This is a genomic window from Brevundimonas sp. BAL450 (genome assembly GCF_015767455.1).
GTDB lineage: Bacteria > Pseudomonadota > Alphaproteobacteria > Caulobacterales > Caulobacteraceae > Brevundimonas > Brevundimonas abyssalis.
Genome location: NZ_JADWOW010000048.1, coordinates 1 through 54,851 on the forward strand (window position 1 = coordinate 1; position 54,851 = coordinate 54,851).

Consider the following 54,851-nt stretch of genomic DNA (forward strand, 5'->3'; position numbering starts at 1 on the left):
ATAGGCCATCGCCTTGGCGCCGCCGGCCTTGGCCAGCGTCATCGTGATCGCCGCCGTCAGCGTCGTCTTGCCGTGGTCAACGTGGCCGATCGTGCCGATGTTGCAGTGCGGCTTGTTACGTTCGAACTTTTCCTTGGCCATGGCCAAAACTCCTGTGGCCCAGGTCCCGCGTCGTAAGGGAGGGGCGTGTTTGCATTCAATCAGCAGAAACTGGAGCGGGTAGACGGGATCGAACCGACATCCTCAGCTTGGAAGGCTGCTGCACTACCATTGTGCTATACCCGCGCATGGAGCGCGGGCAGGCCCGCACCCGTTTCCGACCCGAAAGCCGTCCGTCGGTCGATCCTGCAAGGGCGCGTGGTGGGGGAAGTAGGACTCGAACCTACGAAGCTTACGCAGCGGATTTACAGTCCGCCCCCTTTGCCACTCGGGACATTCCCCCGACGCGCCGCTTTCAGGACCGCCCTGCCTTCGTCCGGACAGGTCGAAATGACCCGTACGAACAAAAGCCCTCGGTGTTCCAGACAGCCTCGTATATGGGAGGCGCCGGACCCGAGGGCCGGGTGGCCCCCAAATCGGAGCGCGTCTTATAGTGTCGTCGAACCGCGAACGCAACGACCGGAAACCCAAGAAAACGCAAGGCTTCAAACCCCGGCCTGAACGGGGCTGGGCGCCGAAAAGCGACTCGACCGGGCCGAGAGATTCGGCGCCGAGGGCGCCGCGTCAGAAGGTGGAGCCGGACAATCTGATCTGGGGCCGGCACCCGGTGCTGGCCGCCCTGGCCAACCCGGCGCGCAAGGGCATGGGCCGGCTGCTGGCCACCCAGGAGCGGGCCGAGGAGCTGGCGTCCGGCGGCCTGAACCACGGCCACCAGATCGAGGTCATGGACGGCCCGACGCTGGCCCGCATGGTCCCGCCCGGCGCGGTGCATCAGGGGCTGGTGTTCAAGGTGGCGCCGCTGGAAGGGGTGACGCTGGAAGAGATCGCCGAGCCCGCGGAAGGCGTGATCGTCATGCTGGACCAGATCACCGATCCCCAGAACGTGGGCGCGGTGTTCCGCTCGGCCCTGGCGTTCGGGGCCAAGGGCATCGTGGTGCAGGACCGCCATTCGCCGGCGCTGGCCGGGGCGCTGGCGAAGGCGGCGGCGGGGGCCACCGAGCGCCTGCCCTGCGTGCGGGCCACGAATCTGAGCCGGGCGCTGGAGCGGCTGGGCGATCTGGGCTGGCGCGCAGTCGGCATGGACGGCTCGGCGGAGATGACGCTGGACGCGGCGCTGGACGCGCGGCCCACGGTCATCGTCATGGGGTCCGAAGGCGACGGCATCCGCCGCCTGGTTGCCGAGCACTGCGAGGTGCTGGCCAAGATCCCCATGCCGGGCGGCTTCGAGAGCCTGAACGTGTCCAACGCCGCGGCCATCGCACTTTATGAGGCGACGCGGGCGCAGAAGCGTCACGGCTGAAACGAGCCGTTGCGGACCGCCGGGCGGCGGGACTAGAGAGGCCGGATGTTCGAATTCTTCTCCTCCCCCGAATTCGCCAGCCAGATGGTCGCGCTCGGCCAGGTGCTGATGATCGATCTGGTGCTGGCCGGCGACAACGCCGTAGCTGTTGGGCTGGCCGCCGCCGCCCTGCCCGCGGAGCAGCGCAAGAAAGCCATCCTGATCGGCCTGGCCGCCGCGGTGGTTTTGCGCATCGGCTTCGCCCTGATCACCATCCAGCTGCTGGCCATCGTGGGCCTGCTGATGGCGGGCGGGTTCCTGCTGCTGTGGGTGTGCTGGAAGATGTGGCGCGAGCTTCAGGAGCAGCGCACCCACGACCAGGCCGAATCCACCGACGAGATGGAGAAGGCCCTGGCCGCCCATCACGGCGGCGGCGCGGCCACGCCCGAGGAAATGGGCATCAAGCGCAAGACCTTCGGCGCCGCCCTGCTGCAGATCATGATCGCCGACGTGGCCATGAGCCTGGACAATGTGCTGGCCGTGGCCGGCGCCAGCCATGACCACCCGTGGATCATGGTGTTCGGCCTGATCCTGTCGATCGCCCTGATGGGCATCGCCGCCACCTTCATCGCCCGCCTGCTGAACAAGCACCGCTGGATCGCCTACATCGGTCTGCTGATCGTGCTGTACGTGGCCCTGCACATGATCTGGGACGGCTATCGCTCGACCCTCGTGCGGCTGGGCCACACCGAGGCGCACAACGAATTCATGATCGGCTCGTGGCTGGACATCGGACCGGAGGAACAGGCCAAGCACCTGCGTCACGCGGGCGAGGCGAACGGCCACACCGCCGAGGGCCTGCCCGGCGGGGCGGAGCGGCGCGCGGCGCCTCAGCCTGAGCCAGAGCCTGCGGACCCGGTCTAGCCCTCCCCGCCCCCGAAGCGCTCGGCCCATTCGGCCACCTGGGCGTCCTCGATCTTTTTGAACAGCACCTCGGGCGCCGAGACCGGGCGGCCGCGCGGCAGGACGTCCAGCAGGGCGGCGTCGGGCTCGGGCCAGGTCAGGTCGGTCTGGCCCACGGTGGCGCCGATGCGCTCGGCGGTGAACGGCAGGACCGGCGCCGAGATGCGCGCGAACAGGGCCACCAGATTGAGGCCGGTGCGCACGCCCACGGCGGCGCGGTCGCGGTCGGTCTTGAAGGCGGTCCAGGGCGCGGCTTCCTGAAGGTATTCGTTGCCCAGCACCCACAGGGCGCGCAGGGCCTGACCGGCCTTGCGGAACTCCATGGCCTCGAACTCGGCGGTCAGGGTCGCCAGCGCGGCGGTCACGTCGGCTTCGAGTTTGGCCTCCACCGGGCCGGGCTCGCCGCCGTCGGGGACCACGCCGTCGAAGCGGCTCTCGGCGAATTTGACGATGCGGTTGACGAAATTGCCCAGCACGTCGGCCAGATCCTTGTTCACCGCGCCCTGGAACTGCTCCCAGGTGAAGGCGGTGTCGGAATGCTCGGGGCCGTAGGCGGTCAGATGCCAGCGCCAGTAGTCGGCGGGCAGCAGCTCCAGCGCCTGATCCATGAACACGCCCCGGCCCTGGGAGGTTGAGAATTTGCCGCCGTACCAGTTGAGCCAGTTGAAGGCCTTGAGCTGGTCCACGGTCTTCCAGGGCTCGCCCGAGCCGAGGATGGTGGCCGGGAAGCTGACCGTGTGGAAGGCCACATTGTCCTTGCCCATGAACTGGACGTAGCGGACGTCTTCGGCCCCCTCGTCCAGACGCCACCATGAGCGCCAGTCGCCGCCGTTCGCCTGCGCCCACTCCTCGGTGGCGGCGATGTATTCGATGGGGGCGTCGAACCAGACGTAGAAGACCTTGCCCTCCAGCCCGGGGCGCGGCCCGCCGTCGGCGCCCACCACCGGCACGCCCCACTTCAGGTCGCGGGTGATGCCCCGGTCGATCAGGCCCTCGTCCAGATGCTTGTAGGCGATGGACCGGGCCAGCGGCTGCCAGCTGGGCGAGCGTTCATCGACCCAGCCGCGCACCGTGTCGGCCACCTTCGTCTGGAGCAGGTAGAGGTGGCGGGTGTCGCGCACCTCAAGGTTCCGGCTGCCGGAGACGGCCGAATAGGGATCCTTCAGGTCGGTGGGGTCCAGCAGGCGGCCGCAGTTGTCGCACTGGTCGCCGCGGGCCTTTTCATAGGCGCAGTGGGGGCAGGTGCCCTCCACATAGCGGTCGGGCAGGAAGCGGCCGTCGTCGATGGAGTAGATCATGCGATCCACCCGCTCCTCGATCAGGCCGTTGTCCTCCAGCACCTTTGCGAAATGCTGGGTCAGGCGGTGGTTGGGGGCGTTGGAGGAGCGGCCGAACACGTCGTAGCTGAGTCCGAAGGCCTCGCCCGCCGCCTTCTGGACCTGATGCTGCTCGTCGCAATAGGTCTTCACGTCCTGACCGGCGGCGGCGGCGGCCAGCTCGGCGGGCGTGCCGTGCTCGTCGGTGGCGCAGACGTAGAGCACCTCGTGGCCCTGGGCCCGCTTGAACCGCGACCACACGTCGGCGGGCAGCATGGAGCCCGCCAGGTTGCCCAGATGCTTGACGCCGTTGATGTAGGGCAGAGCCGAGGTGACGAGAATGCGGGCCATGGTGTCCGTACGCGGTTCGGGGAAGCGGTGGGATATAGCCGCCGGGCGCCTTCCCGCAAAGGGCGTCAGGCCGACAGCGTTTCCTGGAAGCGCACCGGGCGGCCGTGGGCCGAGCCGATCAGCTCATCGTCCTTCATGACCACGCGGCCCCGCACAATGGTGGCCATGGGCCAGCCGGTCGCCTCGAAGCCGTCGAAGGGGGTCCAGGCGGAGCGGGTGGCCATGTCGGCGTGGACGATGGTGCGCTTCGCCTTCAGGTCCACCAGGGTCAGGTCGGCGTCATAGCCCACGGCCAGACGGCCCTTGCCGGCGATGTTGAAGATGCGCTGGGCGCCCGCCGAGGTCAGGTCGATGAAGCGTTCGAGGCTCATCTTGCCGTTGGCCACATGGGTCAGCATGACCGGGACCAGGGTCTGGACCCCCGGCATGCCCGAGGGCGAGGCGGGATAGGGCCGGGCCTTCTCCTCCAGCGTATGGGGCGCGTGGTCCGAGCCCAGCACGTCCACGATCCCCTGATCGATGCCGCGCCACAGGCCCGCCACGTGCTCGGCGGAGCGGATGGGCGGGTTCATCTGGGCCAGACCCTTGAGGCGTTCGTAGGCCTCGGGGGCTTCCAGCGTCAGGTGCTGGGGCGTGACCTCGACGGTGGCCACGTCCTTGTGCTGGGCGAGATACTCGATCTCCTGCGCCGTCGTCACGTGCAGCACGTGAATGCGGCGGCCGACCTCGCGGGCCAGACCCACCAGACGGCGGGTGGACAGGATGGCGCTCTCGGCGTCGCGCACCTCCGGATGGCTGGTCCAGTCGCCGGCGCGAGCCAGACCGCGGCGCTCCTCCAGCCGGTACTCGTCCTCGGAATGGAAGGTGGCGCGGCGGGCCACGTTCCTGAGCACCTTGCGCACCCCGTCGTCGTCGGCGATCAGCAGGTCGCCGGTGGAGGCGCCCATGAACACCTTGACCCCGCAGCAGCCGGGCAGGCGCTCCAGCTCGCCCAGATGGTCGGCGTTCTCGTGGGTGCCGCCGATATAGAAGGCGTGGTCGGTCCACATGCGGTCGCGGGCGCGGTGCAGCTTGTCTTCCAGGGTGGCCGGATCGGTGGTGTTGGGATTGGTGTTCGGCATCTCGAACACGGCGACCACCCCGCCCAGGGCGGCGGCGCGCGAGCCGGTCTCCAGATCCTCTTTCCATTCCAGGCCGGGTTCGCGGAAGTGGACCTGGGTGTCGATGACGCCGGGCAGGACCGTGAGGCCCGCCGCGTCGACGATCTCTCCGGCGTCGGCCTGCGTCAGATCGCCGATGGCGGCGATCTTGCCATCCTTCACGCCCATGTCGGCGCGGCCGCGTCCGGCGTGGTTGGCCACCTCGCCACCGCGAACGATCAGGTCATAGGTGCTCATCGGCTGTCTCCGTTTCCGGCGTCCCGGCCCGCGGCTGCGCCAGCAGGTCCCGCGCCTTTTGAAGCACGGGTTCCACGGGCAGGTCCATCATGTGCTGGATGTGCTGGTTCAGGCCGGGGTCGATGACGCGGAAATCCTCCAGCGTACGGGGGCCGCGCACCGAGCGGCCCTGCCAGGGCCCCACGCGGGTCTCATCCGAGGGGCCGAACACGGCGACCGAGGGCACGCCCGCCGCCACGGCCAGCTGGGTCCACAGGGAGTCCGCGCCCAGATAGAGATCGGCCCGCGACAGGGCGGCGGCGGTCTGCAGCGGGGTCAACTTGCCCTGGGCCTCGATCACCCGGTGGCGATGCACGGCGAAGCGGATGGTGTGGGCCGCGTCACGGTCGGCCTGATCGCCGACGATCAGCAGCCGTCCGCCCGCCAGGGGGCCGCCGTCGCCCAGGAGGGCGGCCGCGACCTTGGCGAAGCGTTCGGCCGGCCAGCGCTTGCCGATCCAGTCCACGCCCGGCCCGACGGCCAGAACGGGACCGTTCACGGGACCGATCAGAGCGTCGGCGGCGGCGCGGGTCTCCTCGCCGAAAAACAGGCGCGGCGCCGGCGTCTCGTCCAACTGCAGAACGCGCGCGGCCTCGACCACCGCGTGGACCGGGTCTTCGGTCGGTTCAGGCGCGATGCGCACGGCGCGCTTCTGGCGACGCAAGCGGCCGGAGATCTGGCTGCCGCGCTGATCCACGATCAGGCCCCATTCGGTCCCGCGAAGCTGGTTCCACAGGCCGATCCAGTCCAGCCGGCCTTCGCGCTCCAGCACGATCAGGCGCTCCAGCCCCGGCAGGTCGGCGAACAGGGGCGCGGACGCTCGCGAGCCCACCACGGTGATCACCGCATTCGGCACGCTGTCGGTCAGGTACGCGAGCACGCCCGAGGACAGGATCGCGGCCTCCGCGTCCGCCTCGGCGATATACAGAATCGGGAAGGGTTTGTTCATTGCGGTGATCATAACGCGCGGGAGGACCGGTTTCGCCCTCCCCCGCCGCGACAATCGGCCTATATCCACCGTCATGAGCCTTCAGATCGCGAAACTGACCGACCGCGCCGTGGTCCGCGTCACCGGGCCGGACGCCCGGCCGTTCCTGCACAACCTGCTGACCCAGGACGTGGAGACGCTGACGCCCGGCGTCCTGCGTTACGGCGCCCTGCTGTCGCCGCCGGGGCGGATGCTGATGGACCTGTTCCTGCTGGGGCTGGAGGACGGGGTGCTGCTGGACGTCCCGGCCGACCGACGCGAGGCGCTGATGCAGCGGCTGACCCTCTACAAGCTGCGGGCGAAGGTGGAGGTCGTGGCGTCAGACGATCCGGTGTTCGCGGCGTGGGGCGGCGAGGCGGACGGCTTCACGCCCGACCCGCGCCTGCCGACCCTGGGCGGGCGGAGCTATGGCGGTGAGCAGACGGCGACCGCCAGCGAGGACGACTATGCGGTCCACCGCCTCACGCTGGGCGTGGCCGACCCGGCCCGTGATGCGCCGGACGACAAGACCTATCCCATCGAGGCCAATCTGGACCTGCTGAACGGCGTCGACTTCCGGAAGGGCTGCTTCGTGGGTCAGGAGACCACCTCGCGCATGAAGCGGCGCGGGACCATCAAGAGCCGCATGCTGCCCATCGCCTTCGACGGCCCGCCGCCGCCCTTCGGCGCCGAGGTGCTGAACGGGGAGTTGCGCGCGGGCGCGGTGCTGTCGGGCCGCGACGGCATGGCCATGGCCCTGATGCGGCTGGACCGGATGGACGGCGTCCTGACCGTGGACGGCCGTCCGGTTACGGCGCGCCCGCCGGACTGGCTGCCTGGGTGAACAGGGCGCGCAGCAGGTCGCGCTTGCGGCCCAGCTCCTGACGGGCCGCGACGCCGACGCTGATCATGTCCGTCTCCAGCTTTGACAGGGCGGCCTCCACCGAACCGTTGGCGCGGACCATCTGGGTCACATCGCCGAAGTCCTGCTCCGGGCACTGGCCGCCGAAGGCCCAGTAGCGGCGGCCGTCGTCCTCGGCCGTCTCCAGCACGCAGCGCTGATCGGGCGCCAGGGACAGCCACATGACCGCGCGGAAGTCCGCCAAGGCGCTGCCGGCGAAATCGTCATGGCCCAGAAGCCCGGCCGAGGCGGCGGTGGTGTCCACGGTCTGGAGGCCGGTGTTGACCACCACCTCGCGGGCGTCGCCGATGCGGTGCATGCCGTTGATGCGAGCCGAGATCTGCAGGGCGCGGTCACGGCGGGACGCATAGAGGGTGAAGCGTTCGCCCGTATTCATGATGCGCGGCCAGGTGTCCTGGAATTCGTCGACGGCCACATCGGGCGCGGCCATGACCACCTCGTCGAACCGGACCCGGTCGGCGCGACTGGCGATGCGGTCCAGCGCGCGCACCAGGAACCGGTTGCCCATGGAATGGGCCACCAGATGCACGCGCTCGGCGCCCGTGCGGCCGGCCACGTCGGTCAGGAAGTCGGCCACGTCCTGGATCAGGACCTCGTCCGCCGCCGTATCGGTGTCGGCGGCATAGCCGAGCAGCGAGGCCCGCGACGGCCAGGAATAGAGGATCGGGGCGCCGTCCAGATTCATGTCCACCGCCAGCTGGGCCGTGCGGATGGCCGCGCCCTCGAAGCTGGTGTTGTAGCCGTGGATGAAGACGAAGACCTCGCGCCGCTCAGTGGCGTCGACCACGGTGGATACCGTCTGGAAAAAGGCGTCCCGGCCCGCGTAGGGGGTGACGCTGTTCAAGACCATGTGGCGGTTCGGATCGGGGCGGAACTCCAGCGTCCAGATGGAGGGGCGCGGGATGGCGCCCGGCGCACGGTCGCGGGGCACGCTGACCTCGGCCACGCCGAAGCTGAGGCGATCAGCCCGGCCGCCGAACATCTCGGCGGCGGCGGCCGAGCCGGTGGAGGCGCGGTGGGTGGCCCAGTAGACATTGACCAGATCGAAGTTCGGCTCGCTGCGCAGGCGCTCCCCCTCTTCGCTGAGGGCCTCCAGCCCCGCCTCGGCGCGGGCTGCGTTCAGCTCGTCCAGATAGGGCGACAGCGTCGGGTGGGCGCGGCCCAGATGGTTGCGGCGGATGCGGTAGGCGTTCTCGAACCAGGTCGCGCGCACGGCGGGATCGTCGGTCAACCGGGCCACGGCAATCATGGGGTCGGCCATGCTGAGGTGGCCCCGGCCCCGGATGCGGCTGATGGCGACGAGGGCGGCCTGGTACGCCTCCAGCGCCTCGTCCTCCAGACCGGCGTCCTCATAGGCCTGGGCCATGGCGAGGTGGAATTCGATCAGGGATTCGGGGTCGGTGGCCTGAAGCTGGTCCAGCAGGGCCTGATCGGCGGCGACGTATTGCAGGGCGGCCAGATCGCTGGTCGCCACCGCCTCGGCCGCGTCAGCCAGGGTATAGGTCTGGGCCCGGGCGTCAGGCGCGCCGAGCATCAGCGCCAGAGACGCCGCAATCACCAACCCCAGCCGCATGATCCGCTCCCCTTGTTTCGGAAGGGACAGATTGAACGCGGTTCTGCGACGGCGTCCACTTTCCAGATGTGACAGCCGGGGCCTACCCTGTCGCCATGGGCGAATCGGACAGGTCAGGTCGGTGCGGATGGTGCGGCAGCGATCCGCTCTATGTCGCCTATCACGACGAGGAATGGGGCGTGCCGGAGTACGACCCGCGCGCCCTGTGGGAGAAGCTGGTGCTGGACGGGTTCCAGGCCGGGCTGGCGTGGATCACCATCCTGAGAAAGCGCGAGACAATGCGCGCGGCCTTCGACGGGTTCGATCCGGAAAAGGTGGCCCGGTACGGCGAGGATGACCGGGCGCGGCTGCTGGCCGATCCGGGGATCATCCGCTCACGAGCCAAGATCGACGCGGCCATCGGCGGGGCGCGCATCTGGCTGGAGATGCGGGACGGCGGCGAGGATTTTTCGGCCTGGCTGTGGAGCTTCGTGGACGGGGCGCCGGTGCAGGGCGACTGGACCGATTTCCGTCAGGCGCCGACCCAGACGCCACAGTCGCAGGCCATGGCCAAGGCGCTGAAGGCGCGCGGCTTCAAATTCTGCGGGCCGGTCATCACCTATGCATTCATGCAGGCGGTGGGCATGGTCAACGATCACCAGACCCCGTGCTTTCGCCATGAGGCCGTAAAGGCTATGGCCCGCTGATGTCCCTCGGTCCCAATCTCACGCTGGAAGCCCTGTGCGCCGCGCCCGTCTGCGGCGTGGACGAGGCCGGGCGCGGGCCGTGGGCGGGGCCGGTGTCGGCGGCGGCGGTGATCCTGAACCCGGGCGATCTGCCGGACGGATTGAACGATTCCAAGGTTCTGACCGCCAAGGCTCGCGCAAGACTTGAGATCGAGATCAAGGCGCGGGCCGTGGCTTGGGGCGTCGGCTTCGCCTCGGCGCGGGAGATCGAGGACGTCAACATACTCAAGGCCACGGGTCTGGCCATGTGCCGGGCCATCGAGCAGCTGTCGGTGACGCCGGTGGTGGCTCTGGTGGACGGCAACCACCCCTTCGCCCTGCCCTGCCCGGTCAGGACGGTGGTGGGCGGCGACGGCCTGTCCCTGTCCATCGCGGCGGCCTCGATCCTGGCCAAGACGGCGCGGGATCGGGTGATGGTCGAATTGGACGGGCTGTATCCGCAGTACGGGTTCGCCGGCCACAAGGGCTACAACGCCCCGGTGCACCAGCAGGCCCTGCGCGAGCACGGCCCCTGCCCCGAACATCGCCGCACCTGGGCGCCGATCCGGGCGTTGCTGGAAGAGGTTTAATCCTTCTCCCGTTGGGAGAAGAGGGAACCCGCGCACCGGAGCGGAGCGGAGGTTCTGGCGCGGGGGATGAGGGTTCGGTGGGCCGGCGGATGAACCCGACCCTCACCCTGCGCGCGAAGGACGGATGCTGACGCATCCGTGCGCGCAGCCCTCTCCCAATGGGAGAGGGAGATTCACAGCTGCAGGGCGTTGCCGAACAGGGCGCCGAGAAGGGCGAAGAACAAGGCTCCGCCGATGGCGATCGCATTGGCCGAGATGGGATCGCCCCACTTCCAGTCAATGGTTGACTCATCGGGTGCGGCGTTCTCGACCGGCGCGTCGGTCCAGTCTCCGTCATTGGCGGCGCCGAAGCGGGGGTGGCGCGGCTCCGGCGGGCGCCAGGCGGCGAGGGTGTCGAAGGCGTCCACATGACTGACGCGGGCGGACGGACGGCTGGAAAGCGGCTGATCCATGGGATGCCTAACGAAGACAGCGCCATGACGTTCCCGGCTCATGCGGCGGCCGCCAGGATCACGGGCTGTTCGGTGGCGACGAACAGATATTCGACGTTCCGCAGCCGCCCGACAGAGCCCACCTTTTCGCCCTTGGGATTATGGATGCCGATGCGCGCGCCCACATAGCGCGGGCGGGCGATCTCGATGACCTGGACGTGGCCGCGGCCCGACAGCATGGCCACGAGATCGTCGCGGGACAGATAGCCCTCGTCGTTGAACGAGACGATCAGATTGGGCGCGTCCAGCCGCTCGATCACGGTGCGCATGGCCTCGCGGATGCCGGGGCGGCTGTTGAAGGGGCTCTTGCGGGTCTTCACGTCCACGCGCTTGTTGGCGATGCCGTAGGTCTCGGGCTTGTCCCAGAGGACCAGGCTTTCCCAGACGTGGTAGTTGGCCAGGTAGGAGTGCTGATTGTACGGCGGGTCCAGATAGACCAGATCGGCCTGGACCTGCCCGGCCATCTCCAGCGCGTCGGCGCGGGTGGCGCGGCAGGGGCCGGAGACGGCGGGCTGAAGCGCGGGCAGCCGCAGTTCGATGTCCTTGAGGGCGCGCGGCGCCCACTGTTTCATATAGGCCATCTGCAGGCCGGCGGTGGAATCCACGCGGTCGGCGGCCTCCATCAGCGAGACCAGGGCGATGGCCTTCAGCTCGGGCTCAAGCCCCATGGTCTCGATGCGCTCGCGCATGGCGTCGATGCGGGCGCCGTTGCGAGGATGGAAGAAGCGGGCGTCCTCGCAGCAGGCCTTGGTGAACCAGCCGGGTTCGCCCTTCAGCGCCGACAGTTCGGCGATGACGGTTTCCGCCTTGTCGGCCCAGCGGTCGCGGTCGGCCTGGACGTAGCACGTGGCCAGCATGTGGGCGTAGGCGTTCAGGTCGTTGGCGTGGACGGTGAAGCCCTCGCCCTTGAGGGCATGGCCTACGCGCGCCGTGCCGCTGAACAGGTCGCAGACGGTTCCCCCGTTCGGCAGCAAACCGCGCACCGTCCGGACGATGTCCGCCAGCAGCGCGCGCTTTGAGCCGATGTATTTGATCATGCCGCCTCACCCGAAAGAGGGCGGCAGTGTGGGGGGTGCGGAGGGAAAAGAGAACCCTCTCCCGACGGGAGAGGGCCGGCTCCACGCAGCGGAATGCGAAGCAGACCGCTGCGTGGAGGGTGAGGGTCGGCGTGCAAGGCGCAACAGCCCGCCCCTCATCCCCCGCGCCAGCACGAAGACGCTTCGCGCCTTCGTGCGCGGGTTCCCCCTTCTCCCATCGGGAGAAGGCTATTTCGTCCGCTTCCGCTTCGCCTTCGCCGGGGCGTGGGCCAGGCGCAGGAGGTTGGCGGCGCCGGGGGCGCCGAAGGGGGTGCCGGCCAGGATCAGGACGCGCTGGCCGGGCTCGGCGAGGCCGTACTCCATGGCGGCCTGCACCGCGTCCTCGGTGACCTGCTCCAGCGATTCCGGCTGGCGGCCCAGACGGGGCTCCAGTCCCCAGACCAGGGCCAGGCGACGGGCGGTGTCGGGATTGGGGGTCAGGGCCAGGATGGGCTGCAACGGCCGCTCGCGCGCCATGCGCCGGGCCGTGCCGCCCAGGGTAGTGAAGACCACCATGCAGGCGGTGGACGAGGCCTCGGCGGCCTTGCGCGCGGCGGCGACCAGAGCGTCCACATCGTGCTCGTCCATGCCCGCGTGCTCGGCGTCCATCAGGCCGGGCCAAAGGGGATCGCTCTCCACCCGTTCCATGATGCGGTTCATCATGGCGACGGATTCCAGCGGATAGTCGCCCGAGGCGGTCTCCGCCGACAGCATCAGGGCGTCGGCGCCCTCATAGACCGCATTGGCCACGTCCGACGCCTCGGCGCGGGTGGGCGCGGGGGCGCTGGTCATGGATTCCAGCATCTGGGTGGCGACGATGGCCGGCACGCCGCGCTGGCGGGCCATGCGCAGGATCTGCTTCTGGGCCACCGGCACGTCCTCGGGGTCCAGCTCGACCCCCAGATCGCCGCGCGCCACCATGACCCCGTCGGAATAGTCGAGGATGGCGGCCAATTCGGTCAGGGCTGCGGGCTTCTCGATCTTGGCCAGGCAGGCGGCCCTGCCGTTCACCAGCCGCTTCAGCTCGGCCATGTCCTCGGCCTTTTGCACGAACGAGAGGGCCACCCAGTCCACGCCCATGCGCAGGGCGAAGGCCAGATCCTCGCGGTCCTTGGGGGTCAGGGCGGAGACGGGAATGACGGCCTGGGGCACGGCCACGCCCTTGCGGTCCGACAGTTTCGATCCGCTGAGGACCTCCACGTCGGCCCATTTGTCGTCGCGCTTGATCACCTTCAGACGCACGCGGCCGTCGTCCAGCAGCAGCAGATGATCCTCGCGCAGGGCCTTGAAGATTTCCGGGTGCGGCATGCACACGCGGGTCTCGTCGCCGGGGGTCTCGTCCAGATCCAGGCGCAGGCGCTGGCCCGGCGTGACGGAGATCTCCACGTCCCGGAACCGGCCCAGGCGCAGCTTGGGGCCCTGCAGGTCGGCCAGCACGCCCAGCGGGCGTTGCAGGGCCATCTCGGCGCCGCGCACGGCCTTCAGCGCGGCGGCGTGGTCCTCGTGGGAGCCGTGGCTGAAGTTCAGGCGGAACACATCCACCCCCGCCTGGGCCAGGGCCTTGACGGTTCCGGGCGCCCGACTGGCGGGACCGAGGGTGGCGACGATGCGCGCGCGCCGGGCTCTGTTCATGCGGGTTCCACGGGTGAAAGGGTTTGCCTGCCCCTTGTGCCGTCGAATCCCGCCGTATGAAAGGCGAGGCCTCTCACACGAAACATGAAGTTATGCGCGCCTCAGTCGCCCGACGGACAGGCGGGCGTGGGGCTCCAGCCCAGTTCGACGCAGCGGCCGTCCATCTCGCCTTCGGGGTCGATGCCGACCACGGCGGCCAGGGTCGGCGCGATGTCCACGGTGCGGAGGGGCCAGAAGCGCTCCTGCCCCTGCCCTTCGCCGCCGGAACGCCAGAAGATGATCGGCACGCGCCGGTCATAGTCCCACGGCGACCCGTGGCTGGAGAGGGTGCCGCCCAACCGCGCGCCGCCGTTCAGATAGGGCCTGTAGGCGCGCAGAATGTCCGGGGACCGCCCCTCGACGGCTGACAGACGCAGCTTCTCGCGCAGTGTCAGCAGTTCAGGGTCCGGCTCGGACGGAATCGGATCGGCCAGCAGGTCGTCGCGGGCCACCGCCAGGGCCACCAGCGGATCGGCGTTCAGCATCCGAACCGCCGCCTCGACGACCTGGCCTCGCAGGGGTTCGGGCAGGCCGACCCCGTCCGCATCCGTGACGATAATCCCCCCGGCCGACGACCGCAGCGGATCAAAGTCCAGGTCGAACTGCTCGCGCAGGGCGGCGTTGACCCGCACGCCGAGGCCATCGTCGCCGCGGCGGGCGTCCGGATTGCCGTGAGCGGTCATCCGCTCGACCATGTCCGAGCCGCCATGGTCCGACGTCAGGACCAGCGCCACACCGCCGGGAATGTCGTCCAGCCGGTCCAGGAATTCGCCCAGCGCCGCGTCCAGCCGCAACATCTGCTCGCACATTTCCGGGCCCTGCGTGCCATAGACATGGCCGATGATATCGGAGCCCGACAGGCTGACGCCCAGCACGTCCGTGACGCCCCGACGGCCCAACTGGAGCCCATTCAGCAAATGCCCGGCCGCCGCCAGGGTCGCTTCGTCATACAGCGGCGAGACCTCGACCTCGAACGCGGTCGGCGGCAGATCGGAATGAAACGTCCCGTCGCCGATGGTCCAGTCCGCCGCCAGGGCGCGGCACTGTTCGTGCTGATAGGTCCAGCCCAGCTCGCCCGATTGGGTCAGCGCGGTCATGGCCTCCACCAGCTCGGCGTTGAAGTCGGCGACCGGGGCCAGACGCGCCTCCGCGTCCTGGCCCGGCGCCACATAGGTGGTCAGGCCGCTTTCCACGAACCAGTAGGCGCCGTCGTCATTCTGGCCGGCCAGGGCGATGGCGCCCCGGTCCTTGCCCGACACCGCCACGCTCAGACTCTCCGGATCGCGCGCCTTCAACCAGTCACCCAGGGTCGTGGCGTGCATCTGACCCGGCCCGACCGGGCCGTTGTCGCTCTCGCCGCCATGGGCCAGCGCATTCTCGGGCGCGGCCAGGCAGTACACATCCTGACCTGTGGTGGTGTCGATCCAGCCGTTGGCGATGACCCCGTTTCTCGCCGGGTGGGTTCCGGTCAGGATCGTGGCGTGCCCGGCGCAGGTGACGGTGTTTCCGTGGCTCTGATAGCCGTTGATGTGCACCAGACCCTCATCGGCCAGTCGGCGCAGGCCATGGCGGAAGTGCGGACGATACTGGTTGAACAGATTGGCGCTGAGCTGGTCCACGACGACGGCGACCACCAGCGCGGGCCGTTCCTCGGCCGGTTGAGCCGCGACCGGCGTGGCGAGAAGGGCGAACATGGCGGCAGTGGTGAGAAGTCTGTTCACGAGTCAGTATCCCGATGGCTTGGCCGCCGCTTCTAGCGTGGCTCACCCACAGCGCAACGGTGGGACGGCGTTCTGGGACAAACGGCGCGGCTGCTGGTGCGAGCGGCGGGGGTCGAACCCGCATGACCAAAGGCCGAGGGATTTTAAGTCCCTTGCGTCTACCAGTTTCGCCACGCTCGCGTCTGCTGAGCCGTAGCCTTTCAGGGGTCTGGCGTCGAGATTCGCCTTACGCCTTGCTTTCGCCCTCGTTTTCCGCCATCTTGGGCTGGTCGATCTCTTTGCGTAACGCCCCGTTCTTCTATGCGACGCATTGAGGCCAGCCGTTTCCATTCAGACCCGACAGGCCGAACAGGGATGTCCCCTGCGGCCAATGCCTACTAGGAGGTCATGATATGGCTACCGGCACCGTTAAATGGTTCAACCCCACCAAGGGCTTCGGCTTCATCGAGCCCACCGACGGCGGCAAGGATGTGTTCGTGCACATCTCGGCCGTTGAGCGCGCGGGCATGAACTCGCTGAACGAAGGCCAGAAGGTTTCCTACGAGCTGGAGCGCGATGCGCGTTCGGGCAAGGAATCCGCCGGCCAACTGCAGTCCGCGTAATCGCGGATAAACTGCATGACGATCCCGATCCGGCGTTCACCGCCGTCGATCGGGATCACGCGGCGATCGCCTTTGATGGAAAGGTCGTTCGCGTCCTGCCTTCAGGGCGTCGCCGCGTAAAGCTGGTCAACGGACATCAGGTCACCGTGCTTCCCGTGCGTGAGGATCCGTCCTCTCCGCCGGAAGTGGGGGATACCGTGGTGGTCGAGATCGGCTTCAATCAGCTGAAGGGCTGGCGCCTCGCGCGCCAGCCCTGAGGCCCCCTCTTTCAGAAAGGGCCTCAAACCATGGCGCTCACCGACATGATCCCGCGTATGTCCGATGCGGAACTCAAGGTTCTGCGGACCAACGCCTCGCGTCTCCTGGAGCACGGCCTGCCCGCCCAGAAGATCGCCGCCAGCGACATCCTGCCCCAGATCGACGGCGAGATCGAAAGCCGACAAGACGCCGCGCCGCCCAAGAAGACGCCCGCGCCGCGCAAGAAAAAGGCCGCTGTCGCTCCCGACGCGGCCTGATCACACGAGACGAACTCAGATCGCGGACTCGCTCGCTTCAGAGGCCGTATCAGAGACGATTGCGCTGCTGCTGGCGGCCATGCCCAGACCGATCACCCACAGCAGACAGATCAAAAGCCCAATTCCCGAACAGATCGATCCGGCAATAGCCATCCCTTTTCCGACGGGCTTGCCGAGCGCGACCAGACCGAACACCAGACCAAGCGGCGCCAGTATCCAGGCGATCAGTCCGATAATCGGGATCCACGCAAACAGGATCGACAGGATGCCGAGAACCAGAGATGCGACGGCGAGGCCATTGCTCTGAGGCGGAGCCTGGGTGTGAACATGAATGTTCTGGCCCGGATGGTAAGGCTCTTGTGACACTGCAGTCCCCCGTAACGCCGTTGACGAACAACCTTTGATGGCATGGTTCGCCGGAAGCTCAAACAGTCAGAGCGAAAACGGCGGATTGGCCAAGGTTACAGGTCGCCCTATTCAGCCGCCGCTCTGAAATCCACATCTGAATCCGCGATCAGCCACAGCAGCGCGGCCCAGGCGGCGACGTTCTGGTCCAGGTTCTCGGGCTCGATGCGATCGATCACGTCATCCACCGTGTGGTGCACGTCAAAATAGTCGGTGCCGTCCTGCGCCAACCGGAAGGCGGGAACGCCCAGCGCCACGGTCGGACCGGTGTCCGGCCCGCCGCCCCGCGCGGGCGCGCCGTCCCAGACGATGCCCAGCGGCGTCAGCACCCGCATGGCCGCGCGCTGGAACTCGGTTCCGCCCATGCCCTCGGGCAGGCCCAGAGCGTAGATCGGCCCGGCGCCGAAATCGCTTTCCGAAATCGCCACATGGTTCGCGGCTTCATCGCTGATGGAGTCCGCGTAGGCGCGCGCGCCGGCCAGGCCTTGCGCCGGGGCGGGCTGGCTGACTTCCTCTGCGCCCCACCACACCACGCGGATGGTTCGGCGCGGACGTTCGGGCAGGTCGGCGATCAGCTTGAGCGCCGCGGTGGTGATGCCGATGCCGGAGGCGTCGTCGATGGCGCCGGTGCCCAGATCCCAGCTGTCCAGATGGCCGCCGATGGTGATGATTTCCTCGGGCCGTTCGCTGCCGACCACCTCGGCGATGACGTTCTGCGAATAGGCGTGGCCGGTGAAGCCCGCCGTGGAGAACAGGCGGATGCGGATCGGCTCGTCGGTCATGGCGGCCATGCGCGCCAGCTGGTCGGCGTCGGGCGGACTGATGGCGAAGGCGGGAACCGCGTCGTCGCTGACCGAGGTGGCGCCGGTGTGGGCGAAGCGGTGATCGTGGGTCCCCAGCGAGCGCAACAGGAAGCCCACCGCCCCGCGCCGCGCCGCCTCGGTCGGTCCCTGAAACCGGATCACGGAGGTGGAGCCGTAGCCGCGCCCGTCCTGGGCCCGGGGGGTGTCCTGCAGAACCACGGCGATCTTGCCCTCCAGCGCGCCTTCGGGCTGGTCCAGCAGATCCTGATAAGTACGGAAGATCACAGCCTCGCCGGTGACGCCCTCCGCCGGGGTGGCCATGGCGCCGCCGAGGGCGGTGACGGTCAGGGGTTGCGGGAACGGCGAGAGCACCTCGACCTGCTCCACGCCCCGGTTCCAGACGGCCAGGGGGAACTCGTGAACCCGCACGTTCTGCAAGCCCAGGCCGGTCATGAATTCCTCGCCCCACGCGGCCGCCGCGCGCTCGGAGTCCGTGCCCGCCATGCGCGGGCCGAAGCGGGTGGTGATCTGCTCGACCACATCATAGGCGATGGTGCCTTCCAGCGCGCGGTCGCGCAGGGTCTTGGCGGTGCGGATCGCCTCGGCGTCCTGGGCCATGGCCGGCGCGGCGATCAGGCAGGCGACGGCGACGGACGTCGCCAGGCGGGAAAAAACGGACAACTGACGCACCCCATGAATTCAGAACAGAGGCGCGGACCCTAAAGCGTCAACGCGAGGGCGCAAGCGCGACGGAATCAACCGGTCCTTAACCGCGATGATTCACCAGTGTCAGCGTTACAGTTCACGCGGGGGCCTTCGACCATGAGTATCAAGACCGATGTCGTTCTGAGGGGCGACTGCATCGAAGTGCTGAAGGGCCTGCCCGACGCCAGCGTCGACATGGTCTTCGCCGACCCGCCCTATAACCTGCAGCTGGGCGGCGACCTGCTGCGGCCGGACAATTCGAAGGTGGATGCGGTCGACGACGACTGGGACCAGTTCGAGAGCTTCGCCGCCTATGACGCCTTCACCCGCGCCTGGCTGAGCGAGTGCCGCCGGGTGCTGAAGCCCGAGGGCTCCATCTGGGTGATCGGCAGCTATCACAATGTGTTCCGGCTGGGCGCCGCGATCCAGGACCTGGGCTTCTGGGTGCTGAACGACATCATCTGGCGCAAGTCCAACCCCATGCCCAACTTCAAGGGCACCCGCTTCACCAACGCCCACGAGACCCTGATCTGGGCCGCACGCAGCCGCGAGCAGAAGCGCTACACCTTCAACTACGACGCCCTGAAGGCCTTCAACGAAGACACCCAGATGCGCTCGGACTGGACCTTCGCCCTGTGCACGGGCGAAGAGCGGATCAAGGACGAAGACGGCAAGAAGGCCCACCCGACGCAAAAGCCCGAGGCTTTGCTGCACCGGGTCATGCTGGCGGCCACCCGGCCCGGCGACGTAGTGCTGGATCCCTTCTTCGGCACCGGCACCACCGGCGCGGCGGCGAAGCGCCTGGGCCGCCACTACATCGGCATCGAGCGCGAGGAGACCTACGCGAAGGTCGCCGAGAAACGCATCAAGGCCGTGGTCCCCGCCGCCCCCGAGGACCTGGCGGTCATGGGCTCCAAGAAGGCCGAACCGCGGGTGCCGTTCGGCGCCCTGGTGGAAGCCGGACTGCTGCGTCCCGGCGACCGTCTGTATTGCCCCAGGGGCGAGCGCGAGGCGCGCGTGCGCGCCGACGGCAGCCTGGCCCATGGCGATCTGACCGGCTCGATCCACAAGCTTGGCGCCCTGCTGGACAACGCCCCGGCCTGCAACGGCTGGACCTTCTGGCGCTACAAGACCGACCGGGGCTTCCAGCTCATCGACGACCTGCGCACCCAGATGCGGGCCGGGATGCAGTGACGCGTTGACGCCCTGCCCCGCGCGCGTCACCGTCGGGTGACGACAGGGGATGCGTAATGAGTTCACCGGATGTCGCCGCGCTGGAGCTGCGCGGCCTGAAGAAGGTCTTCACCCGCCCGGCGGTGGATGACCTGGATCTGACCGTGCGGGCGGGCGAGCTGTACGCCCTGCTCGGCCCCAACGGCGCGGGCAAGACCACGACCCTGCGCATGGTGGCGGGCCTGACCCAGCCCACGGCCGGTTCGATCCGCGTGTTCGGCGTGGACGCCGTCGCCGATCCGGTCGCGGCCAAGCGCATGATCGCCTGGCTGCCGGACGAGCCCATGCTCTACGACAAGCTGACGCCCATGGAGTATCTGGAGTTCGTGGCCGGTCTTTGGGGCGTCAACGCGAAGACCGCACGCAAGCGGGCGCAGGAGCTGCTGGAATGGCTGGCCCTGTGGGAGCATCGGGGCGAGCGGTGCGAGGGCTTTTCGCGCGGCATGAAGCAGAAGGCGGCGCTGGCCGGCGCCCTGATCCATGAGCCGCGCCTGCTGATGCTGGACGAGCCGCTGACCGGTCTGGACGCGGCCATGGCCAGACAGGTCAAGAACGTGCTGCAGGAGAAGGTGCGCACGGGCGCCACGGTGATCCTGACCACCCATATTCTCGACGTGGCCGAGCGCATGGCCGACCGCATCGGCATCATCCAGCACGGGCGCCTGCTGGCCGAAGGCAGTCTGGCCGAACTGAGCACGCGCGCGGGTCGTCAGGACGGCACACTGGAGGACGTGTTCCTGGACCTGACCTCCGGCCCCGTCCCCGCATGATCCGGTTTCTCAAGGCGGGCTCGATCCCCTGGCTGCTGGCGCACGAGGTGCGGCTCGGCTGGCGCGGCATGGACGGCAAGCAGGGTGAGAAGAAAGAGGGCCTGAGCGCGGGCAAGGCCATGCTGATCCTGCTGATCGGCCTGGCGCTTCTCGGCCTGGTGGGCGGCGGCGTGGGGCTGGCGTTCCTTGTGTCCGAGTTTCCCCTCACGGCCAGTCCCATGGCCGCCCTGATCGCCACGGGGGCCATGGGGGCGATCCTGACCCTGATGCTGACCCACGCCATCAATGCGTCAGTGCAGGCGCTGTATCAGCGGGGCGATCTGGACCTGCTGATGTCCTCGCCGCTGAAGCCCCGCGTGGTGCTGACCGTGCGGCTGATCGCCATCGCGGTGGTGGCGGGCCTGCTCTACTACATTCTGATCACGCCGTTCGTGCTGGCGGCCTGGGCGCTGGGCCAGCCGCACTGGCTCGCGCTCTACGGCCTGATCGCGGGCCTGACCCTGATCGCCACGACCCTGAGCCTGGGCGTGACCATGGGTCTGTTCGCCCTTATCGGTCCGCGGCGCACCCGGGTGGCGGCCCAGGTGACGGCGGGGTTCGTGGGCGCCGCGGCGTTTCTGGCCAGCCAGATCTACAATTTCACCCGTCCCCGCGACGACGAGGAAGGCGCGAGCGCCCTTGCCGAGCTGTTCCAGTCCTGGGCGGCGTCGGACGCCTTTCAGGACGGCGGGTGGGGAACCTGGGTCCTGCGCGCCGTGCTGGGTGAGCCCCTGCCCCTGATCCTGTTTCTGGCCGCCGGACTGATCGTGTTCGCGGTCACCACCACGGCCCTGGCCCGGCGCTTCGCCGAGAACGCCGCCGCCGCCGTGGGCGACCGGGCCGGTTCGAAGCCGCGCCGCGTCGCTGACCGCGCCTTCGCCGCCGGCCTGACGCGGGTGATGGTGCAGAAGGAGCTGCGTCTTCTGGCCCGCGATCCGCAGTTGCTCAGCCAGGTGCTGTTGCGGCTGCTGTATCTGCTGCCGCTGGGCTTCATCCTGTTCAGGAACGCGCAGTCGGGCGTGGGCGTGGCCTTCGGCGCGGGGGCCGTGGTGATCATGGCGGGCCAGCTGGCGGGCAGCTTCTCGTGGATCACCATCTCGGCCGAGGACAGCCCCGAGCTGTTGCGCTCGGCGCCGGTGCAGCAGGGCCGCGTGGATCGGGCCAAGCTGTACGCCGCCCTGATCCCGGCCATGAGCCTGACGGCCGTGGCGCTGGCCGGGCTGGCGGTGATCGCGCCGCTGGCCAGCGTGGTGGTGCTGATCGGCTGTCTGGCCGCCTCGGCCTCGGCGGGCCTGATCAATATCTGGCGTCAGAAGCCGGCCCAGCGACGCGACTTCCAGAAGAGCCGCAAGGGTTCGCTCCTGGTCGGCCTGGCGGAATTCCTTGTGGGCGCCCTGTGGGCCGCGGCCACCGGGCTGGCGGTGGCGGGTCAGATCTGGGCCCTGCTGCCCGCCGCCCTGGCGGTGGGGTTCACCCTGATGCTGCGCCGATCGCCCGAGAAGATCGCGGCGGCCGCAGCGCTTTCCTGAACACGCTGGGCAGGGCCTGGGCGGCCTCGGCCTCTTCGGTCCAGATGAAATCCCCCTGCCCGCGCGCCTCGAACACCGTCAAGGTCAGGGCGAAGTGGGTGAAGACGTGCTCCACCTCGCCGGTCGGCCGCCAGTCCGCGTGAACCGGCGCGGCCTCTGATCCGGCGCCGGACTCGTCCCAGCTACTGGTGGGCAAGCCCAGCATGGCGCCCAGCAGGCCCTTGTCCGGTCGCCGTTCCAGCGCCACGCGCCCCTGCCCGTCCCGGAGCACGAACACCGCGCCCTTGCGTCGGGGCCGGGCGGCTTTCCTCGTCTTCAGGGGGTAGCGCCCCGGATCGCCTGTCCTGAACGCGGCGCAGGCGAACGCCAGAGGGCAGCGGTCGCACAGGGGCGCCTTGGGGCGGCACACGGTGGCGCCCAGATCCATCAGGGCCTGGGCCCAATCGCCGGGCCGGTCCTCGCGCACCAGAGTGGCGGCCAGACGCTTCAGCTCCGGCTTCGCGGCGGGCAGCGGCGTCTCGACGGCGAACAGGCGGGCCGTGACCCGCTCCACATTGCCGTCGACGACATTGGCGGGCCGGTCAAAGGCGATGGCGGCCACGGCGGCGGCGGTGTAGGCGCCCACCCCCCGCAGGGCCAGCAAACCCGCCTCCTCATCCGGAAACACGCCGCCATGCTCCCCCGCCACGGCGCGGGCGCAAGCCAGCAGGTTGCGGGCACGGGCGTAGTAGCCCAGCCCCGCCCAGGCGGCCATCAGATCGCCGTCCTCCACCGCCGCCAGATCGGCCACGGTCGGCCAGCGCCGGGTGAAGTCGAGAAAGTAGGCCGTGGCGTGGGGGACAGTGGTCTGCTGCAGCATCACCTCGGACAGCCAGACGCGGTACGGGTCGGGCCGCGCCCCCGCCGCGCGCTCGTGCGGGCCCACGCGCCACGGCAGGGCGCGGGCATGGGCGTCATACCAGTCCAGCAGGGCGGCACGGACCGCAGGGACGAATTGGGGTGAGTCCGGCGTCATGATCGGGGCTATATAGAGCCATGGCCCGCCAACTGCCCACAGACGCCGAGGTCCGCGAGATTCTGTCGCGCAAGCGGACGCGCCCCGCGCCCCGGCCGGCCCCGCCGGTCGGCCGGTCGCTGGCGCCCTTCATCCGCGAACTGGACAAGAAATACGGGCGCGGGGCCGAGGCGCTGCAACCCCGCTGGCGCGAAATCGTCGGCGACCGGCTGGCCCGGGTCACCGAGCCGGTGAAGCTGACCAAGGGGCGCGGAAACGCGGGCGGTGCGCTGGAGCTGCGGGTCGCGGGCGCCGCCGCCCTGCTGGTCCAGCACCAGTCCGCCGACATCATCGAGCGGGTGAACCTGTTTCTGGGCGCGGGGGCTGTGGAGAAGCTGCGGATATCCCAGGGCCCCGTGCGCGGCCTGGTCGACCCTGCCTCCCCGACGCGAAAGACCCGCACGGCGCCGCCCCTGGACGCCGCCGCAGAGGCCGAGCTGGCCCGGTCGGTGGACGCCGCACCCGACGCGGTGAAGGCCGCCCTGCTGAAGCTGGGGCGGGCGGTGATGCGCAACACGCGCGGCGATCAGCGTTGACAAACCTTCGCCGTCCTTGTTCTCGACTGTGGGACCAGCGCGCGACACCCGAGAATCGCGCGATCATGCCGAATTCATCGTTTTGAGGAGCCGCCCATGCGTCCGACCTTCCTGAACCGCCGCGCCGCCATGATCGCCGCCGTCGGCGCGACCCTGGCCCTGGCCGCCTGCGGGGGTGGTGGAGCGTCGTCTCCGGCCGAGGGCGACATGGCCAAGGGCGCCGGTGAGGACGCCGCCGTCACGGTGGTGGAATACGCCTCGGTCACCTGCGGCGTCTGCGCCGCCTGGAACGAGCAGGTGAAGCCCGAGTTCGAGGAACGCTACGTCAACAACAACCGCGTCCGCTTCGTCTTCCGCGAGTTGCCCACCGCGCCCCAGGACATCGCCGTGGCCGGCTTCCTGCTGGCCCGCTGCGCCGGCGACGACCGCTATTTCGAGGTGGTGGACCAGATCATGCGCGCCCAGCCTGAAATCTTCCAGGGCCAGGGCCGGGCCGCCCTGGTGCGCATCGCCGCCGATGCGGGCCTGAGCGAAGAAGAGTTCACCCAGTGCGTCACCGACGAGGACGCCATCCTGGCCATGGACGAGCGGGTCCAGGCGGCCATGCGCGCGGGCGTGACGGGCACCCCCTACTTCACCGTCAACGGCCGCCAGGTCACCGATTCCTCGCTGGAAGGCCTGGCCGCCGTGATCGACCCGCTGCTGGAAGCCGAGGGCTGAGCGTGAACCGGGCCGCATCCCTTATCGCGGCCGGGATCCTGGCCGCCGTCGCGCCCTGGGGTGCGGCGGCCCAGACGGCCGGCGGCGCGCACAACGGCCACGACCACGCGCCGGTCATGGCCTCCGCGCCGGTTCCGGCCGTCACGGCCGGGGACCGCATCCTGGGCGATCCGGACGCGCCCGTGACGGTGATCGAGTACGCCTCGTTCACCTGCGGCCACTGCGCCGACTGGCATGAACAGGTCTATCCGGCCTTCAAGGAACGGTTCATCGATACGGGCCAGGTGCGGTTCGTCTATCGCGATCTGCCGACGGCGCCGCAGAACCTGTCGCAGACCGCGGCCCTGGTGGCCCGCTGCGCAACGGCGGAGCAGTTTCCCGCCGTCGTCGACGCGCTCATGTCGGGCCAGGAGCAGCTGTACGCAAGCCGGGACGCGGCCGCCTGGCTTCTCGGCGCTGCGCAGGCCGGAGACCTGGGGCCGGATCAGCTGGAGACCTGCCTGAACGATCCCGAAGCTGATGCGGGGCTGGTCGATTCGGTTCGCGGCGCCGTGGCGGCGGGCGTAACCGGCACGCCGACCTTCTTCGTCAACGGCCAGAGGGTCGAGGGCGGTCTGGACAGCCTGGAAGCCGCCATCGCGCCCCTGATCGACCAGGGCGGCTGATCGGCCGTGGAATTCCTCCGCCTACGCATCGCGGGCTTCAAGTCCTTCGTGGACCCGGTGGAATTCCATATCGAGCCGGGACTGACGGGCATCGTCGGGCCCAACGGCTGCGGCAAGTCCAATGTGCTGGAGAGCCTGCGCTGGGTTATGGGGGCCAACTCGGCCAAGGCCATGCGCGGTCAGGGCATGGACGACGTGATCTTCGCCGGGGCGTCGGGGCGGCCCAGCCGCAACCACGCAGAGGTCCAGCTGACCATCGACAACGCCCAGCGGCGGGCCCCCCAGCCCTTTACTGACGCGCCGCTGCTGGAGGTGTCCCGCCGCATCGACCGGGGTCAGGGCTCCACCTACAAAGTCAACGGCAAGGAGGTGCGCGCGCGCGACGTGCAGCTGCTGTTCGCCGACGCCTCCACCGGGGCCAACTCGCCCGCCCTTGTGCGCCAGGGCCAGATCTCGGAGCTGATCGCCGCCAAGCCCCAGAACCGCCGCCGCATCCTCGAGGAGGCGGGCGGGGTGGCGGGCCTGCATACCCGCAGACACGAGGCCGAGCTGCGCCTGCGCGCCGCCGAGACAAATCTGGAGCGGCTGGACGACATCAGCCGCGAGCTGGAGACCACCCTCGCCCGCCTCAAGCGCGAGGCGCGGCAGGCCGAGAAGTACAAGAAGATCTCCGCCGAGATCCGCGCGCTGCAGGCAGCCCTGCTCTATGTGCGCTGGAACGACGCCCGCATGGCGGCCGAGGCCGCGAAGGCTGAGCTGGCCGAGGCGGATCAGGCGGTGGCCGAGGCCACACGGGACGCCACCCGCGCCCAGACCGCCGCCCTGGCCGCCCAGGAGGCCCTCAAGCCCGCCCGGGAGGAAGACGCGGTCGCCGCCGCCCTGCTGCACCGCGCCACCCTGGAGCGGGACCGGCTGGACATGGCCGAACAGGCCGCGCGGGACGAGATCGCGCGGATAACCGCGGATCAGACGCGCATCGCCGCCGACGCGGAGCGCGAACAGGACGCCGCCGCCGACGCCGAACGGGAGCTGGCCCGCCTCGCCGCCGATCTGGAAGCCGTACAGGCCGAGATCGCCGCCGCGCCCCAGCGGGGCCCGGAGCTTGAGGCTGCTCTGAAGACGGCGGAAGAGGCCCGCGCCGCCGCCGACGGCGAGGTGGAGCGTCAGGCCGGAGCGCTGGCCGCCGTGGAGGCCCGCGCCAACGCCGAGACGGCCCGCAAGCGTGACGCCGAGGCCCGTGTCGCCCGCGCCCGCCAGACCCTCGACAACGCCCACCGCGAGCGGGAGGCGTTGGGCCCGCTGGAGACGCCAGAGATCGCCGAGGCCCGCGCCGCGCTGGACGCCACGCTGGAAGACCTGCGCGCCGCCCGCGAGGCTGTGGAGACCGCCGAAACCGCCCGGGGCGACGCCGCCCGCGCGGAGGCCGAAGCGCGGCAGGAAGCCCGCAAGCTGGAGGACCGGCTGGGCCGCCTGCAGACCGAGGCGCGGGGGCTGGCCCAGTTGCTGACCGCCGCCAAGCGCGACTTTCCCCCGGCGCTGGATCAGGTGCGGGCCGAGCGGGGCTATGAAGCCGCGCTGGCCGCCGCGCTGGGCGACGATCTGGACGCGGCCCTGGACGCCCGCGCCGCGGCCCACTGGGCCGGTTCGGACGCGCCGCCGCCCGCGTGGCCGGACGGCGTGGAGCCGCTGGCCGGGAAGGTCACGGCGCCGGCGCAGTTGTCGGCCCGCCTGGGCTGGTGCGGGGTCGCCGCGCGGGAGGCCGCGCCGGACCTGGCCAAGGGTCTGCCCGTGGGCGCCCGTCTGGTGACGGTTCAGGGCGACCTGTTCCGCTGGGACGGCTTCGTGACCCGGGCCGAGGCGCCCCGCCCCGCCGCCATCCGGCTGGAGCAGCGCACCCGCCTGTCCGAGCTGGAGGCGGAGATCGACCGGGACAAGCCCGCCCTCGACGCCGTCCAGACCGCCCAGAAGACCGCCGCCGACGCCTTCCGCGCGGCCGAGGAGTTGCTGAAGACCGCCCGGCGCGGGCCGTTCGACGCAGAGAAGACCGTGGCCGCCGCCCGCGACCGGCACGAGGCCCTGAACCGCGATCAGGCCCGCCGCGAGGCCCGCGCCCAGGCCCTGGACGACACCCTCGTGCGGCTGGAGGCCGAACTGGCCGAGGCCGAGACGGCCCAGGCCGAGGCCCTGACCGCCGACACGCCGTCGGAGACCTTGGACGCCCTGCGCGCCGATCTGACCGCCGCCCGGGCCGCTGCGGAGGCCGCGCGCACCGCCTCGGCCCAGGCCCGGGCCGACCGGGACGCCGAGGCCCGCGAGCGCGCCGCCCGCGAACAGCGCCTGACCGCCTTCACCCGCGAGCGCGACAACTGGTCCACGCGGGCCAGGGCCAGCGCCGAACGGGTCAAGACGCTGGAGACCGAGGCCGAACGCGCCGCAGCCGCCCTCGCCCTCGCCAGGGCCAAGCCGGAGGCTCTGGAGACCCAGCGGGCCGGGCTGCTGGACACCCTCGCCGCCGCCGAGACCCGCCGCGCCGCCGCCGCCGACGCCATGAGCACGGCCGAGGGCGCGGCCCAGGAGGCCGACCGCGCCGCCCGCGCCGCCGAGAGTGCCGCCTCCGCCGCCCGCGAGCGCCGCGCGGGCCTGTCCGCCCACGCCGAGGCCGCCGCCCTGCGGCTGGACGACGCCGACCGCATCCTGCGCGAGACCGCCCAGATGTCGCCCGAGGACCTGGGCAAGCGTCTGACCGACGACGCCATCGCCCGGCCGCCGGACGCGGCGGGGGCCGAGTCCCTGCTGTACGGGCTGGAGCGCGAGCGCGAGGCCCTGGGCGCGGTCAATCTGCGCGCCGAGGACGAGGCGGCCGAGTACGGCGAGCGCCTGACCGCCATGCGCGAGGAGCGCGAGGACCTGACCAGCGCCATCGCCAAGCTGCGCGGCGGCATCGACGAGCTGAACGCCGAGGGCCGCGAACGTCTGCTGGCCGCGTTCGACATCATCAACGACAACTTCAAAAGCCTGTTCGAGGCCCTGTTCGGCGGGGGGCAGGCCGAGCTGAAGCTGGTGGAGTCCGACGACCCGCTGGAGGCCGGGCTGGAGATCTACGCCTGCCCGCCCGGTAAGCGGCTGTCGGTCATGAGCCTGATGTCCGGCGGCGAGCAGGCCCTGACCGCCGCCGCCCTGATCTTCGCCGTGTTCCTGGCCAATCCGGCGCCCGTCTGCGTGCTGGACGAGGTGGACGCCCCGCTGGACGACGCCAATGTGGACCGCTTCTGCCGGATGCTGGACGAGATGCGCAACCGCACCAACACCCGCTTCATCGTCATCACCCACAATCCGGTGACCATGAGCCGGATGGACCGCCTGTATGGCGTCACCATGCCCGAGCGCGGGGTCAGCCAGCTGGTCAGCGTCGACCTGAAGCAGGCCGAGCAGATCATCGCGGCCTGAGCGGGCCGCCTGAATTCAGACTCCGGCGACAAAAAAAACAGGGTCTGAATCGTCTGAAATCCCCCTGGTGCGCGGCGGACCCGGAGCCGCCCGGGCGGTCAGTCTACCCCCCCCCTGAAGGAGCGGGATTTCCCAAGCGCCGACCGGCGCTGAAACGTGCTGTTCGCGCCACAGGCAGCCTGTTTCGGCAGAGGGTTACTCAAGAGTCATCGGCGCGCCGCAAATAGGCCGCATGAAACCTTTGTAAAGCAAGGTGTGGCAGGTTGATCGCGCAGGCGGGCCTCCCCACCTCATTCATGCAGCCAAGCAATCGCTCGTGCGTTCCTCGAGCATCCCTGTATCTCTGGAGCCACGCCCTTCCATGACCCAAACTCTGGCCATCGGGACCCAAGCCGCTTCGGCGCGCCCCGTCGGCCGTGGGGTGTTGAAGGGACTCATGCGACGAATCGCGCGCCTGGCCCTGATGGTCCTGGGCGGGTTTCTGGTGCTGCTGGGCATCGTGATCGCGCCCCTGCCCGGCCCGTTCGGCCTGCCGATTTCGGTGGTCGGGATGGTGGTGATCCTGCGCAACTCCTACTGGGCCAAGCGCCAGTTCATCCGCGTCCAGCACGCCCGGCCCAAGTATTTCTATCCGTTCCGCCGGCTGATGCGCCGCCGTCCCGAGTTCGCGCCGGTGTTCTGGCAGCAAGCTTTGCGCATGGAGCGGCTGCTGCTGAAGCGCGGCAAGCGGGTCCTGTCGCGCACGCGCCGCTCTTTCCGGGCGTCGTTCCGCCGCGCCTCCAGGGCCTGATCCTCCACAATTCGCCGCGAAAGCCGGCCGAACTGCGCTTGTCTCGCGCGGTTGATTTCCCCCTGCGCACGAAATCGTGATCGTCATGTGCGACGCAAGGTCGCACATCGGCGTATGCTGTGTGCGTCGTGGGGAACAAAAATGGCTTTGGGAGGAGCCCCCATCATGATGTCACGCATTCAAAAAGGCATGATCGCCGGGTTCGCGGCCACCGCCGTGGTGGCGATCCTGGAAGTCGGAAAATTCTATCTCACCCAGTCCACCGGGGCGCTCGCGGAGGTGCGGATCTTTCCGCTCATCCTGGCGGCCATGGTGGGCATGCAGGGCAGCTATCTGGTCGGTTGGGCCATCCACTTCGTGTCCGGCACCCTGATCCTGGGCCCCGCGTTCGGGATCCTGTGCCCGCGCATGCCGACCGACACGCCGGCGACCAAGGGAATCCTGTTCGCCGTGGGCGCCTTCATCCTGATGTCCCTGACGGTCGCGCCGATGGCCGGGATCGGCATGTTCGCCATGGCGGCTGGCTTCTCGACCCTGATCTGGCTGATCTTCACCCACATCGTCTTCGGAATCGCCATGGGCTCGATCTACGGCACGCTGGTCCAGCGCGAGAAGCGCCACGCCCGGGAGATGGCCGGCGCCCAGCCGGCGCACTGACGGTCCGCAGAGGCTGAAACGAAGAAAGGCCCCGCCAGGCGACTGGCGGGGCCTTTTGATTCGGGAAACGGCGCCGATCAGTTCAGGCGCGGACCGATCTGGGCGATGGCCTGGTCGGCCAGGGGGTCGGTCGAGGACGCGGCCAGACGGTCGGCCAGGATGCGCTCGGCGGCGGCGGCGGCCAGTTCGACGGCGGCGGCCTTCACCTCGGCGGTGGCCTGGGCCTCGGCCTGGGCGATCTTGCGCTCGGCCATGGCTTCACGGCGGGCCAGGGATTCCTCGAGGCGGGCGCGAGCCTCGACCTCCATGCGCCTGGCGTCAGACTCGGCGGCGGCCAGCATCTCGGCGGCCTGGGCCTCGGCCTCGGCCTTCTCCTGACGGATCTGGACCAGCAGGGCCTCGGCCTCGGCGCGCAGCCGCGCGGCCTCGTCCAGCTCGGACTGGATCTTCAGAGCCGCGCCGTCCAGGCGGCCGGCGATGGCCTGGGGAACCTTGGCCAGGACCAGAATGAGGAAAAACCCGAGCAGGCCCGCTCCAACCCAGAAGTCGGCGCTGGACAGACTCCAGAAATAGGGGGTGAAGAATGCGGGCATCAGGCGGCTCCTTCGGACTTGACGGCGGCCTTGGCCTCGGTGGCCGTGGCGACCTTGCCGGTCAGGCGCTCGACCAGAGCCTGGGCGGTGTCGACGGCGATCTCGGCCACGCGGCCCATGGCGGCGTCGCGGGTCTTGCCGATGGCGGTTTCAGCCTCGGCGATGCGCGCGTTGACGACGGCTTCCTCTTCGGCGGCGCGACGGTTGGCCTCTTCGGTCACGCGGGCCTTGGCCGCGGCGGCCGTGGCCCGGGACGTGGAGCGGGCCTGTTCGACTTCGGCCTTGGCGGCTTCGGCCTGTCCAGCGGCCTCGGCCTGTACCTGACGGGCGGCCTCGACGGCGCCGGCGATGGTGGCGACCCGCTCGTCCTTGACGCCGCGCAGGCGGGGCAGGAAGACCTTGGCCATCAGCACATAGAGAATGGCGAACAGGATCAGCAGCCAGAAGATCTGGCCGGCCCACCATTGGGTGTCGAACTGGGGCAGACCGCCTTCGGAGGCGTGCTCGACGCCGGCTTCCGTATAGGCGGTGTCGGTCGCGGCAGGCGCGACCTCGCCATCACGGATGGCGGCGGCGGTTTCCGGCAGGATGTCCTGGGTCGGAGGGGCGTCGCTGGATTGGGCGGCCATGATCAGTCCGGTTGTTCAGATAAGGCGAACGGGCGGCGCGGCCCGGCATGGACCACCGCCGCCCGCACGATTCGTCAGGGCTTAGCTGAAGAGGATCAGCAGGCCGAGCACGAAGGCCAGGATGCCCAGGGCCTCGGTCAGGGCGAAGCCCAGAACCAGGTTGGTGAACTGGCCGCCGGCGGCCGACGGGTTGCGCAGGGCGCCCTGCAGGAAGCCCGAGAAGATCGTTCCCACGCCGATGCCGGCGCCGATCATGCCCAGGGTCGCCAGACCGGCGCCGATGTACTTAGCAGCTTCAGCTTCCATGATTTCAGTCCTTTAAGAGAAGCGATTGAAGAAGAGGGGCTAGTGGTGTCCGGCGTGAACCGCGTCGTTCAGATAGACGCAGGTCAGGACGGCGAAAACGAAGGCCTGCAGGAAGGCCACCAGGAACTCCAGCGCCGTCAGGGCCAGAACGCCCCCGAAGGCCAGGAAAGCGGCGACATAGGCCAGGTACGCCACCCCGCCAGCGGCCGCCAGGGCGCTGAGCGAGACGATGAAACCGGCGAAGACCTTCATGGCCACGTGACCGCCCAGCATGTTGCCGAACAGACGAAGCGACAGGGTCACCGGGCGCAGGAAGAACGAAATGATCTCGATCGGGATCACCAGGATCCACAGATACCACGGCACGCCCGAGGGCAGAAACAGCTTGAAGAAGCCCAGGCCGTTCCGGACCAGGCCCACGACGATCACCAGGGCGAAGGTCATCAGGGCGAAGGTCAGGCCGACCGCAAGCTGGGCGGTGGCGGTGAACACCGTGAACATGCCGAGCATGTTCATGGCCAGGATGAAGATGAACAGGGTGAAGATGTAGGGGAAGAACGAGCGCCCCTCGGGTCCGATCACGCCGGTGGCGAGGTCGTCGATGAAGCTGAACATGCCTTCGCCCACCACCTGCAGGCGGCCGGGCACCACCTTGGGCGACGCGGTCACGACAGAGAAGAACAGCACGACCAGTCCGAAGGCCACCATCATGGCCAGGGAGGAATTGGTGATGGAGATATCAATCAGCCCCAGGCCCGGCACGTTAACCGGCGGGATGTCCACGACCTTGTGGACCTCGAACTGATGCATCGGATCGGCCATGCCGCCGGCTCTCCCAAGTCAAAACGCCGAACCGCCCAACGGGGCGGAACGGTCAGCGGTCGTCGTCCTCGTCCGGCTCATCCGGAAGGTCCCGGGGGGGACCGAATTCCTTCAGAGCGCGGGCGCTCAACTTCTTGGCGGATGTCACCGCCATCCAGATCGACACGCCGAAGCCCACAAGGACCCCGACGATCATTCCCCACGGCGCGGAGCCGACCAGAAGGTCGAAACCCCACCCAAGAGCCAGCCCCACCAGCACGCCGCCGATCATCTCGGCCATCAGCCGGTAACCGTAGCCCACCGCCGCGCCGCCATACTCCGGCGGCTTGGGCGTAGCGCGGGCCTGAAGCGATTCGGCCTCGACGTTGAGGCGTTTGATCACCTCGTCGCGTGTTTCCTGTTCAGGAGGCATCGGCCTGGCGCTCAGCAGGTCGGCGGGGCGCCGACGCGGGTCTGAATTCGGCGCGGAACCTATAGAGGGCGCGGCGTTCGGTCAAGGCGGCGCGACAGAATGTCAAGCCAATGATTTTATTGCCTATTTCCAGCGCCCGGACTCACCGGCTGGGCGCAGGCTCGGCGACGGCGTCCGAACGGGGCCTGCGCGGGCGAAGCAGGGGCGGAACGGTCCAGTAGGCCACGGCGCGGAACGCCCACTCCGCCGGGCCCATGCGGAACAGGCTGAGCCAGGCGGTGCTGAACAGGGCCTGGGCGACCCAGACGGCCGCCGCCAGACCCCAAAGGGGCCACCAGCCCAGCCGGTCGTAGAGGCCGAATCCGTAGAACAGCACCGCGCAGATCAGGGACTGGCCCAGATAGTTGGTCATGGCCATGCGGCCCATGCGCTCCAGGCCGGCGCCGATCAGGCCCAGGGCATTGGCCTTCCATGCGGCGATGACGGCGCCGAGATAGCCCAGCGCCAGCATCAGCCGCCCGACCTCGCCGGTCAGGGCGGGGGTCCAGACAGCGGGATCGAATCCGGACCGCCACAGGGTCGCGGTCTCCCAGACATTGATCGCCAGTCCACCCGCGACGCCCAAGACGGCCAGCCGCAGATAGAACCGCAGGGACCGCGCACCGGTCATGACGCCCAGTTTGAACAGCCCCATGCCCAGCATCATGAAGGCCACCGTGCGGCCCACCGACAGCACCGCCCCCTTGGCCAGGGCCCAGTCGGCGAAGGCGCCGGCGCTCCACAGGGCGATGGCGGGATAGCTGCCGGACGCGCGCACCGCCGCCTCGGCGTTGAGGGCTTCAGCGGACGGCGTCAGGGCGGCGATGGCGGCGGCGTGGGCGGCGGGATCGGCGGTCAGGGCGGCGGCGGCGCGCCAGTCGCCCAGGGCGTCGGCTAGCGAAAACAGGGCGATCAGGGCCAGGGACACACCCAGCAGAACCCGGCCGTCCAGCTTCCTGAACACGAACAGGAACAGGGCCGCGACGCCGTAGATGTACAGAATATCCCCGGGCCACAGCAGCACCGCAGCGTTGCCGATGCCCAGGGCCATCAGCAGCATGGCGCGGCGAAAGTGGACGTCCGCCGTCCCCGGCCGGTCGGCCCGCGATCCCCAAGCGGTCAGCAGCACCACGCCCGCCCCGAACAGCAGGGTGAACAGGGCGCGCATGGAGCCCTCCACGAACAGGGCCTGCAGCGTCCAGGCGGCCCAGTCGGGATTGGTCAGCTGGGCGGGAAAGGCGGGATAAGCCCGCGACCACGGCTGGCCCATGGCCACGATATTGGCCAGCAGGATGCCGCACAGGGCGAACCCGCGCAGCAGGTCCAGAACCTCGAACCGCTCGGTCTCGGCGGTGGGATTGATCGCTCGTCCGTTCATCCGGCCGCGCCGGACGGACCGGCGACTCCTAGAGCGGCGTGACGCTCACGCCCGCTTCGATCAGGGTCCACTGCAAGTCCTGAACCGCGGCGGCGACGGCCGATACGTCCTGCCCCCGCACAACCAGATTGGTCCCGAACTCGCCTTGGGTCCCCGCGCCAAAGGGGTAGCTGCCAAAGGACAGCGCCCGATTCGTCCGCGCCGCCTCGGCCAGGATCTCGGCCACAGTCCCCTCGCCCACCCCCGACACCTTCAGTGTCCCGGAATGAACCACCGCGCCGGTCTTCAGGCGCGGCGCCACGTCCTGCAGCATGCCCTGCATGATCGCCGGCACCCCGGCCATGACGAAGACATTGCCCAGCTGGAAGCCCGGGGCCTCGGTGACGGGGTTGGCGATCAGGCTGGCCCCGACAGGGATGCGCGCCATGCGTCGCCGAGCGGCGTTGAAGTCGTCGCCGTAGCGCCGCTCGAGAATCGCCACGGCCTCGGGATGCTCGGGCAGGGGCACCCCGAACGCCTGGGCCACGCAGTCGGCGGTGATGTCGTCATGGGTGGGGCCGATGCCGCCGGTGGTGAAGACATAGTCGTGGCCGGCGCGCAGGGCGTTCAGCGCCTCCATGATCTGCTCGGGCCGGTCCCCCACCACCCGCGCCTCCATCAGGTCGATGCCCATGGCCGTCAGAAAGCGGGCGATGGTGTTGGTGTTGGTGTCCTTCGTCCGGCCGGACAGGATTTCATCGCCGATGACGAGCACGGCGGCGGTGGGGTTTTGCGTGGTCATGGGACGGTGAATACGCTGATCCCTCTCCCGGTGGGAGAGGGCTGTGCGCAGCGGTATGCGAAGCAGACCGCTCCTTCGCGCACAGGGTGAGGGTCCGGTCTTTCGGCATCATCCACCCGACCCTCATCCCCCGCGCAAGAACCTCCGCTGCGCTCCGGTGCGCGGGTTCCCCCTTCTCCCAATGGGAGAAGGTTTGCTCTATAGGCCCGCCCCATGATCTTTCCCGCCCCGCTGGAACGCGGCATCCTGATCCGCCGCTACAAGCGCTTCCTGGCCGATGTGACGCTGGAGGACGGGACCGGGACCACCGTCCATGTGCCCAATTCCGGCTCCATGCTGGGCATGAACATGCCCGGCCTGCCGGTGTGGCTGTCGCGCTCGGCGGACCCCAAGCGCAAGCTGCCGCTGACGCTGGAGATGGTGCAGCTTCCCACCGGGCTGGTGGGCGTCAACACCATGCGGCCGAACCGGCTGGCCGAGGCCGCGATCGGGGACGGCGTGATTCCCGGGCTGACCGGATACGACGTCATCCGGCGCGAGGTCCGCTACGATTCCGACAGCCGCATCGACCTGCTGCTCGAACACCCGGGACGGGCCCCCGCCTACGTTGAGGTCAAGAACGTGACCCTGTCGCGCGCACCGGGCCTGGCCGAATTCCCCGACTGCGTCACCGCGCGGGGCGCCAAGCATCTGGGGGCGCTGGAGCGGGTGGTCGAGGCGGGCGGTCGGGCCGTCATGCTGTTCATCGCCCAGCGCGGCGACTGCGACCGCTTCGTCACCGCCGACGATCTGGACCCCGCCTATGGCGCGGCGCTGCGTCGCGCCGAGGCGAACGGGGTTGAGGTTCTGTGCTATGGTTGCCATCTGACACCCGAAACAATCCGCCTGAACCGCCCGCTGGGCCGGCCGGGCGCAACAGGTTGAACCGATTGATGTACGAGACCCAGGACGCCGAGCTCTACACCCGCTCGCACACCATCCGCCTTTACCAGCCCGAGGATTTCGAGGGCATGCGCAAGGCCGGGCGCCTTGTGGCCGAGGCGCTGGACATGATCGGCGAGCATGTGAAGCCGGGCGTGACCACCGGCGAACTGGACGATCTGGTGCGCCAGTTCACCCTGGACAACGGCGGCCTGCCCGCGTGCCTCGGCTACAAGGGCTATACGAAGACCACCTGCATCTCGATCAATCACGTGGTCTGCCACGGGATTCCCGGCGACAAGGCGCTGAAGGACGGCGACATCGTCAACATCGATCACACGGTGATCGTCGACGGCTGGCACGGCGATTCCAGCCGCATGTACGCCGTGGGCGAGATCAACACCCGGGCCAAGAAGCTGATCGACGTGACCTATGAGGCGCTGGACATCGGCCTGAAGCAGGTGAAGCCCGGAAACACCTTCGGCGACATCGGTTTCGCCATCCAGAAATACGTCGAGGCCCAGCGCATGTCGGTGGTGCGCGACTTCTGCGGCCACGGCATCGGGCGGGTGTTCCACGACAACCCCAACGTCCTGCACTTCGGCCGCCGGGGCGAAGGCGCGGTGCTGAAGCCGGGCATGTTCTTCACGGTCGAGCCGATGGTGAACCTGGGCAAGCCGGCGGTGAAGGTGCTGTCCGACGGCTGGACCGCCGTCACCCGCGACAAGTCCCTGTCGTCCCAGTGCGAGCACAGCGTGGGCGTCACCGAGGACGGGCTGGAGATCTTCACCGCCAGTCCGAAGGGATTGTTCCGACCGGTGTTCAGCTAGAGAGCCACACAGTCGGCGGATCTGGTGACCCGTTCGCACAGGTTCGTCATCGCCGGGCTTGTCCCGGCGATCCATACGCTCAGAAGGGTGAGACCAAGCCCTGCATCCCGTGACTATGGATTCCCGGCACAAGGCCGGGAATGACGGGGAATGGGGATGATGTCTGGACCTACTCGCCCGACACCAGCACGAAATCCCCGTCCCGCGCGCCCGGCGCGATCCGCCAGCCCTCTGCCAGATCCAGCGACCAGCCGTCGCCGGTCAGGGTGTCGCCATCCTCGGGCGCGGTCACCGTCACCGCGCTCCAGTCGCCGTCGATCAGGGCGCCGTCGGTGACGGTCAGGACGCCCCAGACGTCGGTGATGGTCGCGCTCGGATAGACCACCCCGTGCGGCGGCAGCGGCTGCAGGGTGTTGGGGTCGAAGCTGACCCGGATAGTCTCCAGCGGCAGGCGCAGCACCGGCCCGTCCACCAGCCGGTCGCTCCAGCGGGTGGTCAGGCCCGCCCGTTCCTGATGGGCCGCCAACTCCTCGTCCGCCACGGCCTGGCCGCCATACAGCGACGCGGTGCGGGCGAAGACCGCCACCGGGTCCTCCGGCGCCGTGAAGCCCACGGCCGCGCCCAGCAGGGCGCCCAGATCGGACTCCGCCGTCAGCCCCTCGCGCCAGCCGGGCGCCGCGTCGTCCAGCAGCAGGCCGTAAGCGGGGCCCGACGCATAGGCGAACATGCGGGAGAAGGCGTCGGCTTGCTCGGCGGCGCGCAGGGTGGCGGCCACGTCCCGGTGCGGATCCAGCGCGCCCGACAGCCTGACGCCGGTGTATTCCGCCAGGCCCTCGTTCAGCTCCAGCGCCCGCTCCTGTTCTGCCCCCGCCGCCCCCGCCTGAGCGTGGCGGGCGGCGCGGAAGATCAGAGCCTCGTGCGTGGCCGTGCGCAGCCCCTGGGCATCCGGCGCGGACAGGGCGGCGGCCAGGGCGCGCCATTCCAGCCGCATGGCGATGCGGCCCTCGGCGGTGGCCAGATGGTCCGGCGTCGGCGAGGCCATGGGCAGGCCCAGCTGGTCCTGAATGCGGTGCCAGCTTTCGTGGGCGATCAGCCCCGCCCGCGTCTCGATCTCTTCGGGCAGGGGCGCCAGCAGCATGGTCCAGCGCACCCCGTCCCAGTCCACCGCCGTATTGGCGACCATGACATCGTCCGGCAGCACGCCGGTGAAGACGCCGTCAGTCTCGCTCAGAACGTCGCTGTCCCCCGCCTGACTGGCCACGGCCTGACGGGTCGCGGGATCGACGATCAGGATCGGCCCGCACAGGCTGACGCCCCACAGGGCGCCGTCGTCCGCTTCACAGATGGCCTCGGCCTGATCGAAAACCGCCCGGGCGTCCATGGCCTCCTGCGCGAAGGCGGGCGAGGCCAGCCCGATCATCAGGGCGGCGAGGGAGGCGGCGGTCGTCTTCATGCGGATGCTCTTCGCTTTAATACGGGACCGATTTCGGTCTTGTGGCGCGCATAGGTCCCCGGCACTGTGACGGTCTCAAGGCGGGATCAGGAGGGGCTCTTGACCGACGCGGCGCCGAAAGTGGCGAAACCGCACCATGCAGGCCACCGCGAGCGCCTGCGTGAGCGGGCGCGGGGCGGCGGCCTGACCCACCTGCCCGACTATGAACTGCTGGAGCTGTTCCTGTTCCGCAGCCAGCCACAGGGCGACGTGAAGCCCGTCGCCAAGGCCCTGCTGGCCCGCTTCGGCTCCCTGTCCGCGGTGCTGGCCGCTTCGGTGGAGGACCTGATGACCGTCCGCGCCGAGGACTCGAAGGGCCGCATGAAGGGCGTCGGCGCCGAAACCGCCCTGGACCTGACCGCCCTGCATGAGGTCAGTCGCCGGGTGGTCCGCGAACCGGCGGCCAGGCGCCCCGTCATCTCGTCCTGGACCGCGCTGGTCTCCTACGTGCGCGTGGCCCTGCAGCACGAACCGCGCGAGCAGTTCCGGGTGCTGTATCTGGACAAGAAGAACCAGCTGCAACACGACGAAATCCTCAATCGCGGCACCGTGGACCACGCCCCCGTCTATCCGCGCGAAGTGGTGCGCCGGGCGCTGGAGGTGTCGGCCAGCGCCATCATTCTGGTGCACAACCATCCGTCCGGCGACCCGACGCCCAGCCGCGCCGACATTCAGATGACGAAACAGATCGTCGAAGCCGCCCGCTCCCTCGGCGTCGAGGTGCACGATCATCTGATCGTGGGCCGCGAAGGCGTCTCCAGCTTCCGGCAACTGGGGTTGATGTGATGATCGAATCCATGGGACCGCCGGTGCGCTCGACCACCCTGGAGACGGCGCGGCTGGTCATGACGCCGGTCTCCCTGACCGACCTGCCCGATGTGGCGGCTCTCTGGCGCGAGCCGGACGTCTATCGCCACATCGGCGGGCGGCCGTTCAGCGAGGAGGACTGCTGGAACCGGCTGCTGCGCGATGTCGGCCACTGGGTCACACTGGGCTATGGCCTGTGGACCGTGCGCATGAAGGCCACGGGCACCTATGCGGGCGTGGCGGGGTTCGCTGATTTCCGGCGCGAGATGAGCCCGTCGTTCGGGGACGCGCCCGAGGGCGGCTGGGTCATGGCGCCCTGGACCCAGCGGCAGGGTCTGGCGTCCGAGGCCGTGGGCGCAGCGCTGGACTGGGTGGAGGCGGTGCTGGATCCGCCCCGCACCGTCTGCATGATCGCGCCGGACAACCAGCCGTCCCTGCGGCTGGCCGACCGCTTCGGCTACGCCCCTTACGCCGCGACCCAGTACAAGGGGTCCGAGGTGATCCTGCTGGAGCGGCCGCGCGGGGGTGGTTGATCAGGCGGCCAGTTCCGCCCGGCCCGCCGCTTCCCAGTCCAGAAAGTCCGGCTGGCTCAGCAGGGCGTCTATATAGGCCTTCGCCGTGCCGTCATCGCCGTGGGCGTTCAGGTCGATGCGGAAATGGCGGAAGCGCGCGGCCACGGGGGTGAAGAAGGCGTCGGCCACGGACCAGTCGCCGAACAGGAACGGCCCGTTCTGGCCGAAGCGGGCCTTCGCGTCCTTCCACATGGCGATCATGCGGCGGATGTCGGCGGACAGGGCCTCGGACGGGACGTGGGGCTGGTCCTGCACCACGCACATGGGATGGTCCGGCGCCATGCCCAGCTCGCCCCGCAGGGTCCCGAAGGCCGAGTGCATCTCGCACACCGTGGACCGCGCCACCCAGCGGGCTTTTGCATCGGCGGGCCACAGGGCCACGTCGGGAAACCGCTCCTCGGCCCACAGGGTGATGGCCAAGGAATCCCAGATGGTGACGCCGTCCACCTGAAGCGCGGGCACCTTGCCCGCCGGGGCGTGGCGGGCGATGGCCTCGGCCGTGTCGGGGCGGTTCAGGGGCACCATGACCTCGTTGAAATCCGCCCCGCACCGCCTCAGCACCAGCCACGGCCGCAGCGACCAGGTGGAATAGGCCTTGTCTCCCAGGATCAGCTTCATGACGGGCTCCCTTGCTGTCCGCGCCTGAATGGACCCGGCCCGGATTCGCCGCAACCTTGACTCCCCGGCCCCGGCGACCGAAACGGCGCCCATGATCATCCGCTATTCCCGCCCCGAAGCCGTCGCCATCTGGTCCCAGGAGACCAAATATTCGATCTGGTTCGAGATCGAGGCCCATGCCGCCACCAAGATGGCCGAGCTGGGCGTCATCCCGAAGGCGGCCGCCGAGGCCCTGTGGGCCAAGGGCAAGGACGTGGTCTGGGACGCCGACCGCATCGACGAGATCGAGCGCACCACCAAGCACGACGTGATCGCCTTCCTGACCCATGTGTCGGAGACGGTGGGCGAGGAAGCCCGCTTCCTGCACCAGGGCATGACCTCCTCGGACGTGCTGGACACCTGTTTCGCGGTCCAGCTGGCCCGCGCCTCCGACCTGCTGCTGGCGGGCGTGGACCGGGTCCTGGCGGCGCTGGAGACCCGTGCCAAGGAGCACAAATACACCGTCACCGTGGGTCGGTCGCACGGCATCCACGCCGAGCCGGTGACCTTCGGTCTGAAGCTGGCCGGCTATCACGCCGAGTTCCAGCGGGCGCGCCGCCGTCTGGTGACGGCGCGCGAGGAGATCGCCACCTGCGCCATCTCGGGCGCCGTGGGCACCTTCGCCAATGTGGACCCGGCGGTTGAGGTCTATGTGGCCGAACAGATGGGTCTGTCGGTGGAGCCGGTCTCGACCCAGGTCATCCCGCGCGACCGCCACGCCGCCTATTTCGCGGCCCTGGGCGTGGTGGCCTCGTCCATCGAGCGTCTGGCCACCGAAATCCGCCACCTGCAGCGCACCGAGGTGCTGGAGGCCGAGGAATTCTTCGACAAGGGCCAGAAGGGCTCGTCGGCCATGCCGCACAAACGCAACCCGATCCTGACCGAGAACCTGACCGGCCTGGCCCGTCTGGTCCGCTCCGCCGTGACCCCCGCAATGGAAAATGTTGCGCTGTGGCACGAACGGGACATCAGCCACTCCTCGGTGGAGCGGGGCATCGGCCCGGACGCCACCGTGCATCTGGACTTCGCCCTGCACCGGATGGCGGGCGTGATCGAGCGGCTGAACGTCTATCCCGAGAACATGCAGAAGAACCTGGACCGTCTGGGCGGGCTGGTGTTCTCGCAGCGCGTCATGCTGGCCCTGACCCAGGCGGGCATCAGCCGCGAGGACGCCTATGCGGCGGTGCAGGAGAACGCCATGAAGGTCTGGCGCGGCGAGGGCCGGTTCCTGGAATTCCTCAAGGCCGACGAGCGCGTGACCCTGGCCGACGCTGATCTGGAGGCCCTGTTTGATCTGGGCTACCACACCAAGCACGTGGACACGGTGTTTCAGCGCGTGTTCGGCGACTGAGCAGGGAGCCTTGAATGCCCTTGATGCTGTGGATGTTCGCCGTGGCGCTGGGGCAATCGGCCGTGCGGGTCCCGAGGTGGAGCTGCCGGCTATTCAACAGACCATGAACCAGCGTGAGGTTCAGCGCTGCTCCCGGAGCGGCCAGACGGCGGACGCCAGTCTGCGCCTCTATGGCGCGACGGTCCTGCTGGAATGCGTCGTGGGCGCAGATGGGTCGCCAGAGCGCTGCGAGGTGCTGAACCCCACGCCCGCGGCCCAGCGCCACGAGGCCGTCTTTCAGTGCATGGCGTCCCATCTTCGCTGGATCCACGCGGATGGCACATCTGCCGAAGGACGGACCGTGCGAACCACCTTGCGGGTCCAGGGCACGTGGTGAAAGCGCCTGAAACCGGCGCTCGGCCGAAAGAAATTTTCAGCCTCATCGACGGACGCTGATCACGCGCCGCGCACATTTATTTGATCGCGAGCGCATCCTTTCGGGGTCCCGATCAGTAACTCCTGTGAGCCGCCATTCGACGCGGTGATGCTGGGAGAGAAACCTGATGCGTACCTTCATGATCGCCGGCGTGTCCGCCGCCGCCCTGCTGGCCCTGTCCGCCTGCAACAGCGAAGAACCCGCTGACACCACGATGACCGGCGAAACCACCGCCGAGCAGCCTGCCACGCCCGCCGCGGAAGGCACCGTGGTCGAGGTCGCCCAGGGCAACCCCGAGTTCAGCACCCTGGTCGAAGCCGTCACCGCCGCCGACCTGGCCGGCACCCTGAACGGCGCCGGGCCCTTCACGGTCTTCGCCCCGACCAATGCGGCCTTCGACAAGATCCCCGAGGCCGACCTGCAGGCCCTGCTGCAGCCCGAGCAGCGCGAAGCCTTGCAAGGCGTCCTGACCTATCACGTGGTGCCGGGCCGTCTGACGGCCGCCGACATCGCCAGCCGCGCCGAAGCCAACAACGGCTCGGTCGAACTGGAAACCGTCGAAGGCGGAACCCTGACCCTGCGCGAAAGCAACGGCCAGTGGGTCATCACCGACGAGAACGGCGGCACCTCGACCATCGCCATGGCCGATGTGGCCGCGTCCAACGGCGTGATCCACGCCATCGACACTGTGGTGATGCCGAACTGATTTTCGTCAGAACCAAACTGACATAGCCGCGTTACTGAATTCGCGCGGACAGTTTTGACAGCGCGAAGAAGGATCGAGTCGCCCTTATCCCCCCAGGCGCCTCGAACTCCAAGGGCCGCACTTTCCCCCGGGTGCGGCCCTTATCCTTTCCGGAGAAGGCCTTAGCCGGCCCGGATCTGCTCACGGGCGTGAGACATCAACTCATCCATCTTGGAGCGCAGTTCGCCTTCCGAGACCGTCAGGCCCGAGCCCTTCAGGTCGCCGGCGACCTTGCGCACCACATCGTCGTCGCCCGGCTGCTCGAAATCGGCGCGTACAACGGCGGCGGCATAGGTTTCGGCGCTTTCAGCCGACAGGCCCATCTTCTCGGCCGCCCACAGGCCCAGCAGCTTGTTGCGGCGGGCGACGGCCTTGAATTCCTGTTCCTGGTCCAGGGCGTACTTGTTCTCGAAGCCCTTTTCACGTTCGTCAAAGGTGGTCATTCGCAGCATCAACTCCTGACGCGCCCCCGGGCGGGTCGCGGCGCCGTCTATAGCCCGCCCCGGCGCGAACGCAACAGGAACCGGGGACAGGCGGCGCACTTGCGAATCCGACGCATCCGGGCTGCGGCGTTTGTGCGTTTCACGCCCATGCGATATAGGCGCCGCGCAGTCTACCGCCGGGCGCTATAGTGGCGCCAGCCTGATTCCGCCCGCGCAGCCCTTTGGCCCGTCTCATCGGTCCGAGGCGGCGCGGTTTTCGTTTTTTCGGCCCTCGCGCCGCCGCCTCCCCCTACGGGAACCGTGATGAAGAACCGCAAGAAGATTTACGAAGGCAAGGCCAAGATCCTCTACGAAGGACCCGAGCCCGGCACCCTGATCCAGTACTTCAAGGACGACGCCACCGCCTTCAACGCCCAGAAGAAGGCCATCCTTGAAGGCAAGGGCGTGCTGAACAACAAGATCAGCGAGTTCATCATGACCCGCCTGGGCGGCATGGGCATCGCCAATCACTTCATCAAGCGCCTGAACCTGCGCGAGCAGCTGATCCGCGAGGTCGAGATCATTCCGCTCGAGGTGGTCTGCCGCAATGTGGTGGCCGGCTCGCTGGCCCAGCGCCTTGGTCAGGAGGAAGGCACCGCCCTGCCCCGCTCGATCATCGAATTCTATTACAAGAAGGATGAGCTGGGCGATCCGATGGTGACCGAAGAGCACATCACCGCCTTCAACTGGGCCTCAACCCAGGAGATCGACGACATCCTGGCCATGACCGTGCGCATCAACGACTATCTGTCGGGCATGTTCGCCGCCGTCGGCATCACCCTGGTGGACTTCAAGATCGAGTTCGGCCGGGTGTGGGAGAACGACTTCGCCCGCGTCATCCTGGCCGACGAGATCAGCCCGGATTCGTGCCGCCTGTGGGACACCACCAGCGGCGAGAAGCTGGACAAGGACCGCTTCCGCCGCGATTTGGGCGATGTGATCGAAAGCTATGCCGAGGTCGCCCGCCGTCTCGGCATCATGAAGGACATGCCCACCGTGATTCAGGGAGGCCTGCACTGATGGCCCGCAAGGTTAAGGTTCACGTCTATCTCAAGCCCGGCGTCCTGGACGTTCAGGGCAAGGCCGTCGAAGGCGCCCTGCACAGCCTGGGCTGGCCCGGCGTCGCCAACGCCCGCGTCGGCAAGATGATCGAGTTCGATCTGGCCGACGACGTCGCCGACCCCGAGGCGGAGGTGAAGCGCATGTGCGAGACACTGCTCGCCAACACCGTGATCGAGAGCTACCGCGTCGAGGTGGCCTAGGCTGAAATCGGTTCAGTTGGACGCCGTCCAACCGGGCCCGGATTTCGGTCCGTTCAGCCTTCCTTCTCGCGCACCATCTCGTCGAGGCGGAAGCCGATGCGGCGGGCAGGCTTTTGCGGTTCGGGCTTTGGCTTGGCGGACAGGACCACGTTCAGGCGGCTGACGTGCTGGAGCAGGGTCACCGGCTGGCCGTCGGGGTCACGTCCGAAGAACATCAGCAGGTCCGGGCCCCAGAAGCCCAGGTCGTGGATCATCAGCACCCCGTCGCCGGGCATGCCGACGCCGCGCACCCCGACCTCGTCATCAGGGTCCAGGCGCGACTCGAACTCCTTGATCAGGCGCGACAGGCGCACGAAGGCCCATTCGGCGGGATTGTCGGTCTTGTGCAGGCCCTCGGCCAGGGCGGCGGATTCCTCGGGGGTCTTTTCAGACGAGACCGGCTGCGGGCACGGGGCGAACATGGCCGGATCGGCCTTTACGGGCTTTGACATTCGCCCAACCTAGAACATGATCGTTTCGGGCGGAACCGCAGCGCGGTTCCGGCTGAAGCGTGAATCATGTTCTCGCTTTCATCTGGAGCCTGATTCACGGCATCGGCGGAATCGCGAAACGATTCCACCTCAACCGATCAGGCTCTAGAACAGTCCGCGACCCTTGGGCAGCTCCAGATAGCGGTGCACCCGTACGGCCTGGATCAGGCCGAAGCCCACCATCACGGTCAGCAGCACCGTGCCGCCGTAGGACAGCAGCGGCATGGGCACCCCCACCACCGGCGCCAGCCCCATGACCATGGCCCCGTTGATCAGGATGTACACGGCGAAGGTCGCCGTCACCCCGGCCGCCGCCATTCGCCCGAAATGGCTGTGCGACAGGGTGGCGATGCGCAGGGCGATGACGATGATGGCGGCGTAGATCAGCAGCACGCTGAACGACCCGACGAAGCCGAACTCCTCGGCCAGGGCGGCGAAGATGAAGTCGGTCTGCTTTTCGGGCAGGAACTCCAGCTGGCTCTGGCTGCCCAGGCCGAACCCCTTGCCCAGAAAACCGCCCGAGCCCATGGCGATCTTGGACTGCATGATGTGATAGCCCGACCCGGAGGGATCGGCCTCCGGCGTCAGGAAGGTCAGCACCCGCTGGCGTTGGTACTCGTGCAGCACGAACTGGACGAAGAGCGGAATGGCGACCGCCGCCGCCGCGGCCGCTGCGGCGACCAGTCTCCAGCTGAGTCCCGCCATGAACATCATGGCGCCGCCCGTCATGGCGATCAGCATGGCGGTGCCGAGGTCCGGCTGGTCCGCCACCAGCAGCACGGGCACGCCGATGATGGCGGCGGGGATGATCAGCTTCCACGACAGACGCGCGTCCTGGGCGGAGGCGCCGTGGTACCAGCGCGCCAGGGCCAGGACGACGCCGATCTTCATGAGCTCCGAGGGCTGGATGCGGGTCACGCCCAGGTCCAGCCAGCTCTTGGCGTTGTTCACGGTGTAGCCGAACAGCTCCACGGCCACGAGCAGCACCAGAGCCGCAAAATAGATGGGATAGGCTGTGGCGAACCATATCCTGAGGTTCACCAGGGACAGCACCAGCATGATCACGACACAAACCCCGACGCGGAGCACGTGGTTGGCCGCCCACGGCTCCCACGAGGTTCCGCCCAGGGAATAAAGCATCATGGCCCCGACCCCGGCGACGAGGCACAGCAGGCCCACAAGGCGCCAGTCGATCTCGGCCAGCTTGACGGGCAGGCGTTCGCGCTGGCCGGGACGCGTCAGGGCTGTGCCGGTCATTGGGCGCCGCCTTCAGGCAGATAGGGCTGGGGTCCCGTGGGAACCGACGTTGGTCGAGGCTGCGGGGGCGCCGGCGCCGGGGGCGCGATGGCGGCGGGATCCTCCTCCTCCACCGGCCCGACCGGTTCGGGCGGCGGGGGTCGTTCGATGCGCGTGCGCATGTCCGGGTCCTTGAGCAGGGTCACGCGCATGACCTCACGCGCTTTTTCCGCGGCCACGCGGGAGCCGCCGCCATGCTGGACCACGACCGCGATGGCGTAACGGGGCGCATCATGAGGCGCGAAGGCGACGAACAGGCCGTGGTCGCGGCTGGCCCACTCGACGGTGGTGCCGCGACGCAGGCCGGAGCGCGCCTGGGCGGTGCCGGTCTTGCCCGCCATCTGGATGTCGCCGAGGCCCAGCTGGCTGACCCGGTAGGCCGTGCCGGTCACGTCATTGGCCACGGCGGCCATGCCGGCGCGGACGATGTCCAGATGCTGAACCGAGAACGGCAGGTCGGGAACGGCGGCGCCGGACGGACGGTCCACCCCGCCCACCGACTTGATGAGACGAGGCTCGATCGCCTTGCGGCCGTTGGCGATGCGGGCCGTCATGACGGCCAGCTGAAGGGCGCTGACCTCGGTCGCGCCCTGCCCGATCGCCACCGACAGGGTTTCGCCGGGATACCAGGTGCGCGCGTCGGGGTTGGGATTGTTGCGGAAGGCGTGCCGTTTCCATTCCGTGGAGGGCATGGTGCCCTCGCGCTGGCCCGTCAGTCCGAAATCGTAGGTGCGGTGGAAGCCCAGGGCCTCGGCGGTGCGCGCGATGCGGTCGATGCCGGCGCGATTGCACATGCTGTAGAAATAGACGTTGCACGAGTTCTTGATGGCGTCGTGCATGGTCTGGGGGCCGTGGCCGCTGGCCTTGTGACAGCGGAACGTGCGGTTGCCGAACCGATACCCGCCGGTGCACGTCACCCGCTCGGTGGGGTCCACGCCCGCGTCCAGAAGCGCCAGGGCGGTCGTCATCTTGAAGGTCGAGCCCGGCGGGAAGGTGCCGTAGATGGTCTTGTCCAGCAGAGGCCGGCGCTCATAGTCGGCCCAGGCCCGGTAGACGCTGCCGGGCACGCCAGAGACGAACAGGTTGGGGTCAAAGGCCGGGGCCGACATCATGCACAGGACGTCGCCGTTCCTGATGTCCATGACGACGCAGCCGCCGGATTCCTCGCCGAACACCTCCAGCGCCCGGGACTGAACGTCGGTGTCGAGCGTCAGCACGACGTCCTTGCCGGGCGTCGGCGCGACGGAGCCCTCCACGTCTTCGCCGACGATGCGGCCACGAGCGTCCACCTCGACCCTCTGGCCGCCCTCGGTCCCACGCAGATCCGGGTCCAGGGTCCGTTCGATGCCCTGGCGGCCGATGCGGAAGCCGGGGTGATACATCAGGGTCGAGACCGCCTCGCCCCGCTCGCGGACCGCGGCCACGTCCCGATCCGACACCTTGGCCACATAGCCGACCGTGTGGGAGAAGACGCCGCCGTGCGGGTAGTAGCGGGCCTCGTTCATATCGGCCATGACGCCCGGAAGTTCGTTGGCGTAGAGGTTGACCCGGGCGAACTCGTCCCACGTCAGGTCGCTCTTGACCGGCACGGGAACGAAACGGGGCGCGGCGTTGACGTCGCGCACGATGGCGCGGCGCCGCTCCAGCGTGTCCGGCAGCAGCCGGCCCAGAAGATCCAGGGTCTGGTCCAGATCACGCGTCTCGTCCCGCACCACCATCACGCGGAAGCTGGGCCGGTTGCCCGCGATGACCAGGCCGTCCCGGTCCAGGATGCGTCCGCGCGGCGGAGGAATGAGACGGAAGTTGAACTGGTTGTTGACCGCCAGCGTCGCGTATTCGCCCGCCTGGACCACCTGGAGCTGACCCAGCCGCCCGCCCAGCGCCAGAAGACCAAGGGCCGTGGCTCCGCCCAGCAGGAAGGTGCGCCGCAGGAACGAGCCCTGCCGCTCATTGACGTCGGAAAAGAAGATCGACGGTTCGCTGCTCATCGGAAACGCACATCCCCGTCGTCAAAACGCTCGATCATCCAGCCCGCGACGGGGAACAGGGCCAGGGTCGGCAGCACTTGCCAGAACAGGGCGAGAAGGCTGGGCGCATTGCCCGCCATCAGGCTGACGATCATGTAGGCCAGAATGAAGGCCAGAATGGTGCACCCCGCGTACCAGGCGAACAGCATCCGGGTGTCCTGCCCCGCCAGAAGACTGCGCCCGGCCAGAACCACGCCATAGACGGCCAGCAGCGACAGGGGCCACAGCCCCAGGGGCGCGAACCAGAAGACGTCGAGGAACAGGCCCAGAGCCAGCAGCATCAGCGGCGCCAGGACCGACGGCCGGATCAGGGGCCAGGCGAAAGCCAGGGCCAGCGGCAGGATCGGCTCGGGCAGGCTGAGGCCGAACAGATGCGCCGGCGTGGCCAGGATCACCGTGCCGGCCACCGCGATCAGCGCCGGCCAGACCATCCATTGCATCGGCCCCACGACCCGCACGGCCATCGCCCGTCTCACTCCTGAACCTCCTCTGGCGCCGGCTGAGCGGCGGCGGCGGTCCGGGCGGCCGCCTGCTCGGCGGCTTCGCGGCGGCGTTGAGCCTCGGCCTCGGCCACGCGCCGCACTTCCTCCTCGTCGCGGGCGCGGCGGCGGGCCTCCTGATCAGCGATGCGGGCGGCGGTCTGGGCGTCGGGCGGCGGCGCCGTGTCCGCCGCGGCCAGGGGCGGCGCGTTGAGCGCCTCGGGATCGGCCAACTGGGCGAAGTCCTGGAACAGCAGCACCCGCACATAGTCGACCGCGCCGCGATCGGTGAACAGCTTGACCCGCCAGGTGCCGTCAATGCCGCGCGCGGCCACGCCCACGGGCAGACCGCGCGGAATGCCGCCGCCGTCGCCCGAGGTCAGGATGCGGTCGCCCTCACGCAGGGAATCCTCGCCGCGCACATATTCAAGCCGGGGATTGCCGCTGCCGTCGCCCGACAACATGGCGCGGGCGTCGGTGCGGTCCACCAGGATCGGCACCCGGCTGGACACGTCGGTGATGAGCAGGACCCGGCTGACCCCGCCGGTGGCGCCCACGACACGCCCCACCAGACCATGCTCGTTGATGACCGGATTGCCGACGCGCACGCCGGCGGCCTGGCCCACGTCGATCAGACGGGCGTTGACGAAGGGGCCGCGGGACTCCGACACCGAACGGGCGGTGACCATCTCCACTGGCGGCTCGACCCGCAGACCCAGCATGGCTTCGTAGCGAGCGTTGACGTTCTTGAGCGCGATGGCCTGGTCACGCCAGGGCTCCAGCTCAGCCAGCTCGGCGCGCAGACGACGGTTCTCGGACACCGCGAAGAAATAGCCGCGCACATAGTCGCTGGCCTGCCCCGCCCACCGCACCGGGGCGGCGAGGACGCCGCCCACAGGCGCGGCCACGGCGTCGGCGCCGGCGCGCGCGGCGCCGTACTCGCCGGACTCCACATCACGGCCGTTGGCGATGAGAAGCACCACCGCCACGATCATGGCGACGACGACAACCCCTGCTGACACCCAGGTCAGCGGAGCCTTCAGATTATCAAACGGTCCGTCGCGAAACGCCACGGCGCGCCTTCCTGGGCTTTCGGGCCCTTCATCGGGATGGAATCGGCGGGACGCCCGCGCCGATGGGCCAGCCTATGGCAAAAACCGCTCGGATTGAAAACAGAGATCACGCGGGAATGACCCCGCGCCGCACCGGTCGCCTTAAAGGGTGGCTTCCAGCACGCCCTTCATCCAGCGCGGATGCTCCAGCACGCGGCCGCAGCCGACCGCCACGCAAGACAGCGGATCATCGGCCACCGAGACGGGCAGGCCCGTCTGGTCGCGGATCTCGGCGTCCAGGCCGCGCAGCAGGGCGCCGCCGCCGGTCAGCATGATGCCCTTGTCGGCGATGTCGGCGGCCAGTTCCGGCGGGGTGGCTTCCAGCGCCACCTTGACCGCCTCGATGATCTGGCTGACCGGCTCGGCCAAGGCCTCGGCGGCCTGGCGTTCCGAGATGCGCACCTCGCGCGGCACGCCCTGCATCAGATCGCGGCCCTTGACCTCGATGCCCAGACCCTCGCCGTCCGGCGGGATGCGGGCGGTGCCGATGTCCTTCTTGATGCGCTCGGCGGTGGTCTCGCCGATCAGCAGATTGTGGTTGCGGCGCATGTAGCTGATCAGCGCCTCGTCCATCTTGTCGCCGCCCACGCGCACGGAGCGCGAATAGACGATGCCCGACAGGGACAGCACGGCCACCTCGGTGGTGCCGCCGCCGATGTCGACGACCATGGAGCCGGTGGGCTCGTGGATGGGCAGGCCGGCGCCGATGGCGGCGGCCATGGGCTCGTCGATCAGGCCGACGCGGCGGGCGCCGGCGTTCAGGCAGGAATCATTGATGGCGCGGCGCTCGACCGCGGTGGCGCCCGACGGCACGCACACGATCACCTTGGGGTTCACGAAGCCCTTGCGGTTGTGAACCTTGCGGATGAAGTGCTTGATCATCTCCTCGGCCACTTCGAAGTCGGCGATGACCCCGTCGCGCATGGGGCGGATGGCCTCCATGTGGCCGGGGGTGCGGCCCAGCATCTGCTTGGCCTCGATGCCCACGGCGTGGACGATCTTGCGCCCGCCGACGTTTCTCAGCGCCACCACCGAGGGCTCGTTGAGCACAATGCCCTTGCCCTTCTGGTAGATGAGGGTGTTGGCAGTGCCGAGATCGATGGCGATGTCGTTGGAGATGGCGCCGAAAAGGGAAAAGCTCATGGGCGTTAGGGTACCGTGGCTGTGCGGCTTGAAAAGGGCGTGTCTGCGGTCGGTCCGCTTCAGCGAAGCCCTGGCGGAGCGCGCATCCCTTCACGCACCGCACCCTGATCGTCTTCGGCCGACCTGATGGCCCGTTTGCCCCTCAACGGGAGGGATTACAAGCCCTCATGCGAGGGCTTGTGGCAAGCCTGCGGTGGATGACCGGCGGTCACCCGCCGACCGGCTCTATTCCCTGGGCCTTCAGCGCGCGCTGCACGGCGGGGCGGGCCTGGACCGCATCCAGGTGCGTGTTCAGCTTCGGATAGGCGTCCCCGTCCAGGATGCCCGCCAGGCGGCACCAGCGGGTGAAGACGGACAGGTAGCCGTCGGCGACGGTGTGCTGATCGCCCATGACGAACGGGCCTTTCAGCAGGTGCTGTTCGGCCAGGGCCAGCTTGTCTTTCACGGCTTTCAGGGCGGCGTCCCTGGCGTCGCCTTCCAGCGGCGGGCGCGAAAACATCAGGCGGCTCAGGGCCGGGTGCAGGGACGCGGCGGCCCAGCCGTTGAAGGCGTCCATGCGGGCGCGCTGGAAGGCGTCGGCCGGCACGAGGTTCCTGTCGGGATGCAGGTCCGCGATCCAGGACATGATGACGGCGTTCTCGGTCAGGACGCCCTCATCCGTCACCAGCGCCGGGGTCACGCCCGCTGGATTGATCGCCAGGTAGTCCGGAGCCTTCTGCTCGCCCGCCTTCAGGTCGATCTTCACGGACTCATAGTCCGCGCCCGCCTCTTCAAAGGCGATGTGCGAAGCCAGGGCGCAGGCGCCGGGGGAGTAATAGAGCTTCAGCATGGTCGTCATCCTGGATGAGGCGGAATGGAACAGCCTAGGTGTGAAGCTCACGAGCCGAAATCAAGCGACCTGCGCCGCCGGTTTCCAGCGGGCCGGCGGAATCAGGCGCTCCGCTTCCCGATCAAAGGCGTCCTCCGCCTCGGCCAGATCATGAAGGATGCGGGGGCCGCGCGGGCCGGTCAGACGGTAGTAGGCCGTCACCTCGCGTCCGCCCAGGTCGATTTCCGCCACCTTGTGCAGAACCACCCCGCCCTGGCTTCGCAGAGTCGAGGAAAAGGCTGCGCGCGTCATCGCGCCGGCGCCTGATTTGTTATCTGCACTTTCCCAATCCCCTGCCAGCATGGTCCGTCTCCGTTTTCGCCAGACGCCAACCCGGTCCGGGTGCGGAAGGTTCCAGCGTCGCCATACGCAAAGCGCCGCCGCGCAACCGCCACGCTCGTCGGTCGTTTGGCCCGGACCCCCTTGCAACCGGAGCCTCCTGCCCCATGACCTTCTCCCTGGTGGCGCGCTGCGCCCGCACCGGACAGTTCGGCATCGCCGCGGTGACGGCGGTTCCGGCTGTGGGCAAGCTGCTGACCCACGCCGCGGCGGGCGTGGGCGCGGTGGCCACCCAGGCCCGGGTGAATCCCTATCTGGGCATCGACGGGCTGGACCTGCTGCGGCAGGGCCTGTCGGCCGGGGCGGTGCATGAGGCGCTGCTGACCACGGACCCTGCCATCCACTTTCGCCAATTCGCGGTGATCGACCGGGAGGGCCACACGGCGGTCTTCACCGGCGAGGCGTGTCTGGACTGGTGCGGATCGCTGCAGCGGGACGGCTTCAGCGTTCAGGGCAACCGGCTGGCGGGACCCCATGTGCTGACGCGCGCCGCCGACCGGTTCGAGGCCATGCCGGACGAGCCCCTAGCCGACCGTTTGCTGGAGGCCCTGGCCGAGGGCGTGGCGGCGGGCGGCGACGTGAAGGGCGAGGTCTCGGCCACCGTCTATGTGATGGACACCGAGGCTTACCCGCTATGGGATATCCGCGTGGACCACCACCTCGAGCCCCTCACCGAGCTGCGCCGCCTGCACGAGGTGTTCCGGGAGAAGGTGGTTCCCGAGATCCGCGACATGCCCACCCGGGAGAACCCGGCGGGGACCGAAGGCGAGGTTCCGATCTAGGGCTCGCCGCCAATATCGCCGAGGGCGTTCATGAACATCATGCTGCCGGTCATGCCGGCGATCATGACGTCGTCGCCCTCCCGTGTTCCCCTAAGCTTGTAGCTCCATTCCTCCTGGTGCTGAACGAGCACGAAGGTCACGTGGGGCGCATCCCGGACGGTGACATTGAAGACCGCGTGCAACGGGGGCTCTTCCCGGTCCGGGGGCGTGAACAGGGGAAAGCCGCCTTCGTAAGCCTGCGCTTCAGGCCAGCGATGGCGAATCGCGGCGGCGGCGTCATCCAGCACGGCGGCCGCAGAAAAATCCCGGGCGTAGCGCGTCGCATAAACCGTCACGTCCATGTCCTGGCCGCGGGTATTGCAGCCCACGTTGTCGCCCCGGCTCAGGCCGCCGGCGTCGGGAAAGACGGATATGGAATTGGTCGCCTCGCCGGAGGTGAAGTGACAAGTCAGGCCGCTCTGCACGTGACGCAGGGTCGGGACGGTGTCGGTTGTGATGTTCTCGAATACGCCCTCGGCGCCGGCGGCGGCGATGAGGGCGTCCGCTTCGGCATGCGCCGCGGCCGCCGGGTCGTCCTGGGCCGCCAGCCCGGCAAGCAGCATCATCCAGATCATGGCCGGTCTCCCGTTTCGCCCCAAACATCAGCAGAGGACCGGCGCAAGGTCCATCCACGATCCCTGACGTCAGCCCCGGCGCAGGATGAACTCGTCGTCGCGCCAGGCCCCGACCGGATACTGATACTCCCCCGCCTTGTCGAAGCCATAGGCGGCGTAAAGCTTCTGCGCCTTCACATTGCCGCTCCAGACCCCGATCCACAGCGGCCCGTCCGAATTCGCCTCCATCCAGTCCAGCGCCACTTTCAGCAGGGCCGTGCCGACACCCAGCCCCTGCGCCGCCTTCGACACATAAAGCCGGTGCAGTTCCGCATGGCTCGCCCGCGCGTCAGGATGCGGCAGGCCGCAGCGGCCGGTGTTGGCGAAGCCCAGAACCTCCCCATCCTGCTCGGCCACCCAGTAATGGTGGTCCGGATCGCTCAGCCGCGCCCGCGTGGTCGCCTCGCTGAAGGTCTCGTCCAGAAACGGCTCCAGGTCCTCCGGCGGATAGGGAATCTCAAAGCCTGTGACGAAGGTCTCGATGAAGGTGGCGCGGCCGAGCACCGCCAGGGCGGGGGCGTCGTCGGGCGTGGCGGGGCGGATGGCGAAAGCGGTCATGATGGCGGCATAGCTTTCCCGGCGCGTGACGCAAACCCCGCCGCCTCGCTAGACTGCGACTCATGACCCTGTTCATCACCCACCCCGACATGCTCGCCCACGACACCGGCCAGGGGCACCCCGAGCGCTCGGCCCGGCTGGCGGCCGTGCTGGACGCCGTGGACGACGCGGGCCTGTCGCTGGACCGTCGCGAGGCGACGGAGGCCGAGATTCAGGCCCTGATCCGCGTCCACCCCGAGGCCCACGTTCAGAGGATTCTGGACGCCTCGCCCGCCGCCGGCGTCGTAGCGCTGGACGCTGACACGGTGCTGTCGCCGGGAAGCGTGCGGGCCGGGCGACTGGCGGCGGGGGCGGCGGTCCAGGCGGTGCGGGCCGTGGCGCGCGGCGAGGCTGATCGCGCCTTCGCCGCCGTGCGTCCCCCGGGCCACCACGCGGAGCCGGACAAGGCCATGGGGTTCTGCCTGTTCTCCAATGTGGCCGTCGCCGCGCGCGAAGCCCAGACGCTGGGCATGGCGAGGGTCGCGGTGATCGACTTCGACGTGCACCACGGCAATGGCACCCAGGCGGCGTTCGAGAACGACGCCAGCCTGTTCCTCGGCTCCATCCACCAGATGCCGCTCTATCCTGGCACGGGCGCGGCGGACGAGACCGGCGTGGGCAACATCGTCAACGCCCCGGTCCCGCCCCACGCGGCGCGCGAGGCGTGGCGGGCCACCTTCTCCGGCGGTCTGATGCCGGCGCTGGACGCCTTTGATCCCGACCTTGTGATCATCTCGGCGGGCTTCGACGCCCACCGCCGCGATCCGTTGGCGCACCAGTCTCTGGAGGCCGAGGATTTCGCCTGGGCCACCCGGGCGGTGATCGAAGTCGCCCGCGCCCGC

Annotated in this window: 59 protein-coding genes and 3 tRNA genes (1 of these 62 running past the window's edge); 27 read left to right on the plus strand and 35 right to left on the minus strand. The window is 69.1% G+C overall.

The window, feature by feature from the left end; all coding sequences use genetic code 11:
- The 3 genes from IWC96_RS07320 to IWC96_RS07330 all read right to left on the minus strand — a co-directional run.
- A partial coding sequence (locus tag IWC96_RS07320; RefSeq protein WP_231378809.1) for a GTP-binding protein occupies positions 1–141 on the minus strand: 141 nt, incomplete at its 3' end.
- Positions 142–211: 70 nt separating this feature from the next.
- A tRNA-Gly gene (locus IWC96_RS07325) sits at positions 212–285 on the minus strand.
- A 73-nt stretch (positions 286–358) separates the two neighbouring features.
- Positions 359–442: transfer RNA gene (locus IWC96_RS07330), tRNA-Tyr, on the minus strand.
- A 150-nt stretch (positions 443–592) separates the two neighbouring features.
- On the opposite strand from IWC96_RS07330, the gene rlmB reads away from it, so the two are divergent.
- Together rlmB and IWC96_RS07340 are read left to right on the plus strand one after the other, a co-directional pair.
- Positions 593–1,459, plus strand: coding sequence for a 23S rRNA (guanosine(2251)-2'-O)-methyltransferase RlmB (gene rlmB / locus IWC96_RS07335; RefSeq protein ID WP_045319402.1), 867 nt, complete (start codon positions 593–595; stop codon positions 1,457–1,459).
- A gap of 45 nt (positions 1,460–1,504) precedes the next feature.
- Positions 1,505–2,362, plus strand: coding sequence for a TerC family protein (locus IWC96_RS07340; protein ID WP_045319401.1), 858 nt, complete (start codon positions 1,505–1,507; stop codon positions 2,360–2,362).
- Here IWC96_RS07340 and metG read toward each other — a convergent pair.
- From metG to IWC96_RS07355, 3 genes are all read right to left on the minus strand, one after another.
- A complete protein-coding gene (metG, locus tag IWC96_RS07345; protein WP_196838660.1) occupies positions 2,359–4,068 on the minus strand; it encodes a methionine--tRNA ligase in 1,710 nt (569 codons plus the stop codon). The genes IWC96_RS07340 and metG overlap by 4 nt on opposite strands.
- Before the next feature lie 65 nt (positions 4,069–4,133).
- Positions 4,134–5,465, minus strand: coding sequence for a dihydroorotase (locus IWC96_RS07350; protein WP_021698587.1), 1,332 nt, complete (start codon positions 5,463–5,465; stop codon positions 4,134–4,136).
- Positions 5,452–6,453, minus strand: a complete 1,002-nt coding sequence (locus IWC96_RS07355) for a glycosyltransferase family 9 protein (RefSeq protein WP_045319400.1) — start codon at positions 6,451–6,453, stop codon at positions 5,452–5,454. Before IWC96_RS07355 ends, IWC96_RS07350 begins: the two co-directional genes overlap by 14 nt.
- A gap of 73 nt (positions 6,454–6,526) precedes the next feature.
- Here IWC96_RS07355 and IWC96_RS07360 point away from each other — a divergent pair, with 73 nt between their 5' ends.
- The gene (locus IWC96_RS07360; protein ID WP_021698585.1) at positions 6,527–7,315 is read left to right on the plus strand and encodes a folate-binding protein YgfZ; all 789 of its coding nucleotides are present in this window, start codon (positions 6,527–6,529) and stop codon (positions 7,313–7,315) included.
- On the opposite strand, the gene IWC96_RS07365 is transcribed toward IWC96_RS07360, so the two are convergent.
- The gene (locus IWC96_RS07365; RefSeq protein WP_196838661.1) at positions 7,281–8,966 is read right to left on the minus strand and encodes an alpha/beta hydrolase; all 1,686 of its coding nucleotides are present in this window, start codon (positions 8,964–8,966) and stop codon (positions 7,281–7,283) included. The genes IWC96_RS07360 and IWC96_RS07365 overlap by 35 nt on opposite strands.
- Positions 8,967–9,061: 95 nt before the next feature.
- Here IWC96_RS07365 and IWC96_RS07370 point away from each other — a divergent pair, with 95 nt between their 5' ends.
- Together IWC96_RS07370 and IWC96_RS07375 are read left to right on the plus strand one after the other, a co-directional pair.
- On the plus strand, positions 9,062–9,652 hold the full coding sequence (locus IWC96_RS07370) for a DNA-3-methyladenine glycosylase I (RefSeq protein WP_021698582.1): 591 nt from the start codon (positions 9,062–9,064) through the stop codon (positions 9,650–9,652).
- Positions 9,652–10,260 (plus strand): ribonuclease HII, encoded by a 609-nt coding sequence (locus IWC96_RS07375; protein WP_196838662.1) that lies wholly within the window; start codon positions 9,652–9,654, stop codon positions 10,258–10,260. The genes IWC96_RS07370 and IWC96_RS07375 overlap by 1 nt, the downstream gene beginning before the upstream one ends.
- Before the next feature lie 173 nt (positions 10,261–10,433).
- Here IWC96_RS07375 and IWC96_RS07380 read toward each other — a convergent pair whose 3' ends face one another.
- From IWC96_RS07380 to IWC96_RS07400, 5 genes are all read right to left on the minus strand, one after another.
- Positions 10,434–10,712 (minus strand): hypothetical protein, encoded by a 279-nt coding sequence (locus IWC96_RS07380; protein WP_021698343.1) that lies wholly within the window; start codon positions 10,710–10,712, stop codon positions 10,434–10,436.
- 38 nt (positions 10,713–10,750) lie between these two features.
- Entirely contained in the window at positions 10,751–11,788 is a 1,038-nt protein-coding gene (locus tag IWC96_RS07385) for a DNA adenine methylase (protein WP_021698342.1), read from the minus strand.
- Between the two features lie 228 nt (positions 11,789–12,016).
- Positions 12,017–13,459 (minus strand): pyruvate kinase, encoded by a 1,443-nt coding sequence (gene pyk, locus IWC96_RS07390; protein WP_196838663.1) that lies wholly within the window; start codon positions 13,457–13,459, stop codon positions 12,017–12,019.
- Positions 13,460–13,560: 101 nt separating this feature from the next.
- Complete coding sequence (locus IWC96_RS07395; RefSeq protein WP_021698340.1) at positions 13,561–15,219, minus strand: alkaline phosphatase family protein; 1,659 nt, start codon at positions 15,217–15,219, stop codon at positions 13,561–13,563.
- A gap of 94 nt (positions 15,220–15,313) precedes the next feature.
- A tRNA-Leu gene (locus IWC96_RS07400) sits at positions 15,314–15,399 on the minus strand.
- Between the two features lie 212 nt (positions 15,400–15,611).
- On the opposite strand from IWC96_RS07400, the gene IWC96_RS07405 reads away from it, so the two are divergent.
- The gene (locus IWC96_RS07405) at positions 15,612–15,821 is read left to right on the plus strand and encodes a cold-shock protein (protein ID WP_021698339.1); all 210 of its coding nucleotides are present in this window, start codon (positions 15,612–15,614) and stop codon (positions 15,819–15,821) included.
- Positions 15,822–16,108: 287 nt separating this feature from the next.
- Positions 16,109–16,336 (plus strand): hypothetical protein, encoded by a 228-nt coding sequence (locus IWC96_RS07410; RefSeq protein ID WP_196838664.1) that lies wholly within the window; start codon positions 16,109–16,111, stop codon positions 16,334–16,336.
- A gap of 15 nt (positions 16,337–16,351) precedes the next feature.
- On the opposite strand, the gene IWC96_RS07415 is transcribed toward IWC96_RS07410, so the two are convergent.
- Together IWC96_RS07415 and IWC96_RS07420 are read right to left on the minus strand one after the other, a co-directional pair.
- Positions 16,352–16,702: a DUF4190 domain-containing protein gene (locus IWC96_RS07415; protein WP_196838665.1), complete on the minus strand. Its 351-nt coding sequence runs from the start codon at positions 16,700–16,702 to the stop codon at positions 16,352–16,354.
- Positions 16,703–16,809: 107 nt separating this feature from the next.
- Complete coding sequence (locus IWC96_RS07420) at positions 16,810–18,225, minus strand: M28 family peptidase (protein WP_045319319.1); 1,416 nt, start codon at positions 18,223–18,225, stop codon at positions 16,810–16,812.
- A 141-nt stretch (positions 18,226–18,366) separates the two neighbouring features.
- On the opposite strand from IWC96_RS07420, the gene IWC96_RS07425 reads away from it, so the two are divergent.
- The 3 genes from IWC96_RS07425 to IWC96_RS07435 are packed head-to-tail and all read left to right on the plus strand — an operon-like array spanning position 18,367 to position 21,820.
- Positions 18,367–19,443, plus strand: a complete 1,077-nt coding sequence (locus tag IWC96_RS07425) for a site-specific DNA-methyltransferase (protein WP_045319318.1) — start codon at positions 18,367–18,369, stop codon at positions 19,441–19,443.
- 56 nt (positions 19,444–19,499) lie between these two features.
- Positions 19,500–20,252, plus strand: coding sequence for an ABC transporter ATP-binding protein (locus IWC96_RS07430; RefSeq protein WP_196838666.1), 753 nt, complete (start codon positions 19,500–19,502; stop codon positions 20,250–20,252).
- Positions 20,249–21,820, plus strand: a complete 1,572-nt coding sequence (locus tag IWC96_RS07435; RefSeq protein ID WP_021698334.1) for a hypothetical protein — start codon at positions 20,249–20,251, stop codon at positions 21,818–21,820. The genes IWC96_RS07430 and IWC96_RS07435 overlap by 4 nt, the downstream gene beginning before the upstream one ends.
- Here the strand turns inward: IWC96_RS07435 and mutY are convergent.
- Entirely contained in the window at positions 21,762–22,835 is a 1,074-nt protein-coding gene (gene mutY, locus IWC96_RS07440) for an A/G-specific adenine glycosylase (protein ID WP_045319317.1), read from the minus strand. The two genes, IWC96_RS07435 and mutY, sit on opposite strands and share 59 nt — an antisense overlap.
- Before the next feature lie 20 nt (positions 22,836–22,855).
- On the opposite strand from mutY, the gene IWC96_RS07445 reads away from it, so the two are divergent.
- The 6 genes from IWC96_RS07445 to IWC96_RS07470 all read left to right on the plus strand — a co-directional run bounded on the left by IWC96_RS07445 (position 22,856) and on the right by IWC96_RS07470 (position 29,689).
- Positions 22,856–23,410: a DUF721 domain-containing protein gene (locus IWC96_RS07445; RefSeq protein ID WP_021698333.1), complete on the plus strand. Its 555-nt coding sequence runs from the start codon at positions 22,856–22,858 to the stop codon at positions 23,408–23,410.
- A gap of 96 nt (positions 23,411–23,506) precedes the next feature.
- On the plus strand, positions 23,507–24,130 hold the full coding sequence (locus IWC96_RS07450) for a thioredoxin domain-containing protein (protein WP_021698332.1): 624 nt from the start codon (positions 23,507–23,509) through the stop codon (positions 24,128–24,130).
- Between the two features lie 2 nt (positions 24,131–24,132).
- Complete coding sequence (locus tag IWC96_RS07455; protein ID WP_021698331.1) at positions 24,133–24,795, plus strand: DsbA family protein; 663 nt, start codon at positions 24,133–24,135, stop codon at positions 24,793–24,795.
- Positions 24,796–24,801: 6 nt separating this feature from the next.
- Positions 24,802–28,242, plus strand: coding sequence for an AAA family ATPase (locus IWC96_RS07460; RefSeq protein ID WP_196838667.1), 3,441 nt, complete (start codon positions 24,802–24,804; stop codon positions 28,240–28,242).
- Between the two features lie 436 nt (positions 28,243–28,678).
- Positions 28,679–29,032 (plus strand): PGPGW domain-containing protein, encoded by a 354-nt coding sequence (locus tag IWC96_RS07465; RefSeq protein WP_231378956.1) that lies wholly within the window; start codon positions 28,679–28,681, stop codon positions 29,030–29,032.
- 165 nt (positions 29,033–29,197) lie between these two features.
- The gene (locus tag IWC96_RS07470) at positions 29,198–29,689 is read left to right on the plus strand and encodes a DUF6789 family protein (protein WP_021698675.1); all 492 of its coding nucleotides are present in this window, start codon (positions 29,198–29,200) and stop codon (positions 29,687–29,689) included.
- 77 nt (positions 29,690–29,766) lie between these two features.
- Here the strand turns inward: IWC96_RS07470 and IWC96_RS07475 are convergent, their stop codons facing one another.
- From IWC96_RS07475 to IWC96_RS07505, 7 genes are all read right to left on the minus strand, one after another.
- Entirely contained in the window at positions 29,767–30,282 is a 516-nt protein-coding gene (locus tag IWC96_RS07475; protein ID WP_021698674.1) for a F0F1 ATP synthase subunit B, read from the minus strand.
- Positions 30,282–30,911: an ATP synthase B' chain gene (locus tag IWC96_RS07480; protein ID WP_021698673.1), complete on the minus strand. Its 630-nt coding sequence runs from the start codon at positions 30,909–30,911 to the stop codon at positions 30,282–30,284. The genes IWC96_RS07475 and IWC96_RS07480 overlap by 1 nt, the downstream gene beginning before the upstream one ends.
- Positions 30,912–30,992: 81 nt before the next feature.
- A complete protein-coding gene (locus IWC96_RS07485; RefSeq protein WP_196838668.1) occupies positions 30,993–31,217 on the minus strand; it encodes a F0F1 ATP synthase subunit C in 225 nt (74 codons plus the stop codon).
- A 39-nt stretch (positions 31,218–31,256) separates the two neighbouring features.
- The gene (locus tag IWC96_RS07490) at positions 31,257–32,039 is read right to left on the minus strand and encodes a F0F1 ATP synthase subunit A (protein WP_021698672.1); all 783 of its coding nucleotides are present in this window, start codon (positions 32,037–32,039) and stop codon (positions 31,257–31,259) included.
- 52 nt (positions 32,040–32,091) lie between these two features.
- A complete protein-coding gene (locus IWC96_RS07495; protein WP_021698671.1) occupies positions 32,092–32,421 on the minus strand; it encodes an AtpZ/AtpI family protein in 330 nt (109 codons plus the stop codon).
- Between the two features lie 172 nt (positions 32,422–32,593).
- Positions 32,594–33,868 carry a DUF418 domain-containing protein gene (locus IWC96_RS07500; RefSeq protein ID WP_021698670.1) on the minus strand — a complete coding sequence of 425 codons (1,275 nt, stop codon included), beginning with the start codon at positions 33,866–33,868 and terminating at the stop codon, positions 32,594–32,596.
- 28 nt (positions 33,869–33,896) lie between these two features.
- Positions 33,897–34,649, minus strand: a complete 753-nt coding sequence (locus IWC96_RS07505) for a molybdopterin-binding protein (RefSeq protein WP_021698669.1) — start codon at positions 34,647–34,649, stop codon at positions 33,897–33,899.
- 213 nt (positions 34,650–34,862) lie between these two features.
- Between IWC96_RS07505 and sfsA the strand changes: the two genes are divergently transcribed.
- On the plus strand, positions 34,863–35,573 hold the full coding sequence (gene sfsA, locus IWC96_RS07510; protein ID WP_021698132.1) for a DNA/RNA nuclease SfsA: 711 nt from the start codon (positions 34,863–34,865) through the stop codon (positions 35,571–35,573).
- 8 nt (positions 35,574–35,581) lie between these two features.
- Positions 35,582–36,400: a type I methionyl aminopeptidase gene (gene map / locus IWC96_RS07515; RefSeq protein ID WP_021698133.1), complete on the plus strand. Its 819-nt coding sequence runs from the start codon at positions 35,582–35,584 to the stop codon at positions 36,398–36,400.
- A gap of 169 nt (positions 36,401–36,569) precedes the next feature.
- On the opposite strand, the gene IWC96_RS16155 is transcribed toward map, so the two are convergent.
- Complete coding sequence (locus IWC96_RS16155; RefSeq protein ID WP_021698134.1) at positions 36,570–37,853, minus strand: hypothetical protein; 1,284 nt, start codon at positions 37,851–37,853, stop codon at positions 36,570–36,572.
- Between the two features lie 99 nt (positions 37,854–37,952).
- Here IWC96_RS16155 and radC point away from each other — a divergent pair, with 99 nt between their 5' ends.
- Entirely contained in the window at positions 37,953–38,678 is a 726-nt protein-coding gene (radC, locus tag IWC96_RS07525) for a DNA repair protein RadC (protein WP_196838669.1), read from the plus strand.
- Positions 38,678–39,232 carry a GNAT family N-acetyltransferase gene (locus tag IWC96_RS07530; RefSeq protein WP_231378957.1) on the plus strand — a complete coding sequence of 185 codons (555 nt, stop codon included), beginning with the start codon at positions 38,678–38,680 and terminating at the stop codon, positions 39,230–39,232. Before radC ends, IWC96_RS07530 begins: the two co-directional genes overlap by 1 nt.
- On the opposite strand, the gene IWC96_RS07535 is transcribed toward IWC96_RS07530, so the two are convergent.
- Positions 39,233–39,889, minus strand: a complete 657-nt coding sequence (locus tag IWC96_RS07535; RefSeq protein ID WP_021696347.1) for a glutathione S-transferase family protein — start codon at positions 39,887–39,889, stop codon at positions 39,233–39,235.
- Positions 39,890–39,980: 91 nt separating this feature from the next.
- Here IWC96_RS07535 and purB point away from each other — a divergent pair, with 91 nt between their 5' ends.
- From purB to IWC96_RS07550, 3 genes are all read left to right on the plus strand, one after another.
- Positions 39,981–41,279 (plus strand): adenylosuccinate lyase, encoded by a 1,299-nt coding sequence (gene purB, locus IWC96_RS07540; protein ID WP_021696346.1) that lies wholly within the window; start codon positions 39,981–39,983, stop codon positions 41,277–41,279.
- 103 nt (positions 41,280–41,382) lie between these two features.
- Positions 41,383–41,655 (plus strand): hypothetical protein, encoded by a 273-nt coding sequence (locus tag IWC96_RS07545; protein WP_021696345.1) that lies wholly within the window; start codon positions 41,383–41,385, stop codon positions 41,653–41,655.
- A gap of 166 nt (positions 41,656–41,821) precedes the next feature.
- Positions 41,822–42,400, plus strand: a complete 579-nt coding sequence (locus IWC96_RS07550; RefSeq protein WP_196838670.1) for a fasciclin domain-containing protein — start codon at positions 41,822–41,824, stop codon at positions 42,398–42,400.
- 161 nt (positions 42,401–42,561) lie between these two features.
- Here IWC96_RS07550 and IWC96_RS07555 read toward each other — a convergent pair whose 3' ends face one another.
- Positions 42,562–42,882 carry a DUF1476 domain-containing protein gene (locus IWC96_RS07555; RefSeq protein ID WP_196838671.1) on the minus strand — a complete coding sequence of 107 codons (321 nt, stop codon included), beginning with the start codon at positions 42,880–42,882 and terminating at the stop codon, positions 42,562–42,564.
- Between the two features lie 300 nt (positions 42,883–43,182).
- On the opposite strand from IWC96_RS07555, the gene purC reads away from it, so the two are divergent.
- A complete protein-coding gene (gene purC / locus IWC96_RS07560) occupies positions 43,183–43,941 on the plus strand; it encodes a phosphoribosylaminoimidazolesuccinocarboxamide synthase (protein ID WP_148291410.1) in 759 nt (252 codons plus the stop codon).
- Positions 43,941–44,183, plus strand: a complete 243-nt coding sequence (gene purS / locus IWC96_RS07565; RefSeq protein ID WP_021696340.1) for a phosphoribosylformylglycinamidine synthase subunit PurS — start codon at positions 43,941–43,943, stop codon at positions 44,181–44,183. Before purC ends, purS begins: the two co-directional genes overlap by 1 nt.
- A gap of 53 nt (positions 44,184–44,236) precedes the next feature.
- Here the strand turns inward: purS and IWC96_RS07570 are convergent, their stop codons facing one another.
- The 8 genes from IWC96_RS07570 to IWC96_RS07605 form a co-directional block, all read right to left on the minus strand.
- On the minus strand, positions 44,237–44,674 hold the full coding sequence (locus tag IWC96_RS07570) for a DUF6173 family protein (protein ID WP_021696339.1): 438 nt from the start codon (positions 44,672–44,674) through the stop codon (positions 44,237–44,239).
- Between the two features lie 144 nt (positions 44,675–44,818).
- Entirely contained in the window at positions 44,819–45,970 is a 1,152-nt protein-coding gene (gene rodA / locus IWC96_RS07575) for a rod shape-determining protein RodA (RefSeq protein WP_196838672.1), read from the minus strand.
- Entirely contained in the window at positions 45,967–47,997 is a 2,031-nt protein-coding gene (gene mrdA, locus IWC96_RS07580) for a penicillin-binding protein 2 (RefSeq protein ID WP_021696337.1), read from the minus strand. The genes rodA and mrdA overlap by 4 nt, the downstream gene beginning before the upstream one ends.
- Positions 47,994–48,500 carry a hypothetical protein gene (locus tag IWC96_RS07585; protein WP_021696336.1) on the minus strand — a complete coding sequence of 169 codons (507 nt, stop codon included), beginning with the start codon at positions 48,498–48,500 and terminating at the stop codon, positions 47,994–47,996. Before IWC96_RS07585 ends, mrdA begins: the two co-directional genes overlap by 4 nt.
- A gap of 8 nt (positions 48,501–48,508) precedes the next feature.
- Positions 48,509–49,588 carry a rod shape-determining protein MreC gene (gene mreC, locus IWC96_RS07590; protein ID WP_021696335.1) on the minus strand — a complete coding sequence of 360 codons (1,080 nt, stop codon included), beginning with the start codon at positions 49,586–49,588 and terminating at the stop codon, positions 48,509–48,511.
- Positions 49,589–49,729: 141 nt separating this feature from the next.
- Positions 49,730–50,770, minus strand: a complete 1,041-nt coding sequence (locus IWC96_RS07595) for a rod shape-determining protein (protein WP_021696334.1) — start codon at positions 50,768–50,770, stop codon at positions 49,730–49,732.
- A gap of 208 nt (positions 50,771–50,978) precedes the next feature.
- Positions 50,979–51,599, minus strand: coding sequence for a glutathione S-transferase family protein (locus IWC96_RS07600; protein WP_021696333.1), 621 nt, complete (start codon positions 51,597–51,599; stop codon positions 50,979–50,981).
- Between the two features lie 60 nt (positions 51,600–51,659).
- Complete coding sequence (locus tag IWC96_RS07605) at positions 51,660–51,890, minus strand: hypothetical protein (protein ID WP_045318702.1); 231 nt, start codon at positions 51,888–51,890, stop codon at positions 51,660–51,662.
- A gap of 194 nt (positions 51,891–52,084) precedes the next feature.
- On the opposite strand from IWC96_RS07605, the gene IWC96_RS07610 reads away from it, so the two are divergent.
- Positions 52,085–52,759, plus strand: a complete 675-nt coding sequence (locus tag IWC96_RS07610) for a DUF1028 domain-containing protein (protein WP_021696331.1) — start codon at positions 52,085–52,087, stop codon at positions 52,757–52,759.
- Here IWC96_RS07610 and IWC96_RS07615 read toward each other — a convergent pair.
- Both IWC96_RS07615 and IWC96_RS07620 read right to left on the minus strand, forming a co-directional pair.
- Complete coding sequence (locus tag IWC96_RS07615) at positions 52,756–53,373, minus strand: hypothetical protein (protein ID WP_021696330.1); 618 nt, start codon at positions 53,371–53,373, stop codon at positions 52,756–52,758. The genes IWC96_RS07610 and IWC96_RS07615 overlap by 4 nt on opposite strands.
- 69 nt (positions 53,374–53,442) lie before the next feature.
- Complete coding sequence (locus IWC96_RS07620; RefSeq protein WP_196838673.1) at positions 53,443–53,970, minus strand: GNAT family N-acetyltransferase; 528 nt, start codon at positions 53,968–53,970, stop codon at positions 53,443–53,445.
- A 62-nt stretch (positions 53,971–54,032) separates the two neighbouring features.
- Here IWC96_RS07620 and IWC96_RS07625 point away from each other — a divergent pair, with 62 nt between their 5' ends.
- Positions 54,033–54,851: the 5' portion of a histone deacetylase family protein gene (locus IWC96_RS07625; protein WP_021696328.1), read on the plus strand. Its footprint extends 99 nt past the window's final position; the window shows 819 of its 918 coding nt (coding positions 1–819); the start codon lies at positions 54,033–54,035; the stop codon falls past the right edge of the window.

Coding starts and splice junctions, on each gene's coding strand:
- IWC96_RS07340 (WP_045319401.1), top strand. CDS start 1,505: ATGTTCGAATTCTTCTCCTCCCCCGAATTCGCCAGCCAGATGGTCGCG.
- metG (WP_196838660.1), bottom strand. CDS start 4,068: ATGGCCCGCATTCTCGTCACCTCGGCTCTGCCCTACATCAACGGCGTC.
- IWC96_RS07350 (WP_021698587.1), bottom strand. CDS start 5,465: ATGAGCACCTATGACCTGATCGTTCGCGGTGGCGAGGTGGCCAACCAC.
- IWC96_RS07355 (WP_045319400.1), bottom strand. CDS start 6,453: ATGAACAAACCCTTCCCGATTCTGTATATCGCCGAGGCGGACGCGGAG.
- IWC96_RS07360 (WP_021698585.1), top strand. CDS start 6,527: ATGAGCCTTCAGATCGCGAAACTGACCGACCGCGCCGTGGTCCGCGTC.
- IWC96_RS07365 (WP_196838661.1), bottom strand. CDS start 8,966: ATGCGGCTGGGGTTGGTGATTGCGGCGTCTCTGGCGCTGATGCTCGGC.
- IWC96_RS07370 (WP_021698582.1), top strand. CDS start 9,062: ATGGGCGAATCGGACAGGTCAGGTCGGTGCGGATGGTGCGGCAGCGAT.
- IWC96_RS07375 (WP_196838662.1), top strand. CDS start 9,652: ATGTCCCTCGGTCCCAATCTCACGCTGGAAGCCCTGTGCGCCGCGCCC.
- IWC96_RS07380 (WP_021698343.1), bottom strand. CDS start 10,712: ATGGATCAGCCGCTTTCCAGCCGTCCGTCCGCCCGCGTCAGTCATGTG.
- IWC96_RS07385 (WP_021698342.1), bottom strand. CDS start 11,788: ATGATCAAATACATCGGCTCAAAGCGCGCGCTGCTGGCGGACATCGTC.
- pyk (WP_196838663.1), bottom strand. CDS start 13,459: ATGAACAGAGCCCGGCGCGCGCGCATCGTCGCCACCCTCGGTCCCGCC.
- IWC96_RS07405 (WP_021698339.1), top strand. CDS start 15,612: ATGGCTACCGGCACCGTTAAATGGTTCAACCCCACCAAGGGCTTCGGC.
- IWC96_RS07410 (WP_196838664.1), top strand. CDS start 16,109: ATGGCGCTCACCGACATGATCCCGCGTATGTCCGATGCGGAACTCAAG.
- IWC96_RS07425 (WP_045319318.1), top strand. CDS start 18,367: ATGAGTATCAAGACCGATGTCGTTCTGAGGGGCGACTGCATCGAAGTG.
- IWC96_RS07430 (WP_196838666.1), top strand. CDS start 19,500: ATGAGTTCACCGGATGTCGCCGCGCTGGAGCTGCGCGGCCTGAAGAAG.
- IWC96_RS07435 (WP_021698334.1), top strand. CDS start 20,249: ATGATCCGGTTTCTCAAGGCGGGCTCGATCCCCTGGCTGCTGGCGCAC.
- mutY (WP_045319317.1), bottom strand. CDS start 22,835: ATGACGCCGGACTCACCCCAATTCGTCCCTGCGGTCCGTGCCGCCCTG.
- IWC96_RS07445 (WP_021698333.1), top strand. CDS start 22,856: ATGGCCCGCCAACTGCCCACAGACGCCGAGGTCCGCGAGATTCTGTCG.
- IWC96_RS07450 (WP_021698332.1), top strand. CDS start 23,507: ATGCGTCCGACCTTCCTGAACCGCCGCGCCGCCATGATCGCCGCCGTC.
- IWC96_RS07465 (WP_231378956.1), top strand. CDS start 28,679: ATGCGACGAATCGCGCGCCTGGCCCTGATGGTCCTGGGCGGGTTTCTG.
- IWC96_RS07470 (WP_021698675.1), top strand. CDS start 29,198: ATGATGTCACGCATTCAAAAAGGCATGATCGCCGGGTTCGCGGCCACC.
- IWC96_RS07475 (WP_021698674.1), bottom strand. CDS start 30,282: ATGCCCGCATTCTTCACCCCCTATTTCTGGAGTCTGTCCAGCGCCGAC.
- IWC96_RS07480 (WP_021698673.1), bottom strand. CDS start 30,911: ATGGCCGCCCAATCCAGCGACGCCCCTCCGACCCAGGACATCCTGCCG.
- IWC96_RS07485 (WP_196838668.1), bottom strand. CDS start 31,217: ATGGAAGCTGAAGCTGCTAAGTACATCGGCGCCGGTCTGGCGACCCTG.
- IWC96_RS07490 (WP_021698672.1), bottom strand. CDS start 32,039: ATGGCCGATCCGATGCATCAGTTCGAGGTCCACAAGGTCGTGGACATC.
- IWC96_RS07500 (WP_021698670.1), bottom strand. CDS start 33,868: ATGAACGGACGAGCGATCAATCCCACCGCCGAGACCGAGCGGTTCGAG.
- IWC96_RS07505 (WP_021698669.1), bottom strand. CDS start 34,649: ATGACCACGCAAAACCCCACCGCCGCCGTGCTCGTCATCGGCGATGAA.
- sfsA (WP_021698132.1), top strand. CDS start 34,863: ATGATCTTTCCCGCCCCGCTGGAACGCGGCATCCTGATCCGCCGCTAC.
- map (WP_021698133.1), top strand. CDS start 35,582: ATGTACGAGACCCAGGACGCCGAGCTCTACACCCGCTCGCACACCATC.
- IWC96_RS16155 (WP_021698134.1), bottom strand. CDS start 37,853: ATGAAGACGACCGCCGCCTCCCTCGCCGCCCTGATGATCGGGCTGGCC.
- IWC96_RS07530 (WP_231378957.1), top strand. CDS start 38,678: ATGATCGAATCCATGGGACCGCCGGTGCGCTCGACCACCCTGGAGACG.
- IWC96_RS07535 (WP_021696347.1), bottom strand. CDS start 39,889: ATGAAGCTGATCCTGGGAGACAAGGCCTATTCCACCTGGTCGCTGCGG.
- purB (WP_021696346.1), top strand. CDS start 39,981: ATGATCATCCGCTATTCCCGCCCCGAAGCCGTCGCCATCTGGTCCCAG.
- IWC96_RS07545 (WP_021696345.1), top strand. CDS start 41,383: ATGAACCAGCGTGAGGTTCAGCGCTGCTCCCGGAGCGGCCAGACGGCG.
- IWC96_RS07550 (WP_196838670.1), top strand. CDS start 41,822: ATGCGTACCTTCATGATCGCCGGCGTGTCCGCCGCCGCCCTGCTGGCC.
- IWC96_RS07555 (WP_196838671.1), bottom strand. CDS start 42,882: ATGACCACCTTTGACGAACGTGAAAAGGGCTTCGAGAACAAGTACGCC.
- purS (WP_021696340.1), top strand. CDS start 43,941: ATGGCCCGCAAGGTTAAGGTTCACGTCTATCTCAAGCCCGGCGTCCTG.
- IWC96_RS07570 (WP_021696339.1), bottom strand. CDS start 44,674: ATGTCAAAGCCCGTAAAGGCCGATCCGGCCATGTTCGCCCCGTGCCCG.
- rodA (WP_196838672.1), bottom strand. CDS start 45,970: ATGACCGGCACAGCCCTGACGCGTCCCGGCCAGCGCGAACGCCTGCCC.
- mrdA (WP_021696337.1), bottom strand. CDS start 47,997: ATGAGCAGCGAACCGTCGATCTTCTTTTCCGACGTCAATGAGCGGCAG.
- IWC96_RS07585 (WP_021696336.1), bottom strand. CDS start 48,500: ATGGCCGTGCGGGTCGTGGGGCCGATGCAATGGATGGTCTGGCCGGCG.
- IWC96_RS07595 (WP_021696334.1), bottom strand. CDS start 50,770: ATGAGCTTTTCCCTTTTCGGCGCCATCTCCAACGACATCGCCATCGAT.
- IWC96_RS07600 (WP_021696333.1), bottom strand. CDS start 51,599: ATGCTGAAGCTCTATTACTCCCCCGGCGCCTGCGCCCTGGCTTCGCAC.
- IWC96_RS07605 (WP_045318702.1), bottom strand. CDS start 51,890: ATGACGCGCGCAGCCTTTTCCTCGACTCTGCGAAGCCAGGGCGGGGTG.
- IWC96_RS07610 (WP_021696331.1), top strand. CDS start 52,085: ATGACCTTCTCCCTGGTGGCGCGCTGCGCCCGCACCGGACAGTTCGGC.
- IWC96_RS07615 (WP_021696330.1), bottom strand. CDS start 53,373: ATGATCTGGATGATGCTGCTTGCCGGGCTGGCGGCCCAGGACGACCCG.
- IWC96_RS07620 (WP_196838673.1), bottom strand. CDS start 53,970: ATGACCGCTTTCGCCATCCGCCCCGCCACGCCCGACGACGCCCCCGCC.